The organism is Bacillus sp. TH22 (assembly GCF_016651015.1).
In the GTDB taxonomy this organism is placed as follows: domain Bacteria; phylum Bacillota; class Bacilli; order Bacillales; family Bacillaceae_G; genus Bacillus_A; species Bacillus_A mycoides.
In genome coordinates this window covers 4,104,396-4,162,066 of record NZ_JAEKER010000001.1, presented here as the reverse complement: position 1 = coordinate 4,162,066, position 57,671 = coordinate 4,104,396, and the positions used below count along the sequence as shown (strand labels likewise).

The window sequence follows — 57,671 nt, the reverse complement described above, 5'->3', positions numbered from 1 at the left end:
TTTTATCATATGCATCTTGATCTGCAAATATCGTATCAGCAAACACTATTTTACCACCTTTGTTTAGCAATTGACTATACTTCGCAATTGCTACGTCTTTTTCTTCATCTATTAAATGATGAAATGCGTAAGTGCTCACAATAGTATCGATTGAATTTGGGACTTCAAATGAAAGAAAATCACCCTCTGTAATTGAAAACTCTTTTGGTAATTTCTCTTTTGCAATAGTACGCATTTCGCGTGACGGTTCTATACCGTAAACTGTGCGACCAGCAAGTAATAATTTATTTGTTAAATTGCCAGTACCAACACCGAATTCTAATACGTTGCCAAATGACTTGTTAACTACATCCTCTAAAATGTCCTCATAATGGGCGAAAACTTCTTTATATTGTATATCTTCGCCTTGTACAAATGAGTCGTACGTATGAGCCCATTCATCAAATAAACCATTAAATTCTGTTCCCATAAAAATTCCCCTTTTTCTTATCGGTTTTATCAGTATGATATTCTCTCTTTCTAAAAATGTCAATTGAAATGTACATGGTATTTCCTTCTTTTCTTTGTTACACTGTAGTTGATTACATAGGAGAGGGGGCATCTTCGTGTCATTTACCTTTGAAATGTTAGAAGATAAAGTGGAATTTTTCGAGGCTGCAAACTTAGTTTCTCTAGAAAAAAAAATTAACGAACAAATTGATAATAATAAAGCACTTATGCTTGAAGTTCATCACATCTCGCATCAAATGGTTATGGATCCCGAAAGCAAAAGACCATATTATAGCGCGGTTGTTCATTTTAAATTAAAGAAATTACGCTAACTAAAAAAGAGAAGCTCCTAATGAGCCTCTCTTTTTAGTTTAGAGTTTGAACAAGTACTGGTTTCCAGCCCTCATTGTCTACCCAATCAATATTCACATAATATTTTTTACCTGATTGTTTATCTTGTACGTTACCGTAAGCTTTATTCTTACCGTTATTTCCAATTCTATGGATAACTAATTGATTTACTGGAACGTCAATTGCAGCTGAAATCGCTTGATTCATCTCATTCCAATCTGCTGTACCTTTTTTAAACGTCATCGCAGGTGTTGCACCTTGCTCTGTACCTACTGGCTTCCAAGAAGATTTCGTATAAGCATCTGTTGCCTGTGACTGTGTTTTTTCAGCTGGTGCTTTCTCGTTAGCTTTCGCTTCTTCTTCAGCTTTTTTCTTTTCTTCCTCAGCCTTTTGCTTCTCTTCTTCTTCCTTCTTCTTAGCCTCTGTCTTATCTTGCTCATTCTTCTTCGGCTCTTCTTTACCTTTAGCTTTCTCAGCTTTATTCTCTTTTGTTGTTTGCTGAGCTACCTTTTTATCATTAGAAGACGCTTGCTCTTTTGTGTCAGGAACAAACAATTGATATGCTACAATAGCTACTGCTACTAATACAATAGCGATTGCAATATTTAAAACACCGTTTTGACGACGTTTTTGTTGTTTCTGTTGGAATCTAGATCCTCCTGCCATTCTTCAAACCTCCATGCAGTTTTTCATACTTGCTATTGTAACATTAAATCTAGAAAGGTTGAACATTTACAATAATATTTTCACGAAATGAAAACATTTCATAAATAATTGCAAGATTACTTTTCAATTTCTAATTGATGAATTGCCTCTACCATTTCTGCAAAAACTGGTGTGACTACATTTTCATTACTATCTGTTTCTATATCAACTACAACTAAAGCATATCTTGGGTTTTCATATGGAAAATAACCTGCAAACCAGCGATTCACCCTCTCTCCTTTTCCTGTTTGTGCCGTCCCAGATTTTCCAGCGACAGTTAGTGGCAACGAACGGAATGCTGTTCCCGTTCCTTTCTCCATCGTTACAACGGCTCTTAACAACTGTTGTAATTTTTTCATCGTTTCATAAGAAAGCTGTTTCCCATTTAATTTATGATTTTCAAATGCAAAAAAGTCGGTTCCATTTTTATACACTATTTTTTTCACAGCTTTCACTTCCATCTTCTCTCCACCTCTAGCAATTGTCGCCATCATATTCGCTATAGCTAGAGGTGACACACGTACATCTTTTTGTCCGACCATCGTTTGAGCAATCGCTTTTCTACTATCTTTATTTTCTTCGCTTCCCCAAATAATAGCACTCTTTTCTTCTGGCAATTGCTCAAATTCTGGTGTATGAAACACTGAACCTTTCCAACCTACCTTCTCACTTGCTCCTAAGGCCTCTAAATACGTTTCTAATACTTCCCTATCCTTTTGCATTAGTTCATCACCTAATACGGCAAACGTTCGATTACAGCTTCTAGCAAAGCTTTCCTTAAAGTTTAATGACCCCATCATAACTTGTGGAAGATTTTCACCGTATAAATCCGTATTACAGTTAAATGTACGATTAAACCGCACCAAATTCTCATCGATTACTGTTGCTGCAACTACTGTTTTAAAAACAGACCCCGGAAAATGAGGAGTTAACATTTGATTTTCAAGTGTAGATTTATATATCCTCCTATCATTCATCTGTAAAGAAGGCCTACTTACCATTGCTAAAACTTCACTATTCTTTATGTCTAGTAATACTAACCCACCTTTTTTTATTCCGTTTTCATCTATAATCTTCTCTGCTCGTCGTTGCAACGTTTTATGTATTGTTGTTTGAATAGTAACTGGATAAAATGGATTTCCTGGTGAAGTGTATTTCGCCTGCTTCCCAAAAATCGGTTCTCCTTGTCGATCCACTTGATATAGTACTTTCGCTTCTCCATCAGTCAGTAAAAATTCATCAAATGATTGTTGCAATCCAGAAATACCAATTGGCGTTTGTTTCGAAGTTTTTTTCATTTCTCCATAACGCTTTTGAAATTCCTGTTCATTCTCTCCCACATCACCAATTAAATGATTTGCCTCCCCCATTTGCTTCAGTCGAACTTCTGCTGCTACAATACCTAAAATATCTAATTGATTTACCTTCTTCATCTGCTCGAGCGTTAATTGAAATGGGGTATTCTCCTTTCGTAATATAAATGCTTGATTCTTATTTTTCATTTGCAGTCTTATCTCTTGTCTCGACACACCAATGATATGCGCAATTTTCTCTAACATGTCATTTTTTATTTGTAAAAATGGAAAAACAATTAAGACTGGATATTTCTCTTCACCAATTTCCTTACCATTTCGATCTGTAAAATGCCCTCTTCCATTATCTACTGTAAGTGATTGTGTTCGTTGCGTAACACTTTTTTCAATCAGATTGATATTTCGGTCAGTAAATGATTCCGTATCTATAATCTGTATTTGGATTAAACGACAAAGTAATAAAAAAATCACACCTATAAAACAAATTAAAACAATTATAATTCTCCGTTTCATTTTCATAAAAAACACCTCGTCTATTGTAGTTTAGACGAGGTGTTTCACCTTTTATACAAATAAAAAATCACTCGTTTTTACACAAGTGATTTTTTACGTTATTTTACAGAGATAATCTCTACTTGCATTTCTCCACCTGGTGTTTGGATTGCTACCTTCTCACCAATTTGCTTACCTAATAAGCTTTTTGCGATTGGAGAATCGTTAGAAATTCTTCCTTCAAATGGATCGGCTTCTGCGCTACCTACGATTATGTACGCTTCTTCGTCTCCACCTGGTAACTCTTTAAATATTACTGTTTTACCTAATGTTACAACTGTAGACTCTTCACCATTGTCTTCAATGATAACCGCATTACGAATCATGTTTTCAAGTTGTGTAATACGTCCTTCTACGAATGCTTGCTCATCTTTCGCTGCATCATACTCAGAGTTCTCTGAAAGATCTCCGAAGCTACGTGCGATCTTAATACGCTCTACAACTTCTTTACGTCTTACTGTTTTTAATTGTTCAACTTCGTTCTCTAGTTTTTGCTTACCCTCTTGCGTCATAGGGTATGTTTTTTCTGTTGCCATGTTTTCCACTCCTTTTATATACCAATCCCCCGAAAAAAAGAGGAGTTCCATATGAAAACTCCTCCGCTTATATAGCGGAGGTTTCTAGCACACGTAGCACTAGTGGAGTTGTCACATACAACCCCTTATTCTCCAATTCTTCCTTATATAAAGAAGGTATGTATGGAAAGTTGATATAAATATGCCCTCACCTATTGGTAGGTGAGGTTTCATGTTTCATTGTATTCGATAAGAAGGGAAAAAATCCCTTCCTATCGTATATCTTTTACTATGCTATTACAAATTTACTTTTTGTTCAAGAATTGTTGCAATTTTTGTAACCATAATATCAATTGCAACATGGTTTTGTCCACCTTCAGGGATAATAATATCCGCGAATTTCTTAGAAGGCTCAATAAATTGATTATGCATTGGACGTACAACGTTTACGTATTGGTCGATAACTGAATCCATTGTACGACCGCGCTCTTCAATATCGCGCTGCATGCGGCGTAAAATACGAAGGTCTGCATCTGTATCAACGAACACCTTAATATCCATTAACTCACAAAGACGTGGGTCTTCTAAAATAAGAATTCCTTCTAAAATGATTACATCTTTCGGCTCAACTGGAATAATTTTTTCTGAACGCGTATGCAATGTATAGTCATATATAGGCTTTTCCACTTGCTCATATGCAAGCAACTGCTGCAAATGGTCAATTAACAAATCATTATCAAACGCTAACGGATGATCGTAATTTGTTTTTAAACGTTCTTCCATTGGTAAATGGCTTTGATCTTTGTAATAATAATCTTGCTCCAAGATTAAAATGGAATGACCTTTAAAATGGTCAAAAATCGCTTTCGTTACACTTGTTTTTCCTGATCCTGAACCACCAGCGATTCCAATTACAACAGGCTTATTCGTCCCCATTCGACTACCACTCTTTCTTATTGAAGTATGTTTTTGCGCATCATATTATTCACATACACTGGTTGATCCACTTTGAATTTCACGATTTGCAACGGATGTCTCGCTGCATCTAATTCGTTTCCATCCTCATCCCAAATTTTCTCCACCGTTTGCGTAAAGTTTTCTATTTCTGGCCCAAAGAACTCCACTTCATGTCCTGGTTTGAAGTGATTACGTTGCTCAAGCGTTACGATGCCCGTTTCTTCATTATAATCTAACACTAAACCAGCAAAATCATACGTTGTTTTCTTACTATGATTTCCAAACATTTGCTCTTGATGTCCTGGAACCCCTTCAAAGAATGCAGGAGCTGTATCACGATTTGCACATTTATCAAGTTCATCTAACCATTCTTGTTTAAACTCAAAGTTATCCGGATCCGCACAATACGCATCAATTACTTTACGATATACAGTTGCTACAGTCGCTACGTAATGGATAGATTTCATACGTCCTTCAACTTTTAAGCTATCAATTCCAATTTCAATCATTTTCGGAATTGATAAGATTAAATTTAAATCTTTTGGGCTCATCGCAAAGTGAGCATCTTCTTCTTGGAATAGAGGAAGCTCTTTTGCATCTTTATGTTGTGATACCGTTTGAACTAAATCATAATCCCAGCGGCAAGATTGACAACAACCACCACGGTTAGAGTCACGCGCTGTCATATGGTTACTTAATGTACATCTCCCTGAATACGCGATACACATTGCACCATGGACGAATGCTTCAATTTCAACATCAACTTTTTCTTTAATTTCTTTCATTTCTTCATAGCTTGCTTCACGAGCTAATACAAGACGATGTAAACCTTCTTCTTTCCAATACTGTGCTGCTTTCCAGTTGGATAGTGATTGTTGTGTACTTAAATGCACCTCAACAGAAGGAGCTACACGTTTACATGTCTCAATAATAAGCGGATCGGCAACGATAATTCCCGTTACGCCAGCTTTTTCAATCCCTTTTAAATATTCCTCTAGCCCATCCATATTTTCATTATGTGCAAAAATATTTGTTGTTACGTATATTTTTGCTCCATATTTCTTTGCAAATTCAACGCCTTCTGCCATGTCTTCCAGCGTAAAGTTACCTGCATTAGAACGAAGACCAAATTCTTGTCCACCTAAATATACAGCATCTGCCCCATAATGGATAGCTACTTTTAATTTTTCTAAGTTACCCGCAGGGATTAACAGTTCAGGTTTTTTCACAATAACGCGTTTGCCATCGATCACTCGTGAAATTTCTTGTACAGTCATTTCCTACACCCTCCTCGTTTAGTAAACCGTTTCTTTAAAGAAGAATCCTGTATCTAACGGACGATTTACCGGTTGTATTTCTTCTATCTCTTTAAATAAATCATCTTTCACGTCATAATACGCATCACGATCTTCTACACATAAATCAATCGCCTTACGATATTTCTTCGTTACCTCAATAATGTACTCAGAACTTTTTAGGACACCATCAATTTTTAAGCTATCGACTTCAGCATCGATTAGTTCCTCTAACTCATCGATGAAACAAATATCATTCGGACTCATAATGTGAGTACCATTTTCATCTTCATAAATTGGATATTTGTTATTACGTTCCGGGTCGTATAAGAACATATTCTCTTCATACTTTTTCTTTTCGATGTCGAGATTACGCCCTTGATACTCAAAGTAGTTTCCTACTAGTGAACGCTTCGATTGGAACATGCAAGTCATACCGTGAATTTGTACTTCAAGTTCCACTTCAGCATTTTCTTTTAATTCAGCAATTTCATCTAAGCTAAGCTCACGAGCTAATACAGCGCGTTTCGCTCCTCTTTGCCCCCAATAGTTACAAGTAAACCAGTTTGTTGCTGTCGTTTCTGTATTCCAGTGAAGTTGCATATTTGGTGCAACTTCACGAACAGCCATTAATACCGCTGGATCTCCGAAAACAATCGCATCTACATTTACCTCATTTAAAAAGGCAACATAGTCCGTTAATTCTTCTACTTTATCATTGTGGAACATCGCATTCATTGCAACGTATACTTTCACACCATTTTCATGTGCAATGTTTACAGCTTGTTTCACATCTTCACGTGAAAACTCTCCTGCCAAACGTAAACCAAACTTTTGTTCACCAACCATTACTGCATCTGCCCCTGCTTTCACAAGAGGTTCAATATCCGCCACCGCTCTAGGCGTTACTAACAATTCAGGTTTCTTCATACTTTTGTCACCCTCTCTTTTTACTTACAGCCACTCCATCGCCAATTGGGAAAATCGTTGTATCATATCCTTCATGATTCATAAGCCATTCATTGTACGTCTTAATACGACGAATCAAACCACGGGTACGTCTATTTTCAATTTTCTCTTTTGTCGTCACAAGACCATGGTACATAACGTTATCTGAAATAATAACGCCACCAGGATTTAATAACGGTTCGTATAAGTCAAAAAAGCGACGATACTGCCCTTTCGCTGCATCAATAAAAATAACATCAAATGTTCCATGTTCTTTCACTTGTTCGCCCGTTTCTAAAGCATCACCGTAAATAACAGAAATACGGTCTGTTACCGAGGAACATTCTATATATTCAAGTGCCTTTTCATATCGTTCACGATTGCGCTCTACTGTCACAATGCGAGAGTTCGGAATAGCTTGCATCATACGAATACTAGAATAACCGATTGCTGTTCCAAGTTCTAAAATACTTTCCGGTCCAATTAAACGTAAAAATTGCAGCATAAATTCCATTCCAAGTCGATCCATAATCGGCACATGGTTTTCAGTTGCATACTCTTCCATTTCAAGAATTAATTTATCTTTTGGATCAATAAATGATAATAGGTACTCGTTAACTGCATCCTCCATAATTGGTCCTCCTTATTTACATGGAGAAGTGCCTCTATGACGCGTCAACCTTTGTCTTTTCACACATAGAATGCAATAAAAATACAAGCCAGTTTCACCCTTAGCTTGTACGTCCCGTTTTGATATTAAAAACGATTCTTCTGCCAGTTTTTAACCCGATATATTTTACCACAAAAAAGAGGGATATGCGACCCTTTTCGCTATCCCTCCCCATTTCACTGTTTTTTCGTAATGTATTTTTGCTTTAATGCATTATGTTCTTCTAATGTTTTCGCATAATACACTTCACCACTTGGTGCAGCTAAGAAATAATAATAATCTGTTTGCGCAGGATCTAACGCTGCTTCCACTGAATGTTTACCAGAGTTTGCAATCGGTCCAACCGGCAACCCTTTCACAACATACGTATTGTACGGTGAGTTTACTTTCAAGTCTTCGTATAATACACGTTGTTTATGCTTTCCAAGTGCGTATAATACCGTCGGATCCGTTTGAAGCGGCATACCTTTCGCTAAACGATTATAGAAAACACTAGAGATTTTTTGGCGATCAGTAAAGCCAGTAGCCTCTTCTTCAATAAGTGAAGACAACGTGAGAAGTTGATGAACATCCCAGTTCTTCGCTTTCATTTTCGCCTCATTTTGAACAATAATTGCATTTGTTTTCTCAAGCATCGGGATTACAATTTCTTCTAATTTTGTATCCTTTTTATAGAAAGAATACGTTGCTGGATATAAGTATCCTTCTAGTGGATATTTAATGTTACTATCAAAAATTTTATCCGTTAGTAGCTTCGGATACTTTTGCTGCATTTTTTGAATAAATGCTTTATCGTTTAATTGACGCACAACATCATCTTTATTCCACTTTAATTCTGCCGCAATCACTTCAGCAATTTCAGTTACTTGCGCCCCTTCTTTAATCGTCACTTTATAAAGAGCCGGACGATGTACGTTGCCAGATGACATTTGTTCAATGACATCGTTAGCACTCATCGAAGGATTTAATAAATATGTACCTGCTTGTAAGCTTTTCGACTTAAATTTCGTATAAAAACTAAAAACTGTACTGCTTTTCACAGCACCTTTTTCTTCTAAAATCTCACCGATTTTACTTGTAGATGACCCCTTTGGAATCTCTACCTCAATCTCTTTTTTATTCTCGCTATCAACTGGCCCTAATGCAGATGAAATATACGCATAGACTGATCCACAAACTAAAAGCAGTGCGATAATCGAAATTAAAAAAATGCGTCTACGCTTCTTCTTCACTTGATTCTCTACCAAAATTCTTCCTCCTTATTCAATTGTAGACCGTATACACTTCCTCTATACAATGCCCTACAAACATAAAGCAAAACCAATCATTTCTAAATAATCGGTGACAGCTACGTATTTAAAGCCTTTTTTCATACAACCCGTCTTATTATACTATAAACAATTAAGTAGTTTCGACAAAAAATCTGTCATTTTGCATATGAATACAAAAAAGGCGAACTGTGTACACAGTTCGCCTTTTTATCCATTACTATTCTTCTTCTTGCTCATCAGCAAGAGTGTTAAACATTTCTTGTACCATTTCCCACTCTTCTTCAGATTCAATTGAAAGTAATGTTCCGCCCTCTTCTTCACTTTGCTCATATGCCATTGCATCGAAGATTTGGTCTCCATCTTCGTCTACTTCACCGATTGGAGAGAAGACTACGTAAGATTTTTTGCCGAATTTTTCAGCATCAAAAGTGAAAATAATTTCACATAAATGTTCGTTTCCTTTTTCGTCTACAATTGTAATTTGATTTTCTTCCATTTTGGTCACCTCTTATTTACTATCTAAAAATCCTTGTAAGATCACGACTGCAGCCATCTTATCGATTACCTGTTTTCGCTTCTTACGGCTCACATCAGCTGAAATGAGCAGACGTTCCGCTGCCATCGTCGACAAACGCTCGTCCCACATTACAACTTCTAATTGTAACAGATTTCGCAGGTTTTCTGCAAATTGCTGGCACGCTTCACCACGAGGGCCGATTGTACCATTCATATTTTTAGGTAAACCTACTACTATTTTGTCCACATTGTACTGTTTTACCAACTCAGAAATACGGTCAAAACCAAAGTGGCCTCGTTCTTCGTTAATCCTGATTGTTTCCAGCCCTTGTGCTGTCCAGCCCATTTCATCGCTCATTGCAACACCGACTGTTTTAGTACCAACATCTAAACCTAATATCCGCATAAACTACTCCTCACGATGATGTTTCAAGTAAGACTTCACAAGCTCTTCAATTATCTCATCACGTTCAAGCTTGCGAACGATGCTTCGTGCATCTTTATGGCGAGGTATGTATGCTGGATCTCCACTTAATAAATAACCGACGATTTGGTTAATCGGATTATAACCTTTTTCTTGAAGTGCATCATACACAGTTAAAAGTACATCATTTACATGGACACTCTGTTTTTCATCTTGAATGCTAAACTTCATTGTCTTATCAAAACCGTCCATTTCAAGCACCTCACTTGTAAGTAGTAAGTATAGGGAGAAGAACTTCTCCTCTCCCTACCATTGTACACTACTATCTCTTTATTTTGAAACAGATTTAACGTACTCTTGTACAAACGCTAAAGCTTCCTCTACTTGCGCTGGGTTTTTACCGCCTGCTTGTGCCATATCAGGACGGCCACCACCGCCGCCTCCACAACGAGAAGCTACTTCTTTCACAAGTTTACCCGCATGGTAACCTTGACTAATTAAATCTTTCGTTACGCCAGCTAAAATGTTTACCTTATCGTCATTTACAGACGCTAATACAACAACTGCAGACTCTAATTTATTTTTAAGGTCATCCATCATTGTACGTAAGTTGTTCATATCTGCAACATTTACTTTCGCCGCTAATACGTTCACGCCATCAACTGTCATTACTGAATCAGTTAAGTTTCCAGCTTCGATATTGCTTAATTTCGCAGCAAGAGATTCGTTTTCTTTTTGAAGTTGTTTTACTTCAGTAAATAAACCATCAACTCTTGTTAAAATATCTTTTGGATTTGTTTTCATTTTTCCTGCTGCTTCTTTTAATAAACCTACTTGATCGTTCATTAATTCGTATGCAGACTTACCAGTTACCGCCTCAATACGACGAGTTCCTGCACCGATACCAGACTCAGCAACGATTTTGAAAATACCAATAGAAGCTGTGTTATCAACGTGACAACCACCGCAAAGCTCTAAGCTGTAATCGCCTACTTGTACAACGCGTACAACATCACCGTATTTTTCACCGAATAATGCCATTGCACCCATTTCTTTCGCTTCTTCGATTGCTTTTTGAGAAATCGCAACATCAATACTTTCCCAAATTTTTTCGTTTACGATACGCTCAATTTTTTCTAATTCATCAGCTTGTACTTGACCGAAGTGAGAGAAGTCAAAACGTAAACGTTCAGATGTTACAAGAGAACCCGCTTGGTTAACATGCGTTCCAAGTATATCTTTTAATGCTTGGTGCAGTAAGTGAGTTGCTGTATGGTTTTTCACAACGCTACTACGGTTTTTCGTATCGATAAGAGCTTTTACAGCCGCTTCTTTCGTTAATGTACCCTCTTCAACAACAACTTTGTGTAAGTTTTGACCATTTGGTGCTTTTTGTACGTCTTTTACAACAACTTTCACGCCGTCAGCAAGAAGATAACCACGGTCTGCAATTTGCCCACCGCTCTCAGCGTAGAATGGCGTTACATCAAGCATTAATTGTCCTTCTTCACCTGCTTGTAAGCTATCTGTATACTCACCATTTTTCACAAGTGCAACAACGTTACTTTCTGTTGCAACTGTACCATAACCAACGAATTCGCTCGCTACTTTAACTTCACCAAGTACACCGCCTTGAACTTGCATAGAATCAACATCTTGACGAGCAGCACGTGCACGCTCACGTTGTTTCTCCATTTCATTTTCAAAGCCCGCTTGATCAACTGTCATACCAGCTTCTTCTGCATATTCTTCTGTTAATTCAATTGGGAAACCGTACGTGTCGTATAGGCGGAACGCATCTACGCCAGAAATAACAGTTGTTTTTTCTTCTTTCGCTTTTGCAATTACTTCAGCTAAAATTGATTCACCATCATGAAGTGTTTCATGGAAACGCTCTTCTTCATTCTTCACAACTTTTGCGATGAAATCTTTCTTTTCAAGTACTTCTGGATAGAAGTCTTTCATTACTTCTCCAACAACCGGTACTAATTCAAACATGAACGGACGGTTAATGTTTAATTTCTTAGAATAACGAACAGCACGGCGTAATAAACGACGTAATACATAACCACGGCCTTCGTTAGATGGAAGAGCACCGTCACCAACAGCGAATGTTACTGTACGGATATGGTCAGCAATTACTTTAAACGCCATATCTTTTTCTAAATCGCCATTACGATATTTCTCACCAGAAATTGATTCTGTTGCACCAATCATCGGCATGAATAGGTCTGTATCAAAGTTCGTAGGTACATCTTGAACGATAGATGTCATACGCTCTAGACCCATCCCTGTATCGATGTTTTTCTTAGGAAGCGGCGTATATGAACCGTCTGGATTATGGTTAAATTGAGAGAATACAAGGTTCCATACTTCTAAGTAACGCTCGTTTTCTCCGCCCGGATATAATTCTGGGTCACTAAAGTCATTACCGTAAGATTCACCGCGGTCATAGAAAATTTCTGTATTCGGTCCACTTGGTCCTTCACCGATATCCCAGAAGTTTTCTTCTAAACGGATGATGCGTTCTTTTGGAACACCCATTTTCTCATTCCAAATTGTGAATGCTTCTTCATCTTCCGGATGAATTGTAACAGATAGTAATTCTTTATCGAATCCGATCCATTTGTCGCTCGTTAGAAATTCCCAAGCCCAAGTAATTGCTTCTTCTTTGAAGTAATCACCGATTGAGAAGTTCCCTAACATTTCAAAGAATGTATGGTGACGAGCCGTTTTCCCAACGTTTTCAATATCGTTTGTACGAATTGATTTTTGTGCATTTGTAATACGTGGATTTTGTGGGATTACACGACCATCAAAATATTTCTTTAATGTCGCTACACCACTATTAATCCATAACAGAGATGGATCTTCATGAGGAACTAGTGATGCACTTGGTTCTACTGCATGTCCTTTTTCTTGGAAAAAGTCTAAAAACATTTGACGAATTTGTGCGCCTGTTAGTTGTTTCATTGTATTTTCCTCCTTAAATATAAAAAACTCCCGCCCCTAATAAAAGGGACGAGAGTTAACTCGCGATACCACCCTAATTATGAATTGATTATTATAACAATCAATTCATCACCTCATGGTGCCGTAACGTGGCAAGACGGCAGTGATTAGCTGCTCTCAGGATTAGCTTTCTGTTACCCTTCATTCAAAGCTCCTTTCAGCCAGTGGAAGCTTCTCTCTACAAATGGACTGTAACGTACTTGTTCCGTCATTGATTTAATGTATTATATGACTAAATATAATAGAATTCTCTTAAGTTTGTCAATGTAGATAATCATTTATATTGTATCAATTGCTTATTAATCATAGTTATTCTACTATTCATTCTTAACAGCCTTTAAATATATTATGCATTTATTACTAAATAGGAATATCCTCTCAAAAAATACTTTATACAATTTTTCTAAATATTACATTATTTGTTATAATTAAATTATTAACAATAAAGGAGCGATTACAATGACAACCTTATTGAATCAAGCTAAAGAAATGTTAACAACTGATGAAAAAATCCTTTTTTATGCAGCATGCTCATTAAATATATTTATATATCGTTCCGTTGCAAGACCAGGACTGTTAATTTTAACGAACAAACGGCTCTTCTTTTATGGACCAGATGTAAGTAAGAACCCAATATTTGAAGAGTACTCTTTTGCAAACATTTCTAATCTAAAAGAGCAAAAGCGTCTTTTCAGCAATCAAATTATATTTATGTACGATAATGAATGGAAAAAAATAAAACATATTCAAACAAATGATGTAAGCTCTCTCGTTCAACAAATACACGAGCAACTCTCTAAATAATGATAGCCCTCTACTTTTATAAGTAGAGGGCTATCATATTACACATCTTCTTTTTTCCAAAGAGGCCTCACATGAACGATCACTGTCCGAATGACCGCTAAAATAGGAACCGATATTAGTAATCCTACAATCCCCGCAACTTCTCCCCCTACTAGTAATGCAAACATAATGATCACAGGATGCATACGAAGCGACTTACCAACGATGTAAGGCGATAAAATGTTACTTTCCAAAAATTGCAAAATAGCAATTGTAATCCCCGCCTTAATGAGTAAACTCGTTGATACCGTTGCCGCAATCATCAACGTCGGAATCGCCCCTAAAATAGGACCAAAGTACGGGATTATATCCGTTACCCCAATAATAATGCCGAGCAGCAATGGATATTTCATACCGATAAACCAAAAAGAAAGAACAGATACTCCCCCTAATACTAAGCAAACAAATAACTGCCCTCGAATATAACTTCCGAGTGATTTATCAATTTCTTTCGCAAGCATTTGCCCCGTACTACGCCACTTACTCGGGACTAATTTCCAAAATATATGATAAAACTCACCGTAATCTTTTAATATGTAAAATACAATGAACGGAATTAAGAAAATAATGAGTAACGAATCCAGTACACCACGAGCTGTGCTCATGACTTTATTTAAAAGCGCTTGAATCTTCGTTTCTACACCACCAAAAATTTGTTTCACCTTTTCATGAATAAATGATGGGAAATTCGCTGTTTGTTCTGTAACTCCATCCATCCAAGAATCGTACATTTTTGTAAACTGTGGAAATTGTTCATTAATTTCTTGTAACTGTTTAATAACAACTGGCGTTCCTTTATAAATTCCATAGCCAATTCCGCCAAAGAAAAGAATATAAATGAGCAAAATAGCAAGTGTGCGTGGCATTCCTTCCTTATGAATTTTTTCAATTAAAGGGTGTAATAAATAAGCAATAAAACAAGCAATAAAGAACGGTGTGATCGCCACTTTAAATACAAAAATAATCGGTGCCCATAGTGGCTTAATTTTTAAAAAGACGAGCAAACAAAGAAAAACGAGTAACAATAATCCTAAACGATATATCCAAATGATTTTAAGATTCTTCACACGAAAAACCTCCTCCACCTTTATTTTGAAAATAAATAGGTTAGGTTATGTGCAAAAGTTTTAAAATCTTTTTATACAGACCATACTGTTTTTTAAAGACATACATATATTTAACATAATAAGGACAACCACCCCTTGAAAATACAAAATGTCAAAATATAATAAGGAGGGCTCATAATGATCTTATTTATGCTTGCATTATCCGCACTTTTTATGCTTCTTGAATGGATTTGTATCGGGTTTGGTATTTGGAAAGGCTTCTTTATTCGTTCCTCACGAAAGGAAAGAGCTAAGCACTTATGGCATTATGGAATGCTTGGCGTTGGATGCTACGGTTTATCTTATCTCTTCTCTGAAATCGGACTTTTATATTTGCATACAAGCGCATAAAAAAACTCCCTTATCATAAAGGGAGTTTTTTACGCCTTATAAATAAGACTTAATCATCTTACGTGCTTTTTTCACATTGCGTTTTGAGAATACATCTTGTTTGCGAGCATATTGATACGCTGCAGCTCCAACACCTAATGCGATTAATGAATTGCGTAGATTCAAAGTAAATCCCCCTTTTCGTTATCCGATCGTTCTTTCATTATCATCAAATAAATCATCAAGAGAGCTTAATGAACCATCTTCCTCTACTTGATGTGTATGGATTTTCCCCTTTGAAACCGATAATTCGATATAACAATTCCAGCAATAAAATTGGTTGACACCTATTTTTCCGATGTCTTTCCCTTTGCAATTTGGACAACTGAACATATGGCTTTCATCTCCTTACAGTCTCCCAGATTCTATTCGCCATTATGTCCAAACTGCATTCATTTATACATTGCTAGAACCTTTCAACGTTATACGTTTGAAAGGTTCACTATATAATTTCACCTTGTTACATGAAATCATACGGTGAAATGTTTTCCACGTCCATTTCTTCACCATTAACTGTCACCATCTGCACTTCTCCTTGTGATTCTTGCAATCGGCCAGCTAAAGTCGTTTGACGCATTGCATCATCAAGGCGATTTACACCGGATTGAAACGCTGCTTCCTCCCCGCAAATAATAAGGAATTTCTTACTCCTTGTAATACCCGTGTAAATTAAATTACGACGTAACATACGGTAGTAGCTCTTTACAATTGGCATAATAACTATTGGGAATTCACTACCTTGCGATTTATGAATCGAGCAGCAATAGGCATGCGTAATTTGATTTAAATCCGGCTTTGTATATGTTACTTCAATTCCATCAAATGAAACGATAATCATATCTTGTTGCTCGACATTTTCTTTCGCATAAAATACTGAAACAATTTCTCCAATATCACCATTAAACACTTGGCTTTCCGGCTGATTGACTAATTGAAGTACTTTATCACCTCTCCGGTATACAACGTCACCGTAGGCAATTTCTTTACTCTTTTCTTTTTTCGGATTAAACACTTCTTGAAGAGCTTCATTTAACACATTAATACCTGCTGGTCCGCGGTACATTGGTGCCAATACTTGTACATCTCTTGCACTAAAGCCTTTTGTCTTAGCATTTTCACAAACCTTTTTAACAACCTCAACAATTTGAGCACCTGCACAGCTGATAAATGAACGATCTTTTTTATTTTGTGCTAAATCTGGCGGGAGCGTCCCGTCTTTTATCGCATGGGCAAGCTGAATAACAGACGAGCCTTCTGCCTGACGATAAATTTCTGTGAGTTTTACCGTTGGAATGGCACCTGCATTTAATAAATCTTTCAACACTTGTCCAGGTCCTACCGATGGTAATTGGTCTTCATCACCTACAACGATTACTTGGATGTTCGTCGGCAAGGATTTAAACAATTGATTTGCAAGCCAAATATCTACCATCGAAAACTCATCAATAATAAGGAGCTTCCCTTGTACAGGGTCTGTTTCATTGCGCTGAAAAGATCCTTCTGGCGTCCATCCAAGCAGACGATGAATTGTGCAAGCTGGAAGTCCTGTCGATTCACTCATGCGCTTCGCCGCTCTTCCAGTTGGGGCCGTTAATAATATTGGAAATGGATTATCATCACTATATTCATTCGGATTTAATGATACTCCGTGAAGTGACGCATACATTTCAACAATTCCTTTAATAACTGTTGTTTTCCCCGTCCCTGGTCCACCTGTTAATAACATCATCGGCTTATGAAGTGCAGTTTGAACTGCTTCTTGCTGAAGCGGCGCATACTGTACCTTTAGCTGTTCTTCAATTTCTCCTAATGTTTTTAACACTTCTGCTTCAGGGAATGCAGGGGTTTCTTCTTGATTCATAAGACGACGAATTGACTTTACAACGCCTTTCTCAGAATAGAATAAAGAAGCTAAATACACTCGCTCTTCTTCTATAATGACTTTCCCTTCGCTTTGCATCATTTCAACGCAGCCTACAATATCTTCCTCAGTCACTCTGCCTTCTTGATTATTTAAAAGTGACATCGTTTCTCTTACAAGCTGACCTTTTTCCATATACACGTGACCGAGTTGTAATGAAATATTCTCTAACGTATAAAAACACCCTGCACGTACACGGTCGTCGTGATTGCCCGTTATTCCGATTGCACGCCCTATATCATCTGCTCTTCCAAATCCAATTCCGTCCACTTCTTCAATAAGTTTATACGGATTATTACGAATCACTTCTAATGTCATCTCTTTATATTGCTGATAAATTTTAATAGAAAGTTTTGTTCCAAAACCGTAACCATTTAAAAAACTCATCACTTTCTCGAGCCCTTGATGCTCAATAATCGTCTCATATATTTCCTGCGCTTTTTGCTTGTTTACAACACCACTTAACGCATCCGGATCATCCATAATTTTAGAAATCGCATGCTCACCAAGATGGTCCACGATTTTTTCAGCTGTACGCTTTCCAATCCCTTTAAATAAATCGCTCGCTAAATATTGCACCATACCTGCTTTTGTTTGTGGCAGTTCTTTTTTAAACGTTTCAACTAAATATTGTTTTCCATACTTTGGGTGGTCTTTAAAATGACCTGTTAATGTAAACACTTCATCTTCATGCATACGGGGAAAATGACCGTTTATCATTACTTTTTTTTCGTCGTATGTTTCATTCGTTTCAATGACTTTCATACTGACAACGGAATAGAGGTTTTCTTCGTTGTGGAAAATGGTATGAAGAACTTGCGCTTTTATAAATTTTTTTTCTTCCTCAAACAAATCCATTGCATGTTGATTTCCCATATTGCCTCTCCTTTCCGAGTTCTTTTCACTTTAATGAGCAGTACATCCCCCACCTCTTTCACAATCTTTAGATGAGGGGTAACTGCGCATTAAACTATAAGTTCACTTTATTCAGCTTCTTGCTCTAATAAACGAATACCATTACCAGCTAAAAAGTGGTCTGCTTGAATTTCAGTCGCTTTCTTAAATAAAGTAAGAGCTTTCTCGTTATTCTCCTCGAATACGTACGCAACACCTAAATTGTAATACGCATCTGCATGCTCTTCATCCATTTCTAACACCTTTTCAAAATAAGGTTTTGCCTCTTGAATATGTTCTAGTCGTGCGAAGCAAAGTCCGCATTGGAAAACAGCTTCTACATCGCCTTCATCTAATTCCGTCGCTCTTTGTAAAAATGGAAGTGCAAGACGATCATTTCCAAGTTGCACATGTGTGATACCTAACATAAATGTTACGTCAGCTGATTGTAATCCCACTTGCATCGCTTGTTCAAATACAGCCTTCGCCTCTGCAAATTGCTCTTGACCGTAATATACATTTCCTAAGCCATAATAAGCAGCAGCAGATTTACCATCTAATTCTAATGCACGTTTATAAAATACAATTGCTCGCTCACTATCACCTAATACATCTAATAAATTCGCAAAGTTAATGTATCCAAGCGCATCTTTCGGATTTTCTTCGATTGCTTCTGTGAAATTTTTAGCTGCTTCTTCCCAGTTTCCTTCTTGCATATATTTAATACCTGTTTCAAGTTTGTTTGACATATCCTTCACCTCTACAACAAATTATAACAAAGAATGTATTTTCCAAGCGAACGAAAATTCGCTTTATGTAAAAGAAACCTCTAACCGCTAATCGGCAGAGGCTTCTCGTGTTATCCTAAATAATCTAATTTCTTACCACTATGATATACTTCATCAATTGTAGCGCCGCCTAAGCACTCATCTCCATCATAGAAAACAACTGCTTGGCCTGGCGTAATCGCACGAATTGGCTCATCACAAAGAATACGAACTGTATTTTCATCAACGATTTGAACCGTTACTTTATTGTCTGCTTGACGATAACGGAATTTCGCTGTACACGTAAATTCTTTTTCCTTCGCTTTATTACTTACCCAGCCTACATTCGTAGCAATAACTTCATCACCATATAGAAGTTCGTTATGGAATCCTTGATCAACATATAAAATGTTTTCTTTCAAGTTTTTTCCAACAGCAAACCACGGATCACCATTACCACCAATACCAAGGCCATGACGTTGTCCAATTGTATAATACATTAAACCATCATGTTTCCCTTTCACTTCACCAGATAATGTTTGCATTACACCTGGTTGCGCCGGTAAATAGTTACTTAAGAAATCTTTAAAGTTACGCTCACCGATGAAGCAAATACCAGTACTATCTTTCTTCGCCGCTGTCGCTAAACCAGCTTCTGTCGCCATTTCGCGAATTTGTGGTTTCTTTAATTCACCTAATGGGAACATTGTTTTTGATAGTTGCTCTTGGCTTAATTGATTTAAGAAATATGTTTGATCTTTATTGTCATCAACGCCGCGAAGCATTTTATATTCGCCGTCCATATAAGCAACGCGTGCATAATGACCTGTTGCTACATAATCAGCACCAAGTGCAATTGCATGCTCTAAAAATGCTTTAAATTTAATTTCTTTGTTACACATTACATCTGGGTTTGGTGTACGACCAGCTCGGTACTCATCTAAAAAGTACGTAAATACTTTATCCCAGTATTGTTTTTCAAAGTTTACTGCATAATACGGAATGCCGATTTGGTTACACACTTCAATTACATCATTGTAATCTTCTGTTGCTGTGCAGACACCATTTGCATCTGTATCATCCCAGTTTTTCATAAAAATTCCGATTACATCATAACCCTGCTCTTTTAATAAAAGAGCTGCTACAGATGAATCGACGCCACCGGACATCCCGATGACAACGCGTGTTTCTTGAGGTAGTTTGTTCATCATGTCACCTCCCATGCTAATTTTGTGTTAATCGCTTCACGATTTTCACTGTTTCGTACGCCGCTTTTTCAATTTGCTCTTTCGTATTTCCAAGTCCGAAACTAAAGCGTACGGATGAACGTATTTGATCGGAGTCTTTTCCGAACATCGCCACTAATACATGTGATGGATCAATCGAACCAGCTGTACAAGCAGAACCACTTGATACTGCAATACCAACTAAGTCTAGGTTTACAAGAAACGGTTCAATATTCATTCCTGTAAAATTTATATTAAACACATGTGGTAAGCGATATTCTAAGTCTCCGTTTACCTCGAAATGAATGTCCTCATTTTTGAAGACAGATACCATTATATCTTTAAACTCTTCATATTGGGCATTTTTTTGCTCACGAGTTTTTTCAGCTAGCGAAACTGCATGTTGAAGTCCAACAATACTAGGTACATTTTCAGTACCAGCACGACGTTTTCTTTCTTGCTCTCCGCCTATTAATAACGGTTCAAATTTCACATTTGCACCAGCATATAGGAACCCTACACCTTTTGGGCCGTTAATTTTGTGAGCGGAAATCGATAATAAATCAATACCAAACTCTTTCACATCTATTTCTATTAAACCGTAAGCTTGTACAGCATCTGTGTGGAAATAAGCTTGATGCTCTTTTAACAACTTTCCTATTTCCACAATTGGTTGTATTGTCCCTACTTCATTATTCCCGAACATAATAGATACAAGAATCGTCTCTTCCGTTAGTGCCTTTTGTATGTCAGAAACTTGAACACGCCCTGTTTCATCAACAGGTAAATACGTCACTTCAAATCCTTCACGCTCTAACAATTCACACGTATGCAAAATCGCATGATGTTCAATTTGCGTTGTAATAACGTGGTTACCTTTATGACGATTCGCACGCGCTACACCTATAAGTGCTAAATTATCAGCTTCTGTACCACCGCTCGTGAATATAATTTCATTTGGACTCGCGTGAATGCTACGTGCACACACACGTCTCGCCTCATCTATCGCATGGCGCGTTTGACGCCCATAAAAGTGAATACTAGACGGGTTTCCAAATGTTTCTGTCATATATGGAATCATCTTTTCGACCACTTCTGGGTGAGTCGGAGATGTCGCAGCATGATCTAAGTAAATGCGTTCCATTAAATCTCCTTCTTTCCAAATCGTTTCACAAGGAATTAAATGTAAAACATATAGCCCCCGTGATTTTCTTCCTCATAACGTACTAAATCTTCTAAAGTTGTACTATCTAATACTTCTTGCACTGCATCACGAACACGCATCCATAATTGGCGTTGTGCTGGTTCTTCTTCTTCTATCATTTCTACAACACTAATTGGACCCTCTAGTACACGGATTACATCTCCAGCTGTAATGTTGACTGGCTGATCAGATAATACATATCCACCATATGCCCCGCGCGTACTCTTTACAAGACGAGCGTTACGAAGTGGTGAAATTAATTGCTCTAAGTAATGCTCAGATAGGTCATGTGCCTGTGCAATTGATTTTAATGAAATTGGGCCTTCACCAAACTTTTTTGCAAGGTCGATCATAATTGTTAAGCCGTAGCGGCCTTTCGTTGAAATCTTCATCTATTTGCACCTCATTTCAAATTTTCACTTCTATTGGTTATATCTTATTTATCCCGCTATTTGCGGGCAGTAAAACTCCCACCTCAAAATTCGGCTGGAGTAAAGAAGTTAGGTGGGGGATGAACAAACCCCCCACTAATTAAAGTTTCACTTTATAAAAGAACACAATTTAAAATCCTATGAAATTATAGCATAATATAGTATTATAAGAAATTTCAACTTGTGTATCAAAATGATAACATAAAATCACATTGAAAAACTCGGAAATTATTACAATTGAAAGAAAAATAGGAATATTCATATTCATTTTCCCCACAAAACAGCATCCTATTTCAAATTTCATCAAAAAAAATGATACGATAGAATGAGATTATACATTAAGGGAGAGGGTCAAATGAAACAACCACTCGCACATCGAATGCGCCCTACAAATATTCAAGAAATTATCGGACAACAGCATTTAGTTGGTGAAGGCAAGATTTTATGGCGTATGGTCCAAGCAAATCATTTTCAATCAATGATTTTATATGGTCCTCCAGGCACAGGAAAAACATCAATCGCTAGCGCAATTGCAGGAAGTACTGGAACCCTGTTTCGCCTCTTAAACGCTGTTACTCATAATAAAAAAGATATGGAAGTTGTCGTACAAGAAGCGAAGATGCATCGGCACCTCGTTTTAATTTTGGATGAAGTTCATAGGCTAGATAAAGCGAAGCAAGACTTTCTATTACCCCATTTAGAAAGCGGACTTCTTACTTTAATTGGTGCAACGACAAGCAATCCGTTCCATGCTATTAATTCTGCTATTCGAAGTCGTTGTCAAATCTTCGAATTACACGCATTAACAGAAGATGATATTTTAATTGGCTTAAAACGAGCGCTTGAAGATAAAGAAAAAGGGCTTGGGGAATATGATGTAACTGTTACGGATGAAGCATTACATCACTTTGCAAATGCGTCAGGCGGAGATATGCGCTCAGCTTATAATGCACTTGAACTAGCTGTTTTATCTAGCTTTACAACTGACGACAAGGCAGCGGAAATTACACTTGAAATCGCAGAAGAATGCTTACAGAAAAAGAGTTTCGTTCACGACAAAGGTGGCGATGCTCACTATGACGTTTTATCTGCTTTTCAAAAATCAGTACGCGGAAGTGATGTGAACGCCGCACTTCATTATTTAGCACGTCTTATCGAAGCTGGTGACTTACAAAGCATCGGTAGACGTCTGCTTATTATGGCATATGAAGATATCGGACTTGCTAGCCCACAAGCTGGACAACGTACACTTGCAGCGATTGAATCAGCTGAACGGGTCGGCTTCCCAGAGGCACGCATACCACTTGCAAATGCTGTTATTGAACTTTGTCTATCACCGAAATCAAACTCGGCCTATAAAGCACTCGATGCCGCACTACACGATTTACGTAATGGCCAAACAGGCGATATTCCAAGTCATTTAAAAGATAGTCATTATAAAGGAGCCGAATCGTTAGGAAGAGGCATCGAATACTTATATCCACACGATCACCCAAATGGCTGGGTACAACAACAATACTTACCTGATAAAATTAAAAACAAGCAATATTATAAACCGAAAACGACAGGAAAATTTGAACAAGCACTTTCTACTGTTTATGAAAGATTACAAAGTTCGCATAAAACGAAGAATAAAGGGTAATATAAGCGAAAACGTCACCATTACGGAGGGTTCGCTTATGAAAACACGTCAAGATGCATGGACAAAAGAAGACGATCTCCTTTTAGCAGAAACTGTTTTACGACATATTCGCAGCGGAAGTACACAAATAAAAGCATTCGATGAAGTTGGTGATACATTAAACCGAACTTCAGCAGCTTGTGGCTTTAGATGGAATGCTGAAGTAAGACCATATTATGAAGATGCGGTGCAAATCGCAAAAAAACAACGTAAAGAATTAAAGCGTTCGGAAGCTAAAATAGAAAAAGAGCTGTTCTCACAAACTCGGCAGCTCGTAATCGATGCCGAGTTTTCAGAAGATATTGTCCCAAATAAACAAGATCTTACAATGCAAAATGTCATCTCATTTTTGCAAAACTTGGAGCACAATAACCCTTCACTCGCAAAGTTACAAACTGAAAATGACGTATTACAAGATCAGCTCACTTCCCTGCAAAAAATGAATAATGAACTTGAAGCAAAATTAGCTGTTCTCACAAAAAAACAACAAGCAATCGAAGAAGATTATGCAATGCTTGTTAGAATTATGGATCGTGCTCGAAAACTTGTTTCAGTTGAAGAACAAGAAGAGCAAATTGCTCCGATTTTCAAAACCGATCAAAATGGAAATTTAGATATTATATATTCTGCAGAAAACTAAAAACAGGGATGCCACTTTTTCAACTAAGTGACATCCCTGTTTATTTTCCCTTAGTGAAAAAGCACCACAGTAAATGAAATTATATTAACGATTCGACATCGACATTTCTTTAAAACATACAAAAAGCATATATCCGAAATGGATATATGCTTTCCTTTTATTCTTGCCCTACACGCTTCACTTCTACGTTTTTAATACGCTCACGTACAACGTGACTTGCCATAATTAAACCAGCCACAGATGGTACGAACGCATTTGAAGAAGGTGGTAATTTCGCTTTACGAATTTTTGCATTTTCGTCTGGTACGATTTCTTTACGTACTTCTTCACGAATTACGATTGGGTTTTCGTCAGAGAAGACAACTTTTACACCTTTTTTAATACCATCTTTACGAAGCTTCGTACGAATTACTTTCGCAATTGGATCTGTATGTGTTTTAGAAATGTCCGCAATACGGAAACGAGTTGGGTCCATTTTATTTGCCGCACCCATACATGAGATAATTTTGATTTTACGACGTAAACATTGTTTAATTAAATGAATTTTGAACGTAATCGTATCAGATGCATCTACTACGAAATCTAAACCGTGTTTAAAGAACTCTTCATATGTTTCATCTGTATAAAACATCTCTAGCCCAATTACTTCACACTCTGGATTAATATCTGCAATACGCTCTTTCATTAATTCTACTTTTGAACGTCCTACAGTAGATACTAACGCGTGAATTTGACGGTTTACGTTTGTAATATCTACAACATCTTTGTCAACTAATACGAGACGTCCTACGCCAGAACGTGCTAACGCTTCTGCCGAAAATGATCCTACACCGCCAATACCTAAAATACCGACTGTACTATTTTTTAATATTTCAAGGCCTTCTTTTCCAAAGGCTAATTCATTACGTGAAAATTGATGTAACATTCAGCTCTACACTCCTATTACAAAAATGGTCTACCATGTATTCTAGCGTTTTTCCGACTATTTGTATAGAAAAAGTTATATAATTCCTAAAAATACATATTTCAAACAAGGAAAACATAATGTAAACCGGACTTTTTTCTTACATATACGTTTAAAAAGGAGGATTTAGAGAACCGAGCAGATCGAGGCACTTATGCTAGGAGAAGCACAGTGTAGGGATACTACTCGAGCACCGGACTAGCATACGTAACGATGAGATGCAACAGTTATCTAAACCGGACTTTTTAAACAACCTCTATAAAAAAAGCCTAGACGGCTATAGTATAACCATCTAGACTCTATTCTTACTTCTCTTCTTTCAAGCTCAATTTTAAGCTTAGCTCTTCAAGCTGAGCTTCTGCAACTGGGCTTGGCGCTTCTGTTAATAAGCAGCTTGCGCTTGCTGTTTTCGGGAATGCAATTGTATCACGAAGGTTCGTACGACCTGCAAGTAACATAACAAGACGGTCTAAACCTAATGCGATTCCGCCGTGTGGTGGTGTACCGTATTCGAATGCTTCTAATAAGAATCCGAATTGTTCTTGTGCTTCTTCTTGTGAGAATCCAAGTGCTTTGAACATTTTTTCTTGTACGTCACGCTCGTAAATACGAAGTGATCCACCACCAAGCTCATAACCGTTTAATACAAGGTCATATGCTTGTGCACGTGCTTTTTCTGGTGCTGTTTCTAATAACTCAACGTCTTCACGGAATGGCATTGTGAATGGGTGGTGAGCTGCGAAGTAACGATCTGCATCTTCATCGTACTCAAGAAGTGGCCAATCAGTTACCCATAGGAAGTTAAATTTACTTTCGTCAATTAACTCAAGTTCTTTACCTAGACGTAAACGAAGTGCACCTAAGCTATCTGCAACAACACTTTTCTTATCTGCTACGAATAGTAATAAGTCACCAGCATCCGCTTCTAATGTACTCATTAACACGTTTGCCTCTTCTTCACCGAAGAATTTCGCAATCGGTCCTTTTAAGCCGTCTTCTTCAACTTTAAGCCAAGCTAGACCTTTTGCACCGTATACTTTGGCGAATTCAGTTAATGCATCGATGTCTTTACGAGAGTATTTGCTCGCTGCACCTTTTGCGTTAATCGCTTTTACTTGTCCGCCGTTTTCTACAGCACTTGTAAATACTTTAAATCCACAACCTACTGCAAATTCAGATAGGTCTTTTAGTTCCATTTCAAAGCGTGTATCCGGCTTATCAGAACCAAAGCGAGCCATTGCATCAGCATATTTCATACGAGGGAATGGTGCACTAACTTCTACACCTTTTGCATCCTTCATGACTTTCGTCATCATACGCTCCATCATTTCTAAAATTTCATCTTGTGTTAAGAATGATGCCTCGATATCAATTTGCGTGAATTCCGGTTGACGATCCGCACGTAAATCTTCGTCACGGAAACAACGTGCTACTTGATAGTAACGCTCAAATCCACCGACCATAAGAAGCTGTTTAAATAGCTGCGGAGATTGAGGTAATGCATAAAATTCACCATCATGCACACGGCTTGGTACTAAATAGTCGCGAGCTCCTTCTGGCGTGCTCTTCGTTAAAATTGGTGTTTCAACTTCTAAGAACTCTTCTGTATCTAAGAAGTTACGAATTGTTTTCGTTACGTCATGACGCATTTTGAATGTGTTGAACATTGCAGGACGACGTAAGTCTAAGTAACGATATTTTAAACGCACATCTTCTGATGCATCTGTATCATCAGCAATAATGATTGGCGTTGTTTTCGCTGCGTTTAATACATTTACTTTCGATGCTTGTACTTCAATACGACCAGTTGCCATATTATCATTAATTGCGCCTTCACCACGTTCAACAACTGTACCTTCTACGTGCAATACGTATTCGCTACGAATCGTTTCTGCTACTTCTAACGCTTCTTTTGATGTTTCTGGATTAAATACAACTTGTACGATACCTGTACGGTCACGTAAGTCGATAAAGATTAATCCACCTAAATCACGGCGTTTTTGTACCCAACCTTTTAATTGAACTGTTTGTCCAACCGCTTCTACTGTTACTTTCCCGCATGCATGTGTTCTTTCAGCCACTTTAAGTTCCCCCTATATTAATTTCTCTGCTACATATGAAGCAAATACATCTAACGCTACTTCTTCTTGTCCGCCTGTTGCCATATCTTTTAAGTTAATGATGCCTTTATCTAGCTCATCTTCCCCTAATACAGCTACGTATTTCGCATTTAAACGATCTGCAGATTTAAATTGTGCTTTCATTTTGCGATCTAAATAATCTTTTTCAACTGATAATCCAGCTTTACGAAGATCGAACGCAACTTTTGCAGCACGGTCTTTCGCTTTTTCACCAAGTGCTACAACGTAACAATCAATACTATGTTCAATTGGTAACTCAATATTTTCAGCCTTCAGCGCCATAATTAAACGCTCAATACTCATCGCAAAACCAATACCTGGCATTTCCGGTCCACCGATTTCTTGTACAAGTCCGTTATAACGGCCACCACCACTTAATGTTGTGATAGCACCGAAACCTTCTGCCTCACTCATAATTTCAAAAACAGTGTGTTGGTAGTAGTCTAAACCACGTACTAAATTCGGATCTTTCTCAAATGGAACATCCATCATCGTTAGTAGTTCTTGTACTTTGTCGTAGTATACTGCTGAATCTTCGTTTAAGTATTCTGTAATAGATGGTGCCGTGCTCATTAATTCATGATTACGGTCCTTCTTACAGTCTAAAATACGAAGAGGGTTTTTTTCTAAGCGAGATTGGCAATCAGAACAGAATTCTCCGATGCGCGGCTCAAAGTGAGCAATTAACGCATCACGGTGCGCTTGACGACTCGCTGCATCACCTAAGCTATTTAATACAACTTTAATATTTTTCAAGCCCATACCGCGGTAAAACTCTACAGCAAGTGCAATTACTTCTGCATCAATTGCTGGATCGTTACTACCAATTGCTTCAATACCGAATTGTACGAATTGACGATAGCGACCTGCTTGTGGTCTTTCATAACGGAACATTTGGCCGATATAGTATAATTTTGTTGGTTGTGTTGCATCACCGAACATTTTGTTTTCAACGTAAGAACGTACAACAGGTGCAGTACCTTCTGGACGTAATGTTAAACTACGCTCTCCACGGTCTTGGAATGAATACATTTCTTTTTGTACGATATCTGTCGTATCACCAACACCACGTAAAAATAGCTCTGTGTGCTCAAAAATTGGTGTACGAATTTCTTTATAATTGTAACGACGGCAAATGTCGCGTGCTTGCCCTTCGATATACTGCCATAACTCAACACTACCTGGAAGAATATCTTGCGTTCCGCGTGGGATTTGAATAGACATATTCAGTTCCTCCTCAAATTGTTTTAATCTTAATAAAAATAAAAAAACTCCCGCCTCTACTGTTTGAACAGTAGGGACGAGAGTATTATACCCGTGGTGCCACCCTAATTGAAGCACGTATGCTTCCACTTTTTTAATAACGCTTAAATTTGCGTTCATCTCTACTAAGCGTATAAGCCTTTCAAGTTGAAACCTACAGAGTGTCATTCAATCAGTCATCATGTAGAAATGTTTTCAGCCTAGGACATTTCTTCTCTTTCCATGTGTATCTCATTTACTCTCCTCTATCAACGGCTATATTCATATGTAAATATAAAATTACTATACGTTTGTTGAGTAGGATTGTCAAGTGCTCTAAGAGCGCTCAATTTGCTTCTTTAGGCGCTTTACATCTTGTAGTGAAATTCCAAACTCAGAAGCAAGCTCCATTGAAGTATTGTTTTGTTCTTTTGAAATAAAATCATGAAAATTTACGTTAAACAGTTGATTTGCACCATTTGTAACAGAATGCCCTTTTTCATTCATACGCATACGTATATCCCTCACATTCAATATAGATGTTTTACTTTTTATTGTTCCATATTGATGAAAGAGTTATACATAACCGAAACAGCTATTGATTCCAAATAAAGTGAAACTTTAATGAATAGGGATTTTGTCCATCGCCACTCATTATTAGCCCTCACTAATCAGGCTTTTACGAGCAGTGGATCTCCCACAAATAGCGGGATAAATGAACAAAACATACAACAATGTATGAAAAAAGAGAGGACCTATAATCCTCTCTTCCCCGGCAACACTATTTACTTTCTACAATTAAGGTCACCGGACCATCATTGATTAAAGAAACGTCCATCATTGCTCCGAACTGTCCTGTCTCCACATGCAGTCCTTGTTTACGCACTTCTTCATTAAAGAAATCATATAAATGTTCTGCATAATCAGGTTTCGCAGCATCCATAAAGTTTGGACGTCTTCCTTTACGGCAATCTCCGTATAATGTAAATTGCGAAATAGATAGAACTTGTCCCTTCATATCAAGTACAGAGTGGTTCATCTTTCCGCTCTCATCTTCAAAAATACGTAGGTTTGCAATTTTTTCTGCGATATAAGTTGCATCTTTTTCTGTATCTTCATGCGTAATGCCAACTAGTAATGTTAAACCGAATGGAATTTGTCCTACAATCTCGCCATCTACTGTGACAGACGCTTCCTTTGATCGTTGTAAAACAACTCTCATCTTTTCTACACTCCCTATTAATGCATCATGCGTCGTACGGCATAAATTTCTGGAACACGTTTAATGCGCTCTACTACTTTTTTCAAGTGTTGTAAGTTTCGAATAGAAATCGACATGTTAATCGTTGCCATCTTATTACGATCACTTCTACCAGAAACAGCTGAGATATACGTCTTCGTTTCTGTAACAGCTTGTAATACTTCATTCAATAAACCACGACGATCATAGCCTGAAATTTCAATATCAACATTGTACTCAATTTCTTTTTCAGGACTACCTTCCCAATCTACTTCTAGTAAACGCTCCACCGCTTCTTCTGTATGCACATTGACGCAATCGCAACGGTGAATTGATACGCCTCGACCTTTCGTAATATACCCAACGATATCATCGCCTGGAACTGGGTTACAGCATTTTGATAAACGAATTAACAAATTATCTGCACCACTTACCTTTACACCAGAATCCCATTTTCGAATTTTCATCGGTTTACGAACTTCTTTAACTTCCACGATGTCTTCTTCTTCACGTTGTTTACGGAACTTATCTGTTAGTCGCGTAACAATTTGTGCAGCTGTAATGCCGTTGTATCCAACTGCTGCAAACATATCTTCTTCATTTGCAAAGTTAAACTTCTCAGCAACACGTTTTAAATTATCAAGTGCTAATACTTCTTTCATCTCATACTCTAAGCCACGCACTTCTTTTTCAACAAGTTCACGGCCTTTTTCAATATTTTCATCTCTACGTTGCTTCTTAAAGAATTGACGTATTTTATTTTTCGCATGAGATGTTTGAGCAAGCTTTACCCAATCTTGACTTGGGCCATAAGAATGTTTCGATGTTAAAATTTCAATGATGTCACCAGTTTTCAGCTTATAATCAAGTGTCACCATTTTCCCGTTTACTTTTGCACCAATTGTTTTGTTTCCAATTTCCGAATGGACACGATATGAAAAATCAATTGGGACAGAGCCAAGAGGTAATTCCATTACATCGCCTTTCGGTGTAAAGACAAATACCATATCAGAGAATAAATCAATTTTTAATGACTCCATAAATTCTTCTGCATTAGAAGCTTCATTTTGCCATTCTAATATTTGACGGAACCAAGTTAGTTTCTTCTCTAATGTACCCGTTGTTTCTGCTGCTTTACCTTCTTTATACGCCCAATGTGCCGCGATTCCGAATTCTGCAATCTCATGCATTTCTTTCGTACGAATTTGCACTTCTAGCGGATCACCTTTTGGTCCAATTACAGTCGTATGAAGAGATTGATATAAATTTGCTTTCGGCATTGCAATATAATCTTTAAAACGACCTGGCATTGGTTTCCAGCACGTATGAATAATTCCAAGTACCGCATAGCAATCTTTAATACTATTCACAACGACACGTACAGCTAGTAAATCGTAAATTTCATTGAATTGTTTATTTTGCAATGCCATTTTACGATAAATACTGTAAATATGTTTTGGTCTTCCAGAAATCTCAGGTTGAATTGAAACCTCTTTTAATTTCTCGCGAATGCCAGTCATTACTTCATCTAAATATTCTTCACGCTCTGCACGTTTACGCTTCATTAAATTCACAATACGATAATATTGCTGTGGGTTTAAATAGCGGAGTGACGTATCCTCTAACTCCCATTTAATAGTACTAATTCCGAGTCTATGTGCTAAAGGTGCAAAGATTTCTAACGTTTCATTCGCAATGCGACGCTGCTTCTCTTGAGGCAAATGTTTCAATGTACGCATATTATGAAGACGATCAGCTAGTTTAATTAAAATAACTCGAATATCTTGAGCCATTGCAATAAACATTTTGCGATGGTTTTCTGCTTGTTGCTGCTCATGGGATTTATATTTAATCTTTCCAAGCTTTGTAACACCATCGACAAGCATAGCGATTTCTTTATTAAATTCCCGTTCAATGTCTTCTAATGTAATTTCTGTATCTTCCACTACATCATGTAAGAAACCTGCCGATACTGTAGCCGGATCCATGTGTAAATCAACTAAAATACCTGCAACTTGAATTGGGTGAATAATATATGGTTCACCCGATTTTCTATATTGTTCGCTATGTGCATCACGCGCATATTCATAGGCACGTGCCACTAGCTCAATATCTCCATCCGCTAAATATTGACTTGCTTTCTCGAGTACCTGTTCAGCTGTTAGTACTTGCTCATTTGCCATCGAATCACCTTTTATTGAAAATTGACTTTATCTTTATTGAATAGAATAAATTATATTCTATCATTATAACCCAATGATTGTGAATTGTGAAAAGGAAAAGATTTTACTGACATTTCACCATGTTTTTTTGTGCAATTATACAAAAGTACCCGCTCCTCTCCAAGAGATTCACGGGTACTTTTTTATCACCGTAGTTTCACCTATATAATGATTAGTATTTTTCTAATACTAATACATCGTAACCATCTAACATTTTACGACCATCTAAGTAAGTAAGCTCTACTAAAAATGCAATTCCTGCTACAACTCCACCAAGTTCTTCAACTAGTTTAATTGTCGCTTCGATTGTTCCACCTGTAGCTAATAAGTCATCTGTAATTAATACACGTTGGCCTGGCTTAATTGCATCTTTATGGATTGTTAAAACGTCCGTTCCATATTCTTTACCGTAGTCAACTGTAATTACTTCACGTGGTAATTTCCCTAATTTACGAACTGGTGCGAAACCTACTTCTAATGCATAAGAAACTGGGCAACCAATAATAAAACCACGCGCTTCTGGTCCTACTACAACATCAATGTCTCTTTTATTTGCATACTCAACGATTGCATCTGTTGCTGCTTTATATGCTTTTCCGTCGTTCATTAAAGGTGTAATGTCTTTAAACACAATACCTTCTTTCGGATAATCTGGTACAATTGCGATATGTTGCTTGAAATCCATATTTCTGAATCCTCCTCAGATATAAAAGGTTTGTAAATACAAATCCTTTACCCTAACTGTTCTACTTATTTATGATCACGAATCGTTTCAAACCATGTATATAGTTGCTGATATGTGCTATAAACCAATTCTTTCTCTAATTGTAAATGGTTCATTTTCTCACGATATGTGTTCGATTCAATTAAATCACGCTTTTGTTTTTTGTCTGCCATAAAAATGACACCGTCTTTTATTGTAACAAATTCTAACTCAAAAAACACCTGTGTCATGAAATTTACTGTATCTTTTGACCAACCTTTATGACGACACAGTTGTTCCCCATATTGCCTTAAAGAAAATGGTGTTTTTTGGCTTAAGAAAGAATAGTACCATTTAAAATGTTCCCTCGTTGGGACCGTACTAAATAAATGATTATTCTCTTGATAAAATAGCGTGTAAATTCGAGCTGGGAATCCAGCCTTAAATACATCACCTAATTCATCTGTTCCTTTCGGCAAATCAAGTAGCACAATGTATTGATCATCAAAATGAGCTACCTCTGATGCATGCACGATACGCTCTTTATAGCCTTCTAAAGAAAATTTATTCAATACCTCTTCAGAAAAATACACCATTGTTATTTTTTCTTTCGGAAGTTCTGCTAAATTTGCTTCTACATTACGCATACTACGCCAGTCAAATAATTGCCATGCCTCTACAGCAATATCTTGCACCATTAATTGCGGCTTTTTAAAGTTATTCCATTCATTAATGGACACTTCTCCTACTACAGAAACCTTCGCAACTGGAGAGATTTCTTTCGCATAAGTACCAAATCCAAATCCAATCGTGTCCAGTGTTGCTTGTCCATCACGAAGAGCCATTTTTAAATGCGAACCATCAGATCCAATTGCACGGATACTTTCTAAGTCGGCATCTTTCACCGCAATACGCGGTTTCGGATTTCCTACGCCAAATGGCGCTAACTTTTGCATATCCTCAATCGCGGCAAGCGTTACATCCTCTACTTTACAAAATGCATCCACTGCTGTAATCGGAATAAAATCTTCTGCTGTTAAAATTACATCTGCTTGCTCATTTAACCTGCGTCTTAATTCATCCACATCATTCATATTAAGCGTCATTCCCGCTGCCATCGGATGACCTCCGAAATGCGGTAACAATTCACGGCAATCTGAAAGGTTTGCAAACAAATCAAATCCTGCAATACTACGAGCCGATCCCTTTGCTGTTTCTTTATGAGGATCAATGCTTAATACAATCGTCGGACGATAAAAACGTTCAACTAACTTAGAAGCGACAATTCCAATTACCCCTGGATTCCAACCTTCTTTTGCAAGGACTAATACTTTATTTTCTTCTGGCGGGAAATTATTTTCGACTTCAGCGATAGCTTCTTCAGTAATTTGCTTTACAATATCTTTTCGAAGTTTGTTCAGCTCATCAATTTCTTCAGCTAGCTCTTTCGCTTCCTCTGGATCTTCTGATAATAAAAGGTGTACAGCAGGTGTTGCATCTTCCAAACGACCAACTGCATTAATACGAGGTGCGAGTGCGAACCCGATGCTTTCTTCTGTAATTTCGCTTTGCGAAACGTTAGCAACTTTAAATAACGCCTTTAAACCGATATTCCGAGTCATTCGCATATGCTTCAGTCCACGCTGTACTAACAATCTATTTTCACCGTGAAGCGATACTAAATCGGCTACCGTACCGATTACTGCAATTTCCAACAAATGCTCTGGCACACGGCCCAAAAGTGCATGTGCAACTTTAAATGCAACACCAACACCCGCTAAATAATGAAACGGATAAACACGGCCTTCTAATTTCGGGTGAATAATCGCAAGTGCCTCTGGTAATTCTGGTGGTGGCTCATGATGATCTGTAATAATAAGATCTATTCCAAGTTCCTTCGCTACCTTCGCTTCATGTACCGCTGCGATACCAGTATCGACAGTAATAATTAGTGAGAACCCTGCACTGTGCGCCCAACGAAACGCTTCTTCATTTGGCCCATAGCCTTCAGTAAAACGATTTGGAATATAAAACTCTACTTCTGCACCTAATTCTTTGAGAGCAAGATATAACACAGTCGTACTACTTACTCCGTCCGCATCGTAATCGCCAAATATTAATATTTGTTCTCCATTTTCAATAGCTTTTTTCACACGTTCTACAGTCCGATCCATTCCTTCAAGTAAAAATGGATCATGAAATTCTTGATCTGCTGTATTTAAAAAGTCTACAATCTTATCTTCTGTATTTAAGCCTCTGCCAAGAAATAATGAAGTCACAAGAGGTGATAGTTGCAATTTATTTGCTAATTCACTCACTAGTTCCTCATTATATTCTTTTTCTTTCCAACGCGTCTTCGGTTGTAACACGAAATCACCCCTTAACCTATCCATTATACAAGACAGATTAAGGGGTGACAATATAATGCAAACTACGATTAGATATCTATATAATTAAATATCCGTTATGTTTAATTTGGAGAATACGGATTAATATGTACAAAAACGTTTTGTACGTTATCTTGTTTCATAAGTTTTTCTTTTACATGTTTTCCGATGCGGTGACCTTCTTCTACAGTGATATATGGATCTACAGATACTTTAATATCGACAATAACATAGTGGCCATGTTCTCTTGCATATAAAGAGCCGATTTTTTTCACACCTTCCACTTGAAAAACTGCCTCCCTAAGCGGAACAACATCTTCTTCATGCAGAACATGATCGAGCGTTGCATGAATAGCTTCTGCTCCAATACTCCACGCCATCTTAGCAACGAGAATTGAAACAAATAATCCCGCAATTGGATCGGCATATACAAGCCAATCTATACCTAACTTACCGCCGATAATAGCTGCACAAATGCCGATTAAAGCTGCAATTGAAGAAAACACATCCGAACGATGTTCATATGCATTTGCAATAATTGCATCACTATTTATCCTCTTCCCTAATCGATATTTATACTGAAACATCCCTTCTTTCACTACAATCGAAAGAATAACTGCAAAAATTGTAATTCCTTTTGGCGGTTCTAAATCTTGTGAAAAAGCTTTTATAGACGAAATCGCTATCTCTATTCCAACAATAAATAATAATACCGCAACAATAATCGCTGAAATCGATTCTGCTTTACCATGACCATACGGATGATCTTCATCAGGCGGTTGCTTTGCTGCTCGTAATCCAAAAAGTACAGCTAACGAGCCAATTACATCTGATCCAGAATGCACCGCATCCGCTAAAAGTGCCTTACTGTTTCCAATATAACCAATTACCGCTTTTACAATCGCTAATATAATATTACCAACGATTCCGACAATAGCACCAAACTCGGCCTGTTTAAAACGTTCATCTTTTTCCATAATTAAAATCCCTTCTTTTCTTAACCTCTCTTTTTATCCCGCTTTAACGAGCAGTAAGACTCCCACTTATTAAAGTTTCACTTTATTTTAACAAAATCAGCGATAACATCACCACTTTATTCCATTTCATTCTTTCAAAAGTTGCTATCTTATTGTATCCACAAACGAAAAAAGAGATGCCTCATAATGAGACATCATCTTTTTTATACTTGCGGTTCAGGTTCTTCTTTCTCAACCTTCTTCTTGTTTTTGCCCTTTTTCAAACGACGGTTTTCAAGCATTAACCAAATTTGAGAAGCAACGAAAATAGAAGAGTACGTACCTACAACTAATCCAATTAATAATGCAAGTGAGAAGTTACGCAGTGATTCACTACCGAAAATAAGTAGTGTGATTACTGGGAATAACACTGTTAACACTGTATTAATTGAACGACCAATTGTTTGACGAATACTTGAGTTTACGATTTCTTCTAAATCTTTTATGTCGCGAACTCGTTTTTTCTGTTTGTATAACTCACGGTTTCTATCAAACGTAACAATCGAGTCATTGATAGAGTAACCAATAATCGTTAATACCGCAGCGATAAACGTTAAGTCTACCTCTATCTGGAAAAGACTAAATACAACAATCATAACGAATGCATCATGTAATAATGCGATTACTGCAGATACTGCGTACGTAAGACGGAAACGAATACTTACGTATAGAACGATTACTGCAGAAGCAATTAGTACTGCGATAAATGCATTTCGTGCAATCTCTTTACCGATTGTCGGCGAAACTGTACTTACATTCGGATCTGTACCGTATTTATCGTGGAAGAATGTTTTTGTTTTCGCAATTTCATCTTTTGATAGAACACCTAATGTACGAACTGCGAAACCTTTATTGTCATCTCCAGTCGGTACAATATTTTCTTCCTTCACATCGATGTTCAATTCTTTAAAATCTTTATGAACATCAGACACAGTAACTGCTTGTTTTGATTGCAAATCGATACGTGTCCCACTTGCAAAGTCAATACCAAGATTCATTTTGAAAATCGGTAATATAATTGCCCCAGCAATTACGACTACAATTGAGAATAAGAAGAATTTATGACCGATATTTACGAAGTTAATACGATCAAATCTCGTTGGCGGATGTACTACACCTTTTGTTAATGGAATAATATCCTTTTCCTTAACACCAAAGTAAGATTGTTTTTTATCGAAGTAACGGCTCTTTACAAGTAAACCTAGTAAGAAACGAGTACCGAATACGTTCGTAATGAAACCGACTAAAATACTAACAATTAAACTTGTTGCGAAACCTTTTACAGAGCTATTACCGTAAGCAAATAATACACCCGCTGCTGCAATCGTTGTAATGTTCGCATCTAAAATTGTTGCTAATGAACGATGGTTACCAGCACGAAATGCTGACATCATTGACTTACCAATTTTCAGCTCTTCCTTTAACCTCTCGTACGTAATAATATTCGCATCTACTGCGATACCTACCCCGAGCACTAATGCCGCAATACCTGGCAACGTGAGAACCGCATGCATCCAGTTAAAGACAAGTAATGTAACGAAAATGTATAAACCTAACATAATAACCGCTACAAGCCCTGGTAAACGGTAGAATACAAGCATGAATAAGAAGATAATAGCAATACCGATTGCACTAGCGAAAATCGTTTGCTCTAATGCTTGTTGACCAAATTTTGCTCCAACAGATGTTGAATACATTTCTTTTAAATCAACAGGAAGTGCACCTGCATTTAATAAAGATGACAGTTCTTTCGCACTTTCAACTGTAAAGTTTCCACCTACGATAGATACTTCAGCTTGATTAAATACTTGTTCTACTGTTGCCGCTGATAAAAACTTTGGATTCGGTTTTGCAGATTCTGCTTTATACGAATCTTTTCCTTCTTCAAAATCAAGCCAAATTACCATTAAATTCGTTGGTGGTGGCATTTTTGAAATCTTCTCTGTTACTTCACGGAATTTTTCAGCGCTTTTTAACGTAAGTCCAACACTTGGACGACCTTTATCATCAAATGTTTGCTTCGCTCCGCCGCCTTTTAAATCCGCTCCATCCATAAGAAGGTTGTCATCTACATCACGGAATGTTAATTTCGCTTGCGTTGATAACATTTCACGTGCTTTTTGCTGATCTTGTACACCAGCAAGCTGCACACGAATTCGATCTTCCCCTTCGATTTGAATGTTCGGCTCACTTACACCGAGTGCATTGACACGATTTTCAAGAGCACCTACTGTACTTACAAGTGCATCACGATCGATTTTATCACCTTTTTTGGCTGGTTTTACTTCATACAGAATTTCAAAACCACCGCGAAGGTCTAGTCCTAGACTAATTCCTTTTGCTATGTCTTTTCCTGCCGCACCAATTACTCCACCAATTAATAAAACGATGAGGAAAAAGGCGGCAATTCTTGTACCACGCTTTGCCATATGTACCCTCTTTCTGCTACTAACACTTTCAATAAATCTCTTACGATTCATTTTCGCACGTGTGCATACGCCTAGTTAGTAGACTTACTTTCTATAAAATACATGTATTTCCGCTAGTTCATCACTAGCTGTGTCGGTAAGCTTTTCACAATACCTACACTTTCATTATTTATTTTTTCTCTTCACTACCTCCTTTATATATAATCTTAGACATAATTAATTCCTCTTTATCAATACCTATCATTATACTGCAAAAGGAAGAACAAACCAATTACAGTCGGTTATTTATTTTCATATTCATCAAACGACCAAAGTGGCGCCTGATATGCTTCAACAGTTAAATAATTCATATATTCATTAGTACTTACTCTTAATACATCATTTACTAATGCATACAACCTAACATCACTGTCTATCTTTTTCCACTTTTTCGCCTTGAGAAACTTCCAAATATCATTATCTGTCACTCGGTCATAGCCAAACATGTGAAACTCTTCTACTTTACTTTCTAAAACGACTTGTAACTGTCCGCGGTATGATTCTACCAAAGCCTCATTATCCAACATATATAACATCTCCTTCTTATTTCAGCACAAAAAGTCGCTTTTAATCCCGCTCTAATGGACAGTAATAACTTCTTTCAAGAGTACCATTCATACTTCACTCTCTTAAATGCTTGTCATTCTTGTCTCATACGTGCATATAAATTATTGTAAATCATTCCATTGATTTTGAGAAGGTAGGAGAAGAGTATGACGAGACAAAGCTTTTTAAAAGGTGCATTTATTTTAATGATAGCTGGCTTTATTACAAAAATCCTTGGATTTATTAATCGCATTGTAATGGCACGTATTTTAGGCGAAGAAGGCGTTGGCCTTTATATGATGGCTGTCCCCACCTTCATTTTAGCAATTACACTAACACAAATTGGCCTTCCTGTTGCAATCGCAAAATTTGTAGCAGAAGCGGAAGCAGTGAACGATAAACAAAGAGTTAAAAAAATATTAACTGTCTCGCTAGCCGTTACATCCATTATTAGCATCATTTTAACAATTGGAATTATGCTACTCACACCTATTTTAGCAAAAACATTATTAACAGATGAAAGAACTTACTATCCATTAATGGCTATTTTACCTGTCGTCCCCGTTATTGCAGTTTCTTCCGTTTTACGTGGTTATTTCCAAGGGAAACAAAACATGAAGCCGAGCGCTTACGCTCAAGTCATAGAACAAGTTGTCCGCATTACAATTATCGCTGTATGCATTCGGTTATTTTTACCTTACGGCGTAGAATATGCTGCAGCCGGTGCCATGCTATCAGCTGTTCTTGGCGAAGTTGCATCTTTATTATTTTTACTTACTTTATTCCAACGCGAAAAACATTTATCTATACGCTCTGGATTTTTCACTACTGTAAAGGAGAGCAAAAATACATTTTATTCCCTTATGGACATTGCTTTACCAACTACAGGAAGCCGTTTAATTGGTTCCGTTTCTTATTTCTTTGAACCTATCGTCGTTATGCAAAGCTTAGCAATCGCCGGCGTTGCTGCTTCTGTCGCAACTCAGCAATACGGTATATTAAACGGATATGCGTTCCCACTTCTATCACTGCCAGCCTTTATTACATATGCTCTTTCTACAGCACTCGTCCCATCAATTAGCGAGGCAATGGCAAAGAGACAACACAAATTAGTAGAACACCGATTACAACAAGCACTTCGAATTTCCTTAATAACCGGCGGATGGTCAGTCGTTATATTATATGTATTTGCTTCTCCAGTTTTAACTCTCATGTACGGATCAGACAACGCGGCCGCTTTCATCCAGCTTCTTGCACCTTGCTTTTTATTTCATTATTTTCAAAGCCCCCTTACATCTGTGTTGCAAGCTTTAAACTTAGCACGCGCTGCTATGATGAACACATTTATTGGCGCTATCGTAAAATTAATCGTTATCTTTGTACTCGCTTCACGCCCAGAGTTCCAAATGATGGGGGTTGCCCTCGCCATCGCAGCAAATATAGTAACCGTAACATTCCTTCACTACGCCACTGTTTTAAAGAAAATTGCATTTACCATTTATGCAAAAGACTATATTTTCGGCGGAATTGCTATCGGGATTGCTGGTACCTTCGGTTTTTATCTTCATAAGTATATCGTTTTTTCTCATTCACTTGGCATACAAACATTATGGGAAATCACTTTAACAACAATCGTTTATATCGTTCTCCTCTTCGTTTTCAAACTCATTCGAAAAGAAGAATTAAGTCGTCTCCCTATCATTCGGAAACTTTCATTTTTGAAGTAAGCAGGCTTGCCATTCAAAATGGTAAGCCTCTAATTTTCTTTCAAATCAACGAAAAACTGTCCATTTTGAAAACTACAATATAAAATCCGTTTCACATCTTTATAACCTAAGTTATTCAGTTTCTCAACGAGCCACCCATCTGTATGTTCGATCATTTGCAAATGATTGTATTGAATTTCTCCATCAATAATTAGTGGGAGTGTAAAAATTGGTGTATCATTTTTGCTCTTTTTACTTTTTTGTTTTTGAAAGACAGATAACTTTCCAGATGGTTCTAAAATAGCGTATTCTACATCACGCACATCTCCGATTCCTTGCTCACGTAGTTGCATCAATAAATCATCTATGTTATATCGCTGCTTCCGCATCTTTTTTTCATCAATTTTACCTGCATTCACAAGAATCGCAGGCTCCCCTTCTATTAAATGCCGAAAACGCTGAAACTTTAAAGAAATGACCGACAAAATGATTTGTATACACATAAGAAAAGTCATTGGAACTAATTGATGCCAAAGTGATTTATCTGTATTTTCGATTGCCACTACAGCCATTTCACCGAGCATAATGAATACAACTAAATCTAATACACTTAATTCTCCAATTTCACGTTTACCCATAAGACGAAAAATAATTAAAATGATTATATACAAAAGCATTGTTCGTCCGATTATTGATACCCATTCCATTTCTACATCCCCTTTTTTTACTTATAGGCTCCCCTACAAAAAAGAAACTAGTCTAACTTAAACAAAATGAAAATATGCTTGTATTAAAAAGGGGGAATGCATAATGGATGGAACGAAAAAATTATCGAGCGCAATCGGATTCGGTATTATTACCCTATTAATCCTCGCATCTATTACAAGTATGATCATGGCTCTTTTATTAAAATTTACGAATATTAATGAAGGGACATTAGTAATTATTATTTTTATAATAGCCCTTCTATCTATGCTTATGTCTGGATTTATTGCTGGTAAAAAGGCACAAGGAAAAGGATGGCTAGTAGGTTTCACAACAGGCCTTACATTCGCTATTCTCGTCTTTCTCGTTAACTATTTAGGCTTCTCTCAAACTTTATCGAACTCACAGTTACTCTACCAATTAGCATTGATGGGTGCGAGTACACTCGGAGGTATTTTCGGTGTAAATATGTCAAAACAAAATAGTTAAAAAAAGGCCCTGCACATTTCATGCAGGGCCTTCATCATTAGTTTTTCACAACTTCACGAATCGCATTGCGATCGAAAGTTAAGTGTGCACCACCAGATTTAACAACAATTTTTGTTTCATCCACTGATTCGATTGTAGCGTGTAAACCACCGATTGTTACGATAGTATCACCTTTTTTGATTTCATTTTGCATTTGTGCAACTGCTTTTTGACGCTTTTGTTGCGGGCGAATTAATAAGAAATAGAAAATCGCAAACATCGCAACAATCATAACGATATTCATCATACCTGCATTCATCTTGTGTTCCTCCTTTTAAATTATGTATTAGAAGTTTTTAGCATTCGGTTTATTAAAGCCATACTGTTCAAAGAACTCTTCGCGGAAATCGCCAAGACGGTCTTCACGAATAGCTTGTCTCACCTGCTCCATTAAGTTTAACAGAAAATGAAGGTTGTGATAAGACGTTAAACGAATTCCGAACGTTTCATCACATTTCATTAAGTGACGAATGTACGCACGAGAATAGTTTTTACATGTGTAGCAATCACAGTTCGGATCAAGCGGCCCGAAGTCTCTAGCGAATTTCGCATTTTTCACAACTAAGCGGCCTTCACTTGTCATACATGTACCATTTCGAGCGATACGAGTTGGAAGTACACAGTCAAACATATCAACACCGCGAATCGCACCATCAATTAACGAGTCAGGAGAACCTACACCCATTAAGTAACGTGGTTTATCATCAGGAAGAAGTGGTGTTGTAAACTCAAGAACACGATTCATAATATCCTTCGGTTCACCAACAGATAGACCGCCGATAGCATAGCCAGGGAAGTCCATTGAAACAAGATCTTTCGCACTTTGACGACGAAGTTCTTCAAACTCCCCGCCCTGCACAATACCGAATAAACCTTGATCTTGTGGACGTTCATGCGCCTTTAGGCAACGCTCTGCCCAGCGGCTTGTACGCTCTACAGACTTTTTCATGTATTCAAAAGTAGCAGGGAACGGTGGACACTCATCAAATGCCATCATGATATCTGAACCTAATGCATTTTGGATTTCCATCGCTTTTTCTGGAGATAAGAATAATTTATCGCCATTTAAGTGATTGCGGAAATGAACACCTTCCTCTTCAATGCGTCGGAAATCACTTAAGCTAAATACTTGGAATCCACCTGAATCCGTTAAGATTGCACGATCCCAGTTCATAAACTTATGCAAGCCACCTGCTTCACGAATAATTTCGTGGCCTGGACGTAGCCATAAATGATACGTATTGCTTAAAATAATGCCAGAATCCATTGCTTTTAATTCTTCTGGTGACATTGTTTTAACTGTTGCAAGTGTACCAACTGGCATAAATGTCGGTGTATCAAATGAGCCGTGTGGCGTGTGCACTCGACCTAAACGCGCACCCGTTTGTTTACAAGTTTTAATAAATTCATAACGAATTGCTGTCATAATTTACTCCTTTTATTTGTTTCTCATTTTAGCGTGAGATGCAACGAACATCGCATCACCGAAACTAAAGAAACGATATTTTTCTTTTACTGCTTCATTATAAGCATGAAGTACATTATCTCTATTTGAAAATGCACTTACAAGCATAATTAATGTTGATTTCGGCAAATGGAAGTTTGTAATTAAACCATCAATTGCTTTAAATTCATATCCTGGGTACATAAAAATATCTGTCCAGCCAGAAGCTGCGCAAAGCTTACCACTATGATCTGTTGCAATCGTTTCTAACGTACGAGTTGATGTCGTACCTACTGTAATAATACGGCCGCCATTCTCTTTCACGCGGTTTAATAACGCCGCAGTCTCTTCAGACATATGGTAATACTCTGCGTGCATATGATGCTCTTCAATAGTATCTGCAGAAACTGGTCTAAATGTTCCAAGTCCTACATGGAGTGTAATGAATGCTAACCCGACGCCTTTTTGCTTCAATTTCTCGAGTAACTCTTCTGTAAAGTGAAGGCCAGCCGTCGGTGCTGCTGCTGAACCGATTTCCTTCGCATATACCGTTTGATAACGATCGCGATCTTCTAGCGTCTCTTTAATATATGGAGGAAGTGGCATTTCTCCAAGCTCGTCTAAAATTTCATAAAAGATGCCGTCATATGAAAACTCAAGTTGACGCCCACCTTGATCTGCTGTTCCAATGCAAGTTGCTTTTAACTTTCCTTCACCAAAAGAGATGACAGTTCCTTCTTTTACACGCTTCGCTGGCTTTATAAGCGTTTCCCACTTATCGCCTTCCTCTTGTTTCAAAAGAAGCACTTCAATGTGTGCACCTGTATCTTCTTTCACACCGTGCAAGCGAGCCGGCATCACTTTCGTTTCATTTAAAACTAAGCAATCCCCCTCTTGTAAGTAAGAAAGAATGTCTGTAAAATGTTTATGCTCAATATCTCCTGTTTCACGGTCTAACACCATCAATCTTGATGTTTCACGCTCTTCAAGCGGAATTTGTGCAATGAGTTCTTCTGGTAAATGAAAATCAAACAGATTAATATCCATAACTGTATCCACCTATTTCTTATTTGAATCGATTTATTATATACATAATGAAAGATAATGCAATACTTAACACAATACATTTGAGACTCCCACAACTACAGCCGCAAGCCCGAATCCTTACGGAATTACAGGTGGGATTCCTGAATGACTAAACGTTCGCAGTCCATTTCTGTTTTGAACAGCCTTCAAGATTAGGGTATCTCATTACCCCTCCTAAACCAGACCATATAGGTGTTTAGGCTGATTGACTGTTACCATCAGTCACAGTTGCGTAGCGAATATTCATCGCCCCAACGATATCACGATGTGTCTCAAACCCACATGGACACTTGTATCTTCTGTCTTGTGCTTTATTCTTTTTAGCACATTTCGGACAACTTTGACTTGTATAAGCTGGATTCACATACTCAACTTGAATACCAACTAATACTGCTTTGTATGCAATAAATTGCGCTAAACGACAGAATGACCAAGTGTGTAGGTTTTTTTCGTTTTTACGGCTTGTTCTTGCCGTCTGTCTTATATTCGTTAGTTGTTCTAATCGAATGACAGAAATATGATTATCAATCGCAAAACCAATGATTTCACGACTTATTTTATGGTCTTTTTCTTTCATCCATCTTTGCTCTTTATCATCAAATCGCCGAATCGCATTCACTTTTTTGTCTTTCCCTAACTTCTTACGAACACTTCGAAACTTACGCTTCTTATATTTGTTTTGCCTACCATTCCCAAAGAAACGAATCTTATCATCATCTGTGATCGCTACCGCGGGGACTTTGAGACCTAAGTCTACTCCTAAAATTTTCGTCCCTGCTTTTTCACTTGTAGGAAGCGTGACCGATATTTGTGCCATCCACTTATTCGATTTCTTCGTGATACGGAGTGTGCCTAGCTTATATTTTAACAAATCCAAATTGCGATTATTTTTATCCGTTAATAAAGCTCGAACCTTTAAACGCGTTGACTTTCCATTTACCATAAATGGAATTGAAATATAAGTACAGTCAAATGAATAATTTTGATTGTTCCATACACAAACAGGCCTCTTTAGAATCGGAATGATTTTATACTTACTTTTCTTTACTTTTGTAGCAAACAAACTTTTCGCGTCTTTGATTGCTTGATTCTTCACCGCACTTGGGATATTGGCTTCAATATCTTTCGTACTTTTTTTCGTGCTCGCCTTTGTGTCAGCCATTTCAGATACAAGCATATTCATGACTTTGATATACTCGCGGCTACTTTTTTCCAATAAGCACATTTGTTCTTTTGTTGGAAGCAATTTCACTTTCACTGTTAGGGTCTGTGACATACGTTTCATCCCCTCGTTTTTTGATGTTCAATCCACTGTTTTATTGTCTCACTTGACACATTTCCAGTAGTAAAAACAACATGGGACCGCGTCCATAAAATTTGTAAGTGCATGAGAGAGGGATTTCTTCTCTCAAATACTTTGATGTCACTCCTTTTATTTTTGCCATTGTATCAGCAGGACTAAGTGTTCGCGTGTATTAAAAAATAAGTGAACGTGGTCTTTAACCCATCCCATTATGATATTAACAATATCACGTGCGTTACATATCTCTGCAAACAACACCTTGAAACATTCTTCTATAATCATTTATCATAGTTACAATGTATCCGGTCTTTTCAAAAACTACAACAAAAAAGATTAAAGAAGCTACCCATACTTTGGATACTTAAAGTACCATAAACCTTACGATTTTTATTGGTACTCCGTATCCAACCACACTTTTATCCCATATCCCTAAAGGTAATGAAACTTCTCACTCAGACAGGGCTGTAATAAGCAGCTTTGGCATCTCCGTCATACTTTGGGCATCTCCATTCCGAAATGCTCATATGCGAGCGGTGTTACGATCCGGCCTCTTGGCGTTCTTTGTAAAAAGCCAATTTGTAATAAATACGGCTCATACACATCTTCAATCGTATGAGATTCTTCCCCAATCGTTGCTGAAACAGTTTCTAATCCAACTGGACCACCGCGGAACTTTTCAATAATACCAAGCAGTAATTTATGGTCGATATGATCAAGTCCTAATTTATCTACTTGTAATAGTTCTAACGCCATTTGTGTAATTTCCATCGCAATCGTTCCGTCACTGCGAACTTGTGCGAAGTCACGTACACGTCGTAATAGACGATTCGCAATACGAGGTGTACCACGGGCACGTCTTGCAATTTCTAATGCTGCTAACGAATCTATTTCAACTTCAAACACTTCTGCTGTACGTTCTACAATCGCAGAAAGCTGATCTACTGTATAATACTCTAATCGTGAAAGTACACCAAAACGGTCACGAAGTGGTGCTGATAATGCACCTGCACGCGTCGTTGCCCCAACTAGCGTAAATGGAGGTAAATCTAGACGTACAGAGCGAGCTGACGGTCCTTTTCCAATAACGATATCAAGGCAAAAGTCTTCCATCGCTGGGTATAACACTTCTTCAATAGATCTATGCAAACGATGAATTTCATCAATAAATAATACATCCCCAGGCTGAAGTGCTGTTAATACAGCCGCTAAATCTCCTGGTCTTTCAATTGCAGGACCTGACGTCGTTCGAATGTTAACACCCATTTCATTGGCAATAATATTCGCAAGCGTCGTTTTACCAAGTCCAGGTGGGCCATATAAAAGTACGTGATCTAACGTTTCTTCACGCATTTTCGCCGCTTCAATAAACACTTCTAAATTATGTTTCGCTTTATCTTGGCCAATATACTGACGGAGCGTCTGTGGCCGTAATGAATACTCTAAATCCGCATCTTCGTATCCAGATTCCCCTGAAAGGAGACGTTCGTCCATTATACTCACCTCTTACCATTTAGTAAAAGACTAAGTGCCTTTTTAATATATTGATCCGTCGTTAGTGATTCTTTTAATAACTCTGGTACAACGCGAGAGACTTCTCGTTCTGCATAGCCAAGTGCACGCAGTGCTTCCAGTGCTTCATCAAGTTCAACTGATGAACCTTTCTTCGTATCAAAACTTTCAGTATCTGAGAACAAATCAACAAACGCATCTGGTACAACATCTGCTAGTTTTCCTTTTAAATCTAAAATCATTTGGCGCGCTGTTTTCTTTCCGACGCCTGGGAACTTCACTAAGAACTTCTCATCTTCATGTTCAATCGCTTGAACGACCTGTCCGGTTTGACCAGAAGCTAAAATTGCAAGAGCACCTTTTGGTCCAATCCCCGATACACCTAACAATTTTGTAAATAATAAACGCTCTTCACGTGTTTTAAAACCGTAAAGTGCCATAATATCTTCTCTCACATAATGATATGTATAGACACGGATTTCTTGCTTACTTCTTTGAAATACATACGGATTTGGTGTGAAAATTTGATAACCAATTCCATTATGATCAATTACGACATATTCCGGTCCTACATACTCCACGTAGCCTGTAACATATTCAAACAAAATACGATCTCTCCCTCTTAAATCATGTATTCCATTTTAACATATTTAATGATAGAAAAGCGAGAATACCCCAACGAATGTTCTCTGTTTAAAACTTCTGTTATTTTCCATTGACAGAAAGGATAAAGCCCCTTAATATACAGAAGTCGATAATGATTATCAATACTAATTAAAGGGGTTACATCAGGATGAAACAAAAGCTATTTATTTTATTTACTATTATGCTAGTTGTTCTTTCTATCGTTGGCTGTTCTTCTCAAAAAGAAGAATCAAAAGCAAAAGAACAACCGAAAACGAAAGTTGTAAAACATGCTAAAGGGGAAGCAACAATTCCAGCTAATCCAAAGAGAATTGTTGACTTATCTGGATCAACAGAAGAATTATTACTTCTTGGTCATAAACCTGTCGGTACAGCAAACACATATAAAGATAAAATCCAAAATCATTTAACTGAAAAGTTAGACGGAGTAAAAGCTGTTGGCTGGTATTGGGCACCTAAAGTTGATTTAGAGGCTGTTACCGCTCTAAAACCAGACTTAATTATTTTAAACAATCGTCAATTGAAAATTTATGATCAACTAGAAAAAGTGGCACCGACAGTTGTTCTAGAAACAAATCTAGAAGACTGGCGCGGTAAGTTTAAAGAAGTAGGTAAACTATTTGGCGAAGAAAAGAAAGCCGACAAATGGATTGCAGACTACGATAAAAAAGCAGACTCTTTATCTAAAAAAATTAAAGAGAAAACAAAAGATGAGAACTTTATGTTCGTTGCAGTAACACCACAAAACTTCCGTGTATACGGTAGCTTCGGATATGGTGACATCATCTTTAACGACTTAAAACTTCCAGCAACAAAAGGCACTGATTTAAAACAAACGATGGCACAAGTATCACTAGAAGGCCTTGTTGCATTCCAGCCTGATCAAATGTTTATTGTAAACTTCGGCGGAGAAGCTGATAAAGTGTACGAAGACTATAAAAACAGTGCGGTTTGGAAAGATAATAAAGCAGTAAAAAACAATCACGTATATGAAGTATCGAATGAAGTCTTCAATACGAAAGCATTCAATCCAATTGGAAAAGATATGCTAATTGATGAAATCGCAAAAGAGATTTTAGCTAAGAATAAATAAGAAAAAGCAGCTCACCCTGAGCTGCTTTTTTTCTTATTTTGCACTGCGTATTGCTTCATTTTTTCGATTGTCTTCACGAATCCTTCTTTTGACTTAATACGAATACCACGCTTTAGTTTTGCTCGCTCATAACTCTCAAGCTTTTTCATATCAATTTGAAAGAAGGAATGGATCGCGTTATCACTTTTCGGTACCCCTTTAAAAATTTGCAATATCCCTTCCTCTGAAACACCAAAATAACCGCTCGTTTTCAGTAAAGGAGAAATATCATCAACTTTCCTTTGTAATACGATTTGCACATCATCACGATCAACAAGTTGCCATTCTTTATATTGCTGCAAAAACTTTTCTAAATCCGCTACTTTTTCTGTCAGTATTTCCTCACTTACTTCTCCATCAACATACATGCGCTCTAATAAAATTGTAACTTGAGGTTCTTTTTCTACTACTTCTGCCCTCACATCGGATCCATAAGCTAAGCAAAACATCACAACGAAAGCTTGCACTGCAATTAGCATCCATTTCATTTCTGTTCACCTCTTCTAGGCAAAATCATACTTTCATTTGTAGCTTTTCCGGAAATGGGGGTTTTATCCATATAAACAATAGCATTAAATTTCTAAGGAAAATAAAAAATGCAGATAAGGGTTAATCCTCATCTGCATGTATCATTTACTTTTATATAAAATGAAAGACGCCTGCAAAGCAGGCGTCTGATGCGTTTACGGCGAAAGACCAGGCGACCACATTCGCGTGTTTAGCACTTAAGCATATCTCTCGACTTACGTAAATTAGCTCATCGCTTTGCTAATATAACATTAACAAGGTAGAAGTGCAATATATTTCTAAATATATTTTTCTTCCTCTTTCAACCAATTGAAATTTATGTAAATTATAAATTGATTAATGTAATATATATGTTACAATTAATACTATAAATATAAACAGGGGATGAATACCTTGAAAAAAATTAAAGATGAACGCCTCATACTTCAAACGTTAAAAAACATACGTATTGCCTTTCTTTTTCAATCAATTGGTATAATCGGAATTTTAGGCTATATCGGATTCACAGAAGGAATGGATCAAATTACGAAATCTCCATTGTGGTTATTATTTATTCTTACAAGTATTGTACTTAGTTATTTACAATTAAGCGTTTCTATCGATGTAGAAGAAAGCGAAAAGGAAATAAAGTTAACTCCTTATTACAAAATTATTTTACGCTCTCTTATTGTAGGAATTATCATGGCTATTATTTATATCATTTTCAGTCCAGAACGACCTCTATTTGAAGCTATTTTAACAGGTGGTATTCTCTTCATATGCTTTTTAGCGTCTTACTCCGTTAGTTATTTTGTAAAAAAACGTCGTTTACAAGACGAAGATGAATAAAGAGGAAGGGCTATCCCTTCCTCTTTGATTTGTTATCGCATAGTACCAGTCAGGCCGTAACGAATGTCTCGGAACATATTTGTTATGTCACGATTAAAATCGTTTGTAGCTGTGCCGTTACGTAAACGCGTACTCATTGCATCGACACGAGTAAACATGTCATTTCTTACAGAAACATATACGTTTCTATTTCCAACTTCATTCACAACAGCTTGACGAATTTCGTTCGCCATCGCTGTTTCATTCGTCGCTGTATTACGTGGTTTTACCGCAATCGCTACATCGTTTCCATATACAACTGTAGAAACTCGATCTACGTTATTCATACGTTTCACACGATTCGTAATTTTCTCCGCAGTTTTACCATCATTGTTAATGTATGAATTGTTCATTGTAATATTACGAGTTGGGTGTGGATTAGCAATTTGCCCATTGTAATTTACATCACGATAATAGTTGGATCCTGCGTCATTACGACCGTTTCTATATGTTACATAATCTGTATAACGATCGTTACGCGTTACATTATCATTATATCGGTGTGTATCATTATAAGATGTACGCTCGTAATTATAGTTACGTCCATCCATCGCATTATTATCTTTTGGTGTACCACATGCAGCTAATGCACTGGTAACTAACAAAGAAGCAGCAATAACTTTTACTTTCGTATTCAATACAAAAACCCCCTCTGTTAGAATGAACTTCTCTTTCGAAAAGCTCCCCCTTATGATGAGTAACAGAGAGTTTTTTTACACTGTTAATATTTCACTAGGAATTTTCTAGCACTTAATGTAAATTCACCATATTCCTGACTATCACGAATACAAAAAAGGTGGGAATAACCCCACCTTTTTTTAAACTTCCTCTTCGTTCTCTTCTTCTGAAACTGGTTCTCCAAATACGTTTGGTGGGTCCGGCTGATAATACATCGTTCCTGGCTGTGGTGCATATGCTGGCTGAGTTGGTTGATAATATAAAGGATTAGCATATTGTGGTCCACCCGGTTGTGGACTATATAACCTACTTTCTCCTCCGCATCCACAATCTTCTTCACCTTGCACGAGTGGCGGCATATTATTATCCATTGGCATCATATTTGGATTTGGCATAGAAGTATATTGCGGCGCCATTTGTTGATACGGCATTTGATTGTATGGATTTTGTTGCTGATACGGCGGATATGGCGGCATCATTGGCTGTTGATATGGCATCATGTTTGGCATTTGATTGTTATCCATTATCGGCATCATGTTTGGCATTTGGTGGTTATCCATTATCGGCATCATGTTTGGCATTTGGTTGTTATCCATTATCGGCATCATGTTCGGCATTTGATTGTTATCCATTATCGGCATCATGTTTGGCATTTGGTTGTTATCCATTATCGGCATCATGTTCGGCATTTGATTGTTATCCATTATCGGCATCATGTTCGGCATTTGATTGTTATCCATTATCGGCATCATGTTTGGCATTTGGTGGTTATCCATTATCGGCATCATATTTTGCATTTGGTTGTTATCCATTATCGGCATCATATTTTGCATTTGGTTGTTATCCATTATCGGCATCATGTTTGGCATTTGGTTGTTATCCATTATCGGCATCATATTTTGCATTTGGTTGTTATCCATTATTGGCATTATATTTGGTGGTTGGTTGTTATCCATTATTGGCATTATATTTGGTGGTTGATTGTTATCCATTATTGGCATTATATTTGGTGGTTGATTGTTATCCATTATTGGCATTATATTCGGCACTTGAATATTAGGCGGTATTACTTGCGGGATAATAACACTTTCTTTTGATACGTTTGGTGAGACTATGTTCCCTACATTCTCTTTCTTCACTTGCGGCGACACTATATTCCCTACATTTTCTTTCTTCACTTGCGGCGACACTATATTCCCTACATTCTCTTTCTTCACTTGCGGCGACACTATATTCCCTACATTTTCTTTCTTCACTTGCGGCGACACTATATTCCCTACATTTTCTTTTTTCACTTGCGGCGACACTATATTCCCTACATTTTCTTTTTTCACTTGCGGCGACACTATATTCCCTACATTCTCTTTCTTCACTTGCGGTGACACTATGTTTCCTATATTGTCTTTTTTCGTTTGCGGAGAAATGACATTGTTAGGTTTCATTTTATTAATTTGAGGAGCAATTAACTCGCTTCCCTTTTTTATTACGTCTGAAATTTTATATTCTTTTTTCGCTTTAATTGGTGGTTGCGGCGGCTGCGGTAATACATTGATAGAAAATTTAGTGTTTTCTTTCGTAGTAGGTTTTAGTTTTTCTACTTTCTCTACAACAGGTGGTTTTTGAATGACAGGTGGCTTTTCAACTGGCTTCTCTTTTTGAATCGGAATTTCTTTTTGCACTTCTTTTTGTGGCTTCACTTGCACTTCCTTTTGCGGCTTCACCTGTATTTCTTTTTGCGGTTTTATCTGCATTTCTTTTTGCGTTTGTTGCATAGCTGGTTGTTGTGTAATAGGTGTTGATTGATACGTGATCTCATCTTCATCTTCTATTGCAAGTGGCGTTGGTGTTGATGCAAACTCTTTTTGCTGCACCTCTTTTACATATTGTTTCGGGGGCGCTGAACCCGATCCAGTTTGTTGTTTCACATGAACGCTATGCGATGGCACTTTAATTTTCATCCCTGGCATAATTAGGTCTGGATTGCTAAGCTGTGTATTTGTTTTTTTTAGCGTTTCAAAATCCACTCCGTACTTTTTTGCAATTTTCCAAAGGGTCTCCCCTTTTTGCACGATATGAATTTTCAAATTTTCCCCCTCCTGTATAACTTATCTATAAGTAAAAACACTTTGAAGTAACACTTTCTAAACAACATTAACTTCTTTTACTTTTATCACTTCTTCTATTTTCAATATGATTCGAAGTGGAATAAGTATAGAAAAACCGCAATGATTTCCTCAACACAATGTATGCCTATTTCATCCTTGTTATGATTATATGTACGAAAAAAAGCAACGGAAATCCCGCTGCTTTAAACGCGCTCTAACATACGATTTAATGCAAGAACTGCCTCTTCTGTTACTTGTTTCTCTACACGAATAACGTTAATTTGTTCTCCTCTTTCTATGTTCTCAAGTGCCCATAACAGGTGAGGTAAGTCAATTCGGTTCATCGTTAAGCAAGGACACATAAACGGATTTAGCGAAATAATTTCTTTATCTGGATGTTGCTGAATAATTCGGTTCACTAAATTCATCTCTGTACCAATCGCCCACTTACTTCCCGCCGGAGCTGCTTCAATCATATCAATAATATATTTCGTTGATCCTGCATAATCAGAAGCAGCAACCACTTCATAACAACATTCAGGGTGAACAATAATATTCATATCCGGATGATTTTTTCGCACATTTTCAATATTTTTCACAGTGAAGTTTTGATGAACAGAACAATGGCCTTTCCATAAAATCACTTGAATTTCTTCTATATCTCCATCGTACTCTAATGAATCTGTATGCGGGTTCCACACTGCCATTTTTTCTAACGGAATACCTAAATCATACGCTGTATTTCTTCCTAAATGTTGGTCTGGTAAAAAGACGAGACGCTCTTTTTGTGTAAACGCCCAAGACACCATTTGTTTTGCATTAGAAGAGGTTACTGTTGCCCCTCCATTACGACCACAAAACGCTTTGATCGCAGCTGTTGAATTTACATACGTTAATGGAATCATCGTATCCCCAAATAATTTCGCGAGCTCTTTCCACGCTCTTTCTGTTTGTTCAATATCTGCCATATCTGCCATAGAACAACCGGCACGCATATCTGGTAAGATGACAATTTGATCATCTGTCGTTAACATATCTGCCGTTTCTGCCATAAAGTGCACACCACAAAACACAATATATTTTGCCTCTTTATTATTCGCTGCAACTTGCGCGAGTTGAAGTGAGTCCCCTGCTGCATCTGAAAATTGCACCACTTCATCTTTTTGATAATGATGTCCTGGAATAAATAGTAATGCCCCCATTTTTTCTTTAATTTCACGGACACGCTCTTCCATCTCTAATATAGACATCGTTTGATAACGCTCTGGTAACATTACTTCGATTGGCTGAACTTTCTCTAAAATACCCATTTATGATTCTCCCCCTCTAAACCACTCTCATTAGGCCTCAATATTAAAACTAATATCAAGTGCTTTCACTGAATGTGTTAACGCTCCAAGTGAAATATAATCTACCCCTGTTTTTCCGTATTTTGATAAATCTTCAATTGTAATACCACCTGAAGCCTCCGTAACGATGGCACTTGGTACAATTTTTGAAAACTCACGAATCTCTTCTGGCGTACGATTATCGAACATAATAACATCTGCGCCGGCCTCTACTGCTTCTCTTACTTGCGCCTCTGTCTCTGTTTCGACTTCTACTTTCACCATATGTCCCAATCTTTCTTTCACCGATGTAACAGCTTTTGTAATCGAGCCAGCAAAAGCAATATGATTGTCTTTAATCATGACACCATCATATAAACCGAATCTGTGGTTAAATCCGCCCCCGCATACTACAGCATATTTATCAAACATACGTAGTCCTGGCATCGTTTTTCTCGTATCACAAATGCGTGTATGACTGCTATCTAAAGCAAAAACCGCCTTACGTGTCATCGTCGCTATCCCGCTCATACGCTGAATAACGTTTAATATAACGCGCTCTGCCGTTAATAATGATGCGATTGGGCCTTGCACGGTTGCAATTATTTCTCCTTTTTCTACAAGATCCCCATCTTTTTTATGAAGTTCAACTCCAATTCTCTGATCAATTAATTTAAATCCTTCTTCAATTACTAAGCACCCTGCAAATACCCCTGTATCCTTTACAAGAAACGTTCCTTTCGCAAGTGCATTATCGGGAAAGATAAGCTGAGATGTTACATCTCTTTCTCCTATATCTTCTAGAAAAAATCGATTTAATGCTTCCTTAACTTTTAACGTATTCATAAAACCCCTCTTCCCCTTATTAAACAAGTTGTAGTTTTCTTCTCACTCGGATAATCTCTTTTTTCACGCTATTTCTTTCTGGATAATCAATGCGATAATGACCACCAATACTGTCTTCTCTTTGCAAAGCTGATACTGTTATAAGCTCACAAACTGTTAACATATTAATAAGCGTTATCTCTTCATTTGTAAGTGCATCATATTGTAAGATCATATTTCGCACATCGTACCTACTAAACCATCTCTGAGCATATGATAAATTTTTCTCAGTTCGCACAATCCCAACATATTTCATCATGCATTCTTGTATTTCTTCTTTCAACGGTAAATCATTAAGAGCTATAAAACTTTTCCCTCTCTCTTCCGGCACATTTTTTCTTTCCTCTGCTGGCTTAGCTAAAATGTGTTTTCCTATTCGTCTTCCAAACACAAGACCTTCTAATAATGAATTACTCGCCAATCTATTCGCACCATGAACTCCATTACAAGCCACTTCACCGACCGCATATAAGTTTGAAATGGACGTCTCTCCGTCACAATTCGTCTTCACGCCGCCCATATGAAAATGAGCGCCCGGTACGACCGGAATAGAATTTTCTTTTAAATCAATACCATTCTTTTTACATAATGATGAGACGGTCGGAAAACGTTGTTCAAAGTTTTGGATGGTTTCGATGTTTAAGTACACTTTTTCACCTGCAAGAAGTTGTTCATGAATAGCCCTTGCCACTACATCACGCGGTGCGAGATCTTTCCCGGGATGTATATCCATCATAAAACGCTGTCCTTTTCCATTTATAAGGACAGCTCCTTCACCACGGACTGCTTCAGAAACGAGACCACAACATCGCCCGTCCACGTATAACATCGTCGGATGAAATTGTACAAATTCTAAATCCACAAGTTCTCCCCCAGCTCGATATATCATCGCAAGTCCATCGCCTGTAATTGTCTCATCATTCGATGTAAAGGCGTACAAACCACCTATTCCTCCTGATGCTAACACCGTATTATCAGCATAGTAACGCTTCAGCTTCCCTTCACTATTTCGCGTTAAAGCTCCTATGCATTTATTATTTTCTATAATGAAATCGAGCACCATTTCATGCTCAACGACAGTAACGTTCGGAACTACTTCTTGTATTAAATGCTCTAATAGATTTTTACCAGTTGCATCTCCTCCGGCATGTAAAATGCGCCGTTTTCGATGCGCCCCTTCTTTACCAAGGTGGATCCCTTTTTCATCCCCATCAAATTTCATTCCATTCGTAATAAGCTTACTTATTTCTTTCGGTCCCTCTTCAACTAAATAACGAACTGCTTCTTCGTTGTTATAATGGCAACCTGCCACTAATGTATCTTCAAAATGCCCACTCGGATCGTCATATGTAGCAACAGCTGCTGCAATTCCTCCTTGAGCTAAATGTGTATTATTATTGCGTCCTGTTTTTTTTGTGATAATTATCACATTCTTTTCGTGACAAAGCTCTTTCGCAACACGAAGCGCCGCAACGCCACTTCCAATAATCAAGACATCTGCACTTGGCATAATTGTTGCCTCCCACTTTACACTTTCCAACTGTCTTGACACCTATATTTACATAGTTTTAAAATAATGACAAGAGTTTTTTTACAATTCTTATTTTCACTACCATTCTAAAAACGAAAACAAATGTCACTCTTACTGAAGAGAGGAAATTACATGATGATATATCTAGATTATGCAGCGACAACACCTATGAGCGAAGAAGCTTTAGAAACATATGTAGAAGCAGCAAAGAAATATTTCGGAAATGAACAAAGTTTACACGATATCGGCGGAAGCGCATCATCTTTATTGCAAGTTTGTAGAGAAACATTTGCAGAAATGATTGGGGGTAAGGAACAAGGTGTATTCTTTACAAGCGGCGGTTCAGAATCTAACTACCTTGCGATTCAATCCCTTCTAAATGCTAGAAATGGAAAGCACATTATTACGACACCTATGGAACACGCATCGATTCGAAGTTATTTTCAATCCTTACAATCGCAAGGTTATACTATTACTGAGATTCCTGTTGATAAAAGTGGGATAATTCATTTAGTAGATTTAGAAGCAGCTATTACAGAAGATACTGCTCTAGCAAGTATACAGCACGGAAACTCTGAAATCGGGACCGTTCAAAACATTGCAGAGATCGGAGCACTTTTAAAAAAATATAATGTTTTATT

General features: G+C 37.4%; 54 protein-coding genes, 2 pseudogenes and 2 other annotated features (2 of these 58 cut by a window edge). Of the genes and pseudogenes, 10 read left to right on the top strand and 46 right to left on the bottom strand.

Going from position 1 to position 57,671, the window contains the following annotated elements:
* Positions 1-469 carry the 5' portion of a class I SAM-dependent DNA methyltransferase gene (locus JFU18_RS21190; RefSeq protein WP_201034334.1) on the bottom strand. The gene continues 170 nt to the left of window position 1, outside the view, so 469 of the gene's 639 nt are visible here — the first part of the coding sequence; the start codon lies at positions 467-469; the stop codon falls past the left edge of the window.
* A gap of 136 nt (positions 470-605) precedes the next feature.
* Here JFU18_RS21190 and JFU18_RS21185 point away from each other — a divergent pair, with 136 nt between their 5' ends.
* Positions 606-821 (top strand): YrzA family protein, encoded by a 216-nt coding sequence (locus JFU18_RS21185; protein ID WP_033672669.1) that lies wholly within the window; start codon positions 606-608, stop codon positions 819-821.
* A gap of 34 nt (positions 822-855) precedes the next feature.
* Here JFU18_RS21185 and JFU18_RS21180 read toward each other — a convergent pair whose 3' ends face one another.
* The 12 genes from JFU18_RS21180 to alaS all read right to left on the bottom strand — a co-directional run bounded on the left by JFU18_RS21180 (position 856) and on the right by alaS (position 12,979).
* Positions 856-1,506 (bottom strand): YrrS family protein, encoded by a 651-nt coding sequence (locus tag JFU18_RS21180; RefSeq protein WP_002138429.1) that lies wholly within the window; start codon positions 1,504-1,506, stop codon positions 856-858.
* 116 nt (positions 1,507-1,622) lie between these two features.
* The gene (locus JFU18_RS21175; RefSeq protein WP_201031809.1) at positions 1,623-3,377 is read right to left on the bottom strand and encodes a peptidoglycan D,D-transpeptidase FtsI family protein; all 1,755 of its coding nucleotides are present in this window, start codon (positions 3,375-3,377) and stop codon (positions 1,623-1,625) included.
* Positions 3,378-3,469: 92 nt separating this feature from the next.
* On the bottom strand, positions 3,470-3,946 hold the full coding sequence (gene greA / locus JFU18_RS21170) for a transcription elongation factor GreA (protein WP_078213491.1): 477 nt from the start codon (positions 3,944-3,946) through the stop codon (positions 3,470-3,472).
* Between the two features lie 276 nt (positions 3,947-4,222).
* The gene (gene udk, locus JFU18_RS21165) at positions 4,223-4,861 is read right to left on the bottom strand and encodes a uridine kinase (RefSeq protein ID WP_002015274.1); all 639 of its coding nucleotides are present in this window, start codon (positions 4,859-4,861) and stop codon (positions 4,223-4,225) included.
* 17 nt (positions 4,862-4,878) lie between these two features.
* Positions 4,879-6,159 (bottom strand): peptidase U32 family protein, encoded by a 1,281-nt coding sequence (locus JFU18_RS21160; RefSeq protein ID WP_002015275.1) that lies wholly within the window; start codon positions 6,157-6,159, stop codon positions 4,879-4,881.
* Between the two features lie 18 nt (positions 6,160-6,177).
* On the bottom strand, positions 6,178-7,107 hold the full coding sequence (locus JFU18_RS21155; protein ID WP_002138432.1) for a peptidase U32 family protein: 930 nt from the start codon (positions 7,105-7,107) through the stop codon (positions 6,178-6,180).
* 7 nt (positions 7,108-7,114) lie between these two features.
* Positions 7,115-7,756: an O-methyltransferase gene (locus JFU18_RS21150; RefSeq protein ID WP_002034114.1), complete on the bottom strand. Its 642-nt coding sequence runs from the start codon at positions 7,754-7,756 to the stop codon at positions 7,115-7,117.
* Between the two features lie 215 nt (positions 7,757-7,971).
* The gene (gene mltG, locus JFU18_RS21145) at positions 7,972-9,042 is read right to left on the bottom strand and encodes an endolytic transglycosylase MltG (protein WP_085312413.1); all 1,071 of its coding nucleotides are present in this window, start codon (positions 9,040-9,042) and stop codon (positions 7,972-7,974) included.
* A gap of 241 nt (positions 9,043-9,283) precedes the next feature.
* On the bottom strand, positions 9,284-9,562 hold the full coding sequence (locus JFU18_RS21140) for a DUF1292 domain-containing protein (protein ID WP_002034112.1): 279 nt from the start codon (positions 9,560-9,562) through the stop codon (positions 9,284-9,286).
* Between the two features lie 12 nt (positions 9,563-9,574).
* Positions 9,575-9,988, bottom strand: coding sequence for a Holliday junction resolvase RuvX (gene ruvX, locus JFU18_RS21135; RefSeq protein WP_001221204.1), 414 nt, complete (start codon positions 9,986-9,988; stop codon positions 9,575-9,577).
* Positions 9,989-9,991: 3 nt separating this feature from the next.
* Complete coding sequence (locus tag JFU18_RS21130) at positions 9,992-10,258, bottom strand: IreB family regulatory phosphoprotein (protein WP_000348591.1); 267 nt, start codon at positions 10,256-10,258, stop codon at positions 9,992-9,994.
* 78 nt (positions 10,259-10,336) lie between these two features.
* A complete protein-coding gene (gene alaS / locus JFU18_RS21125) occupies positions 10,337-12,979 on the bottom strand; it encodes an alanine--tRNA ligase (protein WP_002015283.1) in 2,643 nt (880 codons plus the stop codon).
* Between the two features lie 41 nt (positions 12,980-13,020).
* Positions 13,021-13,239 (bottom strand) — a binding site (T-box leader).
* Between the two features lie 238 nt (positions 13,240-13,477).
* Between alaS and JFU18_RS21120 the strand changes: the two genes are divergently transcribed.
* Positions 13,478-13,822, top strand: a complete 345-nt coding sequence (locus JFU18_RS21120) for a PH domain-containing protein (protein ID WP_002190741.1) — start codon at positions 13,478-13,480, stop codon at positions 13,820-13,822.
* Positions 13,823-13,860: 38 nt separating this feature from the next.
* Here JFU18_RS21120 and JFU18_RS21115 read toward each other — a convergent pair whose 3' ends face one another.
* The gene (locus JFU18_RS21115; protein WP_088293725.1) at positions 13,861-14,928 is read right to left on the bottom strand and encodes an AI-2E family transporter; all 1,068 of its coding nucleotides are present in this window, start codon (positions 14,926-14,928) and stop codon (positions 13,861-13,863) included.
* A 177-nt stretch (positions 14,929-15,105) separates the two neighbouring features.
* Here JFU18_RS21115 and JFU18_RS21110 point away from each other — a divergent pair, with 177 nt between their 5' ends.
* Positions 15,106-15,318: a hypothetical protein gene (locus tag JFU18_RS21110; protein ID WP_002015285.1), complete on the top strand. Its 213-nt coding sequence runs from the start codon at positions 15,106-15,108 to the stop codon at positions 15,316-15,318.
* Between the two features lie 36 nt (positions 15,319-15,354).
* On the opposite strand, the gene JFU18_RS21105 is transcribed toward JFU18_RS21110, so the two are convergent.
* The 7 genes from JFU18_RS21105 to cymR all read right to left on the bottom strand — a co-directional run bounded on the left by JFU18_RS21105 (position 15,355) and on the right by cymR (position 21,761).
* Positions 15,355-15,483, bottom strand: coding sequence for a YrzQ family protein (locus JFU18_RS21105; protein ID WP_002015286.1), 129 nt, complete (start codon positions 15,481-15,483; stop codon positions 15,355-15,357).
* Between the two features lie 18 nt (positions 15,484-15,501).
* The gene (locus tag JFU18_RS21100) at positions 15,502-15,690 is read right to left on the bottom strand and encodes a hypothetical protein (RefSeq protein WP_002015288.1); all 189 of its coding nucleotides are present in this window, start codon (positions 15,688-15,690) and stop codon (positions 15,502-15,504) included.
* A 127-nt stretch (positions 15,691-15,817) separates the two neighbouring features.
* On the bottom strand, positions 15,818-18,154 hold the full coding sequence (gene recD2, locus JFU18_RS21095; protein ID WP_061689584.1) for an SF1B family DNA helicase RecD2: 2,337 nt from the start codon (positions 18,152-18,154) through the stop codon (positions 15,818-15,820).
* Between the two features lie 107 nt (positions 18,155-18,261).
* Positions 18,262-18,921 carry a tetratricopeptide repeat protein gene (locus JFU18_RS21090; RefSeq protein ID WP_002143220.1) on the bottom strand — a complete coding sequence of 220 codons (660 nt, stop codon included), beginning with the start codon at positions 18,919-18,921 and terminating at the stop codon, positions 18,262-18,264.
* Positions 18,922-19,031: 110 nt separating this feature from the next.
* Positions 19,032-20,147 carry a tRNA 2-thiouridine(34) synthase MnmA gene (gene mnmA / locus JFU18_RS21085; protein ID WP_002088752.1) on the bottom strand — a complete coding sequence of 372 codons (1,116 nt, stop codon included), beginning with the start codon at positions 20,145-20,147 and terminating at the stop codon, positions 19,032-19,034.
* Between the two features lie 16 nt (positions 20,148-20,163).
* A complete protein-coding gene (locus JFU18_RS21080) occupies positions 20,164-21,309 on the bottom strand; it encodes a cysteine desulfurase family protein (RefSeq protein WP_201034335.1) in 1,146 nt (381 codons plus the stop codon).
* A 35-nt stretch (positions 21,310-21,344) separates the two neighbouring features.
* Positions 21,345-21,761 (bottom strand): cysteine metabolism transcriptional regulator CymR, encoded by a 417-nt coding sequence (cymR, locus tag JFU18_RS21075; RefSeq protein WP_000704117.1) that lies wholly within the window; start codon positions 21,759-21,761, stop codon positions 21,345-21,347.
* A gap of 394 nt (positions 21,762-22,155) precedes the next feature.
* Here cymR and JFU18_RS21070 point away from each other — a divergent pair, with 394 nt between their 5' ends.
* Positions 22,156-23,442, top strand: a complete 1,287-nt coding sequence (locus JFU18_RS21070; RefSeq protein WP_201031814.1) for a replication-associated recombination protein A — start codon at positions 22,156-22,158, stop codon at positions 23,440-23,442.
* 37 nt (positions 23,443-23,479) lie between these two features.
* Positions 23,480-24,121 carry an RsfA family transcriptional regulator gene (locus JFU18_RS21065; protein WP_201031815.1) on the top strand — a complete coding sequence of 214 codons (642 nt, stop codon included), beginning with the start codon at positions 23,480-23,482 and terminating at the stop codon, positions 24,119-24,121.
* Between the two features lie 157 nt (positions 24,122-24,278).
* On the opposite strand, the gene JFU18_RS21060 is transcribed toward JFU18_RS21065, so the two are convergent.
* The 11 genes from JFU18_RS21060 to JFU18_RS21010 form a co-directional block, all read right to left on the bottom strand.
* Complete coding sequence (locus JFU18_RS21060; RefSeq protein ID WP_000903181.1) at positions 24,279-25,046, bottom strand: tRNA threonylcarbamoyladenosine dehydratase; 768 nt, start codon at positions 25,044-25,046, stop codon at positions 24,279-24,281.
* Between the two features lie 344 nt (positions 25,047-25,390).
* Entirely contained in the window at positions 25,391-27,166 is a 1,776-nt protein-coding gene (gene aspS, locus JFU18_RS21055) for an aspartate--tRNA ligase (protein ID WP_002015297.1), read from the bottom strand.
* A gap of 12 nt (positions 27,167-27,178) precedes the next feature.
* Complete coding sequence (hisS, locus tag JFU18_RS21050; protein WP_012261743.1) at positions 27,179-28,450, bottom strand: histidine--tRNA ligase; 1,272 nt, start codon at positions 28,448-28,450, stop codon at positions 27,179-27,181.
* Between the two features lie 69 nt (positions 28,451-28,519).
* Positions 28,520-28,750 (bottom strand) — a binding site (T-box leader).
* A gap of 54 nt (positions 28,751-28,804) precedes the next feature.
* Complete coding sequence (locus tag JFU18_RS21045) at positions 28,805-28,981, bottom strand: hypothetical protein (protein WP_001242605.1); 177 nt, start codon at positions 28,979-28,981, stop codon at positions 28,805-28,807.
* 268 nt (positions 28,982-29,249) lie between these two features.
* On the bottom strand, positions 29,250-29,690 hold the full coding sequence (locus tag JFU18_RS21040) for a D-tyrosyl-tRNA(Tyr) deacylase (protein WP_002015302.1): 441 nt from the start codon (positions 29,688-29,690) through the stop codon (positions 29,250-29,252).
* Positions 29,691-29,707: 17 nt separating this feature from the next.
* On the bottom strand, positions 29,708-31,891 hold the full coding sequence (relA, locus tag JFU18_RS21035) for a GTP diphosphokinase (protein ID WP_002015304.1): 2,184 nt from the start codon (positions 31,889-31,891) through the stop codon (positions 29,708-29,710).
* A 211-nt stretch (positions 31,892-32,102) separates the two neighbouring features.
* On the bottom strand, positions 32,103-32,615 hold the full coding sequence (locus tag JFU18_RS21030; RefSeq protein ID WP_002015305.1) for an adenine phosphoribosyltransferase: 513 nt from the start codon (positions 32,613-32,615) through the stop codon (positions 32,103-32,105).
* 65 nt (positions 32,616-32,680) lie between these two features.
* Positions 32,681-35,002, bottom strand: coding sequence for a single-stranded-DNA-specific exonuclease RecJ (gene recJ, locus JFU18_RS21025; protein ID WP_201031816.1), 2,322 nt, complete (start codon positions 35,000-35,002; stop codon positions 32,681-32,683).
* A 101-nt stretch (positions 35,003-35,103) separates the two neighbouring features.
* A complete protein-coding gene (locus JFU18_RS21020) occupies positions 35,104-35,997 on the bottom strand; it encodes a cation diffusion facilitator family transporter (protein WP_002015308.1) in 894 nt (297 codons plus the stop codon).
* Positions 35,998-36,200: 203 nt separating this feature from the next.
* A complete protein-coding gene (gene secDF / locus JFU18_RS21015; protein WP_201031817.1) occupies positions 36,201-38,465 on the bottom strand; it encodes a protein translocase subunit SecDF in 2,265 nt (754 codons plus the stop codon).
* Positions 38,466-38,746: 281 nt separating this feature from the next.
* Entirely contained in the window at positions 38,747-39,031 is a 285-nt protein-coding gene (locus JFU18_RS21010; RefSeq protein WP_078175458.1) for a post-transcriptional regulator, read from the bottom strand.
* A gap of 186 nt (positions 39,032-39,217) precedes the next feature.
* Between JFU18_RS21010 and spoVB the strand changes: the two genes are divergently transcribed.
* Positions 39,218-40,777, top strand: a complete 1,560-nt coding sequence (gene spoVB, locus JFU18_RS21005; RefSeq protein ID WP_002015313.1) for a stage V sporulation protein B — start codon at positions 39,218-39,220, stop codon at positions 40,775-40,777.
* A gap of 29 nt (positions 40,778-40,806) precedes the next feature.
* Here spoVB and JFU18_RS21000 read toward each other — a convergent pair whose 3' ends face one another.
* Positions 40,807-41,463 (bottom strand): DUF421 domain-containing protein, encoded by a 657-nt coding sequence (locus JFU18_RS21000; protein ID WP_002143230.1) that lies wholly within the window; start codon positions 41,461-41,463, stop codon positions 40,807-40,809.
* A gap of 103 nt (positions 41,464-41,566) precedes the next feature.
* Here JFU18_RS21000 and JFU18_RS20995 point away from each other — a divergent pair, with 103 nt between their 5' ends.
* Complete coding sequence (locus JFU18_RS20995) at positions 41,567-41,950, top strand: TIGR04086 family membrane protein (protein WP_002015315.1); 384 nt, start codon at positions 41,567-41,569, stop codon at positions 41,948-41,950.
* Positions 41,951-41,987: 37 nt separating this feature from the next.
* On the opposite strand, the gene yajC is transcribed toward JFU18_RS20995, so the two are convergent.
* From yajC to ruvA, 7 genes and pseudogenes are all read right to left on the bottom strand, one after another.
* On the bottom strand, positions 41,988-42,248 hold the full coding sequence (gene yajC / locus JFU18_RS20990) for a preprotein translocase subunit YajC (protein ID WP_061674817.1): 261 nt from the start codon (positions 42,246-42,248) through the stop codon (positions 41,988-41,990).
* A 27-nt stretch (positions 42,249-42,275) separates the two neighbouring features.
* Positions 42,276-43,415 carry a tRNA guanosine(34) transglycosylase Tgt gene (gene tgt, locus JFU18_RS20985; protein ID WP_002015319.1) on the bottom strand — a complete coding sequence of 380 codons (1,140 nt, stop codon included), beginning with the start codon at positions 43,413-43,415 and terminating at the stop codon, positions 42,276-42,278.
* A 12-nt stretch (positions 43,416-43,427) separates the two neighbouring features.
* The gene (gene queA / locus JFU18_RS20980; protein WP_002088783.1) at positions 43,428-44,480 is read right to left on the bottom strand and encodes a tRNA preQ1(34) S-adenosylmethionine ribosyltransferase-isomerase QueA; all 1,053 of its coding nucleotides are present in this window, start codon (positions 44,478-44,480) and stop codon (positions 43,428-43,430) included.
* Positions 44,481-44,715: 235 nt separating this feature from the next.
* Positions 44,716-45,795: an RNA-guided endonuclease InsQ/TnpB family protein gene (locus JFU18_RS20975; RefSeq protein WP_201031818.1), complete on the bottom strand. Its 1,080-nt coding sequence runs from the start codon at positions 45,793-45,795 to the stop codon at positions 44,716-44,718.
* A gap of 5 nt (positions 45,796-45,800) precedes the next feature.
* Positions 45,801-46,098, bottom strand: a pseudogene (gene tnpA, locus JFU18_RS29925) (IS200/IS605 family transposase); the annotation flags it as partial.
* Positions 46,099-46,311: 213 nt separating this feature from the next.
* Positions 46,312-47,313, bottom strand: a complete 1,002-nt coding sequence (gene ruvB, locus JFU18_RS20965) for a Holliday junction branch migration DNA helicase RuvB (protein WP_000344470.1) — start codon at positions 47,311-47,313, stop codon at positions 46,312-46,314.
* Between the two features lie 5 nt (positions 47,314-47,318).
* Positions 47,319-47,936 (bottom strand): Holliday junction DNA helicase RuvA, encoded by a 618-nt coding sequence (gene ruvA, locus JFU18_RS20960; protein WP_002088786.1) that lies wholly within the window; start codon positions 47,934-47,936, stop codon positions 47,319-47,321.
* Positions 47,937-48,124: 188 nt separating this feature from the next.
* Between ruvA and JFU18_RS20955 the strand changes: the two genes are divergently transcribed.
* On the top strand, positions 48,125-49,069 hold the full coding sequence (locus JFU18_RS20955; RefSeq protein WP_201031820.1) for an iron-hydroxamate ABC transporter substrate-binding protein: 945 nt from the start codon (positions 48,125-48,127) through the stop codon (positions 49,067-49,069).
* An 11-nt stretch (positions 49,070-49,080) separates the two neighbouring features.
* On the opposite strand, the gene JFU18_RS20950 is transcribed toward JFU18_RS20955, so the two are convergent.
* Entirely contained in the window at positions 49,081-49,596 is a 516-nt protein-coding gene (locus tag JFU18_RS20950) for a BofC C-terminal domain-containing protein (protein WP_002015325.1), read from the bottom strand.
* Positions 49,597-50,029: 433 nt separating this feature from the next.
* Between JFU18_RS20950 and JFU18_RS20945 the strand changes: the two genes are divergently transcribed.
* Positions 50,030-50,464 carry a branched-chain amino acid ABC transporter substrate-binding protein gene (locus JFU18_RS20945; RefSeq protein WP_088040188.1) on the top strand — a complete coding sequence of 145 codons (435 nt, stop codon included), beginning with the start codon at positions 50,030-50,032 and terminating at the stop codon, positions 50,462-50,464.
* Between the two features lie 32 nt (positions 50,465-50,496).
* Here the strand turns inward: JFU18_RS20945 and JFU18_RS20940 are convergent, their stop codons facing one another.
* The 5 genes and pseudogenes from JFU18_RS20940 to nadB form a co-directional block, all read right to left on the bottom strand.
* Positions 50,497-51,141 (bottom strand): YhcN/YlaJ family sporulation lipoprotein, encoded by a 645-nt coding sequence (locus JFU18_RS20940; protein WP_016100589.1) that lies wholly within the window; start codon positions 51,139-51,141, stop codon positions 50,497-50,499.
* A gap of 1,967 nt (positions 51,142-53,108) precedes the next feature.
* Positions 53,109-53,265: pseudogene (safA, locus tag JFU18_RS30555) on the bottom strand (SafA/ExsA family spore coat assembly protein); the annotation flags it as partial.
* Positions 53,266-53,489: 224 nt separating this feature from the next.
* Positions 53,490-54,596, bottom strand: a complete 1,107-nt coding sequence (nadA, locus tag JFU18_RS20930) for a quinolinate synthase NadA (protein ID WP_002192476.1) — start codon at positions 54,594-54,596, stop codon at positions 53,490-53,492.
* Positions 54,597-54,626: 30 nt separating this feature from the next.
* Entirely contained in the window at positions 54,627-55,460 is an 834-nt protein-coding gene (nadC, locus tag JFU18_RS20925; protein WP_002034160.1) for a carboxylating nicotinate-nucleotide diphosphorylase, read from the bottom strand.
* A gap of 19 nt (positions 55,461-55,479) precedes the next feature.
* A complete protein-coding gene (gene nadB, locus JFU18_RS20920) occupies positions 55,480-57,009 on the bottom strand; it encodes an L-aspartate oxidase (protein ID WP_201034337.1) in 1,530 nt (509 codons plus the stop codon).
* A 153-nt stretch (positions 57,010-57,162) separates the two neighbouring features.
* Here nadB and JFU18_RS20915 point away from each other — a divergent pair, with 153 nt between their 5' ends.
* Positions 57,163-57,671, top strand: the 5' portion of a protein-coding gene (locus JFU18_RS20915) for an IscS subfamily cysteine desulfurase (RefSeq protein ID WP_193652397.1). The gene runs 634 nt beyond the window's last position; only the first 509 of its 1,143 coding nucleotides appear in the window; it begins with the start codon at positions 57,163-57,165; its stop codon lies beyond the right edge, outside the window.

Bases quoted from the DNA above. Each gene is read 5' to 3' on its own strand.
- ruvX (WP_001221204.1), bottom strand. From the start codon at position 9,988: ATGCGGATATTAGGTTTAGATGTTGGTACTAAAACAGTCGGTGTTGCA.
- JFU18_RS21110 (WP_002015285.1), top strand. From the start codon at position 15,106: ATGATCTTATTTATGCTTGCATTATCCGCACTTTTTATGCTTCTTGAA.
- greA (WP_078213491.1), bottom strand. From the start codon at position 3,946: ATGGCAACAGAAAAAACATACCCTATGACGCAAGAGGGTAAGCAAAAA.
- JFU18_RS21040 (WP_002015302.1), bottom strand. From the start codon at position 29,690: ATGAGAGTTGTTTTACAACGATCAAAGGAAGCGTCTGTCACAGTAGAT.
- JFU18_RS21120 (WP_002190741.1), top strand. From the start codon at position 13,478: ATGACAACCTTATTGAATCAAGCTAAAGAAATGTTAACAACTGATGAA.
- JFU18_RS21130 (WP_000348591.1), bottom strand. From the start codon at position 10,258: ATGGACGGTTTTGATAAGACAATGAAGTTTAGCATTCAAGATGAAAAA.
- JFU18_RS20950 (WP_002015325.1), bottom strand. From the start codon at position 49,596: ATGAAATGGATGCTAATTGCAGTGCAAGCTTTCGTTGTGATGTTTTGC.
- JFU18_RS20995 (WP_002015315.1), top strand. From the start codon at position 41,567: ATGGATGGAACGAAAAAATTATCGAGCGCAATCGGATTCGGTATTATT.
- alaS (WP_002015283.1), bottom strand. From the start codon at position 12,979: ATGAAACAACTAACAGGCGCACAAATTCGTCAAATGTTTTTAGACTTT.
- JFU18_RS21100 (WP_002015288.1), bottom strand. From the start codon at position 15,690: ATGTTCAGTTGTCCAAATTGCAAAGGGAAAGACATCGGAAAAATAGGT.
- JFU18_RS21090 (WP_002143220.1), bottom strand. From the start codon at position 18,921: ATGTCAAACAAACTTGAAACAGGTATTAAATATATGCAAGAAGGAAAC.
- JFU18_RS20955 (WP_201031820.1), top strand. From the start codon at position 48,125: ATGAAACAAAAGCTATTTATTTTATTTACTATTATGCTAGTTGTTCTT.
- JFU18_RS21080 (WP_201034335.1), bottom strand. From the start codon at position 21,309: ATGGAACGCATTTACTTAGATCATGCTGCGACATCTCCGACTCACCCA.
- JFU18_RS21010 (WP_078175458.1), bottom strand. From the start codon at position 39,031: ATGTTGGATAATGAGGCTTTGGTAGAATCATACCGCGGACAGTTACAA.
- JFU18_RS20975 (WP_201031818.1), bottom strand. From the start codon at position 45,795: ATGTCACAGACCCTAACAGTGAAAGTGAAATTGCTTCCAACAAAAGAA.
- JFU18_RS21030 (WP_002015305.1), bottom strand. From the start codon at position 32,615: ATGGATTTCAAGCAACATATCGCAATTGTACCAGATTATCCGAAAGAA.
- JFU18_RS21155 (WP_002138432.1), bottom strand. From the start codon at position 7,107: ATGAAGAAACCTGAATTGTTAGTAACGCCTAGAGCGGTGGCGGATATT.
- JFU18_RS21180 (WP_002138429.1), bottom strand. From the start codon at position 1,506: ATGGCAGGAGGATCTAGATTCCAACAGAAACAACAAAAACGTCGTCAA.
- JFU18_RS21070 (WP_201031814.1), top strand. From the start codon at position 22,156: ATGAAACAACCACTCGCACATCGAATGCGCCCTACAAATATTCAAGAA.
- udk (WP_002015274.1), bottom strand. From the start codon at position 4,861: ATGGGGACGAATAAGCCTGTTGTAATTGGAATCGCTGGTGGTTCAGGA.
- JFU18_RS21150 (WP_002034114.1), bottom strand. From the start codon at position 7,756: ATGGAGGATGCAGTTAACGAGTACCTATTATCATTTATTGATCCAAAA.
- JFU18_RS21065 (WP_201031815.1), top strand. From the start codon at position 23,480: ATGAAAACACGTCAAGATGCATGGACAAAAGAAGACGATCTCCTTTTA.
- JFU18_RS21160 (WP_002015275.1), bottom strand. From the start codon at position 6,159: ATGACTGTACAAGAAATTTCACGAGTGATCGATGGCAAACGCGTTATT.
- hisS (WP_012261743.1), bottom strand. From the start codon at position 28,450: ATGTCTATTCAAATCCCACGCGGAACGCAAGATATTCTTCCAGGTAGT.
- JFU18_RS21140 (WP_002034112.1), bottom strand. From the start codon at position 9,562: ATGGAAGAAAATCAAATTACAATTGTAGACGAAAAAGGAAACGAACAT.
- relA (WP_002015304.1), bottom strand. From the start codon at position 31,891: ATGGCAAATGAGCAAGTACTAACAGCTGAACAGGTACTCGAGAAAGCA.
- JFU18_RS21175 (WP_201031809.1), bottom strand. From the start codon at position 3,377: ATGAAAATGAAACGGAGAATTATAATTGTTTTAATTTGTTTTATAGGT.
- tgt (WP_002015319.1), bottom strand. From the start codon at position 43,415: ATGACAGCAATTCGTTATGAATTTATTAAAACTTGTAAACAAACGGGT.
- secDF (WP_201031817.1), bottom strand. From the start codon at position 38,465: ATGGCAAAGCGTGGTACAAGAATTGCCGCCTTTTTCCTCATCGTTTTA.
- JFU18_RS21000 (WP_002143230.1), bottom strand. From the start codon at position 41,463: ATGGAATGGGTATCAATAATCGGACGAACAATGCTTTTGTATATAATC.
- mnmA (WP_002088752.1), bottom strand. From the start codon at position 20,147: ATGAACAAACTACCTCAAGAAACACGCGTTGTCATCGGGATGTCCGGT.
- queA (WP_002088783.1), bottom strand. From the start codon at position 44,480: ATGGATATTAATCTGTTTGATTTTCATTTACCAGAAGAACTCATTGCA.
- nadC (WP_002034160.1), bottom strand. From the start codon at position 55,460: ATGAATACGTTAAAAGTTAAGGAAGCATTAAATCGATTTTTTCTAGAA.
- nadA (WP_002192476.1), bottom strand. From the start codon at position 54,596: ATGGGTATTTTAGAGAAAGTTCAGCCAATCGAAGTAATGTTACCAGAG.
- JFU18_RS21020 (WP_002015308.1), bottom strand. From the start codon at position 35,997: ATGGAAAAAGATGAACGTTTTAAACAGGCCGAGTTTGGTGCTATTGTC.
- yajC (WP_061674817.1), bottom strand. From the start codon at position 42,248: ATGAATGCAGGTATGATGAATATCGTTATGATTGTTGCGATGTTTGCG.
- cymR (WP_000704117.1), bottom strand. From the start codon at position 21,761: ATGAAGATTTCAACGAAAGGCCGCTACGGCTTAACAATTATGATCGAC.
- spoVB (WP_002015313.1), top strand. From the start codon at position 39,218: ATGACGAGACAAAGCTTTTTAAAAGGTGCATTTATTTTAATGATAGCT.
- recD2 (WP_061689584.1), bottom strand. From the start codon at position 18,154: ATGGGAAATCAACATGCAATGGATTTGTTTGAGGAAGAAAAAAAATTT.
- JFU18_RS21045 (WP_001242605.1), bottom strand. From the start codon at position 28,981: ATGCGTATGAATGAAAAAGGGCATTCTGTTACAAATGGTGCAAATCAA.
- JFU18_RS21060 (WP_000903181.1), bottom strand. From the start codon at position 25,046: ATGTTACATCAATTTTCACGTAATGAATTAGCCTTTGGAAAAGAAGGC.
- ruvB (WP_000344470.1), bottom strand. From the start codon at position 47,313: ATGGACGAACGTCTCCTTTCAGGGGAATCTGGATACGAAGATGCGGAT.
- nadB (WP_201034337.1), bottom strand. From the start codon at position 57,009: ATGCCAAGTGCAGATGTCTTGATTATTGGAAGTGGCGTTGCGGCGCTT.